49 protein-coding genes, 2 tRNA genes and 2 pseudogenes (1 of these 53 running past the window's edge) are annotated in these 56990 nt (G+C 74.7%); 36 read left to right on the forward strand and 17 right to left on the reverse strand.

Annotation, left to right across the window (positions count from 1 at the left end):
• Positions 1 to 160: 160 nt before the first annotated feature.
• On the forward strand, positions 161 to 442 hold the full coding sequence (locus tag KBZ10_RS09815) for a hypothetical protein (RefSeq protein WP_307847318.1): 282 nt from the start codon (positions 161 to 163) through the stop codon (positions 440 to 442).
• Entirely contained in the window at positions 435 to 650 is a 216-nt protein-coding gene (locus KBZ10_RS09820) for a hypothetical protein (RefSeq protein WP_307847319.1), read from the forward strand. The genes KBZ10_RS09815 and KBZ10_RS09820 overlap by 8 nt, the downstream gene beginning before the upstream one ends.
• An 84-nt stretch (positions 651 to 734) precedes the next feature.
• Here the strand turns inward: KBZ10_RS09820 and KBZ10_RS09825 are convergent, their stop codons facing one another.
• Complete coding sequence (locus KBZ10_RS09825; protein ID WP_210987153.1) at positions 735 to 2144, reverse strand: helix-turn-helix transcriptional regulator; 1410 nt, start codon at positions 2142 to 2144, stop codon at positions 735 to 737.
• A 407-nt stretch (positions 2145 to 2551) separates the two neighbouring features.
• Here KBZ10_RS09825 and KBZ10_RS09830 point away from each other — a divergent pair, with 407 nt between their 5' ends.
• The 3 genes from KBZ10_RS09830 (at position 2552) to KBZ10_RS09840 (ending at position 4796) form a co-directional block, all read left to right on the forward strand.
• On the forward strand, positions 2552 to 3715 hold the full coding sequence (locus tag KBZ10_RS09830) for a S8 family peptidase (RefSeq protein ID WP_210987154.1): 1164 nt from the start codon (positions 2552 to 2554) through the stop codon (positions 3713 to 3715).
• A gap of 281 nt (positions 3716 to 3996) precedes the next feature.
• Positions 3997 to 4320 (forward strand): divalent-cation tolerance protein CutA, encoded by a 324-nt coding sequence (gene cutA / locus KBZ10_RS09835; RefSeq protein ID WP_210987155.1) that lies wholly within the window; start codon positions 3997 to 3999, stop codon positions 4318 to 4320.
• Complete coding sequence (locus KBZ10_RS09840) at positions 4317 to 4796, forward strand: gamma-glutamylcyclotransferase family protein (protein ID WP_210987156.1); 480 nt, start codon at positions 4317 to 4319, stop codon at positions 4794 to 4796. The genes cutA and KBZ10_RS09840 overlap by 4 nt, the downstream gene beginning before the upstream one ends.
• 59 nt (positions 4797 to 4855) lie before the next feature.
• Here the strand turns inward: KBZ10_RS09840 and KBZ10_RS09845 are convergent, their stop codons facing one another.
• Together KBZ10_RS09845 and KBZ10_RS09850 are read right to left on the reverse strand one after the other, a co-directional pair.
• Positions 4856 to 7003, reverse strand: coding sequence for a molybdopterin oxidoreductase family protein (locus tag KBZ10_RS09845; RefSeq protein WP_210987157.1), 2148 nt, complete (start codon positions 7001 to 7003; stop codon positions 4856 to 4858).
• Positions 7004 to 7189: 186 nt separating this feature from the next.
• Positions 7190 to 7897 (reverse strand): ElyC/SanA/YdcF family protein, encoded by a 708-nt coding sequence (locus tag KBZ10_RS09850; RefSeq protein ID WP_307847337.1) that lies wholly within the window; start codon positions 7895 to 7897, stop codon positions 7190 to 7192.
• A gap of 459 nt (positions 7898 to 8356) precedes the next feature.
• On the opposite strand from KBZ10_RS09850, the gene KBZ10_RS09855 reads away from it, so the two are divergent.
• The 5 genes from KBZ10_RS09855 (at position 8357) to dnaG (ending at position 15307) form a co-directional block, all read left to right on the forward strand.
• Positions 8357 to 9418, forward strand: coding sequence for a sirohydrochlorin chelatase (locus KBZ10_RS09855; RefSeq protein WP_210987158.1), 1062 nt, complete (start codon positions 8357 to 8359; stop codon positions 9416 to 9418).
• Positions 9419 to 9560: 142 nt separating this feature from the next.
• Positions 9561 to 10991, forward strand: coding sequence for a deoxyguanosinetriphosphate triphosphohydrolase (locus KBZ10_RS09860; protein ID WP_210987159.1), 1431 nt, complete (start codon positions 9561 to 9563; stop codon positions 10989 to 10991).
• 233 nt (positions 10992 to 11224) lie between these two features.
• Entirely contained in the window at positions 11225 to 12502 is a 1278-nt protein-coding gene (locus KBZ10_RS09865) for an NAD(P)/FAD-dependent oxidoreductase (RefSeq protein WP_210987160.1), read from the forward strand.
• 218 nt (positions 12503 to 12720) lie between these two features.
• Positions 12721 to 13182 carry a GNAT family N-acetyltransferase gene (locus KBZ10_RS09870; protein ID WP_210987161.1) on the forward strand — a complete coding sequence of 154 codons (462 nt, stop codon included), beginning with the start codon at positions 12721 to 12723 and terminating at the stop codon, positions 13180 to 13182.
• 196 nt (positions 13183 to 13378) lie between these two features.
• Positions 13379 to 15307 (forward strand): DNA primase, encoded by a 1929-nt coding sequence (dnaG, locus tag KBZ10_RS09875; RefSeq protein WP_210987162.1) that lies wholly within the window; start codon positions 13379 to 13381, stop codon positions 15305 to 15307.
• A 76-nt stretch (positions 15308 to 15383) separates the two neighbouring features.
• Here the strand turns inward: dnaG and KBZ10_RS09880 are convergent, their stop codons facing one another.
• The gene (locus KBZ10_RS09880; RefSeq protein ID WP_210987163.1) at positions 15384 to 16328 is read right to left on the reverse strand and encodes a hypothetical protein; all 945 of its coding nucleotides are present in this window, start codon (positions 16326 to 16328) and stop codon (positions 15384 to 15386) included.
• Positions 16329 to 16582: 254 nt separating this feature from the next.
• On the opposite strand from KBZ10_RS09880, the pseudogene KBZ10_RS09885 reads away from it, so the two are divergent.
• A pseudogene (locus tag KBZ10_RS09885) lies at positions 16583 to 17931 on the forward strand (RNA polymerase sigma factor).
• Positions 17932 to 18014: 83 nt separating this feature from the next.
• On the opposite strand, the gene KBZ10_RS09890 reads toward KBZ10_RS09885, so the two are convergent.
• From KBZ10_RS09890 to KBZ10_RS09905, 4 genes are all read right to left on the reverse strand, one after another.
• Positions 18015 to 19970 (reverse strand): ABC transporter ATP-binding protein, encoded by a 1956-nt coding sequence (locus KBZ10_RS09890; protein ID WP_374223332.1) that lies wholly within the window; start codon positions 19968 to 19970, stop codon positions 18015 to 18017.
• A gap of 41 nt (positions 19971 to 20011) precedes the next feature.
• Complete coding sequence (locus KBZ10_RS09895; protein WP_210987165.1) at positions 20012 to 21775, reverse strand: ABC transporter ATP-binding protein; 1764 nt, start codon at positions 21773 to 21775, stop codon at positions 20012 to 20014.
• A 240-nt stretch (positions 21776 to 22015) separates the two neighbouring features.
• Positions 22016 to 23503, reverse strand: coding sequence for an FGGY-family carbohydrate kinase (locus KBZ10_RS09900; protein ID WP_210987166.1), 1488 nt, complete (start codon positions 23501 to 23503; stop codon positions 22016 to 22018).
• 347 nt (positions 23504 to 23850) lie between these two features.
• Positions 23851 to 24156, reverse strand: a complete 306-nt coding sequence (locus KBZ10_RS09905; RefSeq protein ID WP_210987167.1) for a YtxH domain-containing protein — start codon at positions 24154 to 24156, stop codon at positions 23851 to 23853.
• A 159-nt stretch (positions 24157 to 24315) separates the two neighbouring features.
• Here KBZ10_RS09905 and KBZ10_RS09910 point away from each other — a divergent pair.
• Both KBZ10_RS09910 and KBZ10_RS09915 read left to right on the forward strand, forming a co-directional pair.
• Positions 24316 to 24388: transfer RNA gene (locus KBZ10_RS09910), tRNA-Asn, on the forward strand.
• A 174-nt stretch (positions 24389 to 24562) separates the two neighbouring features.
• Positions 24563 to 24636, forward strand: a tRNA-Ile gene (locus tag KBZ10_RS09915).
• Positions 24637 to 24745: 109 nt separating this feature from the next.
• Here the strand turns inward: KBZ10_RS09915 and KBZ10_RS09920 are convergent.
• Positions 24746 to 25000, reverse strand: a complete 255-nt coding sequence (locus KBZ10_RS09920) for a Txe/YoeB family addiction module toxin (protein ID WP_210987168.1) — start codon at positions 24998 to 25000, stop codon at positions 24746 to 24748.
• A complete protein-coding gene (locus tag KBZ10_RS09925) occupies positions 24997 to 25260 on the reverse strand; it encodes a type II toxin-antitoxin system Phd/YefM family antitoxin (RefSeq protein ID WP_210987169.1) in 264 nt (87 codons plus the stop codon). The genes KBZ10_RS09920 and KBZ10_RS09925 overlap by 4 nt, the downstream gene beginning before the upstream one ends.
• 63 nt (positions 25261 to 25323) lie before the next feature.
• Here KBZ10_RS09925 and KBZ10_RS29275 point away from each other — a divergent pair.
• From KBZ10_RS29275 to KBZ10_RS09940, 4 genes and pseudogenes are all read left to right on the forward strand, one after another.
• Positions 25324 to 25526: pseudogene (locus KBZ10_RS29275) on the forward strand (VapC toxin family PIN domain ribonuclease); the annotation flags it as partial.
• A gap of 191 nt (positions 25527 to 25717) precedes the next feature.
• Positions 25718 to 26998, forward strand: a complete 1281-nt coding sequence (locus KBZ10_RS09930) for a VWA domain-containing protein (RefSeq protein ID WP_210987170.1) — start codon at positions 25718 to 25720, stop codon at positions 26996 to 26998.
• Complete coding sequence (locus KBZ10_RS09935; RefSeq protein ID WP_210987171.1) at positions 26998 to 27891, forward strand: hypothetical protein; 894 nt, start codon at positions 26998 to 27000, stop codon at positions 27889 to 27891. Before KBZ10_RS09930 ends, KBZ10_RS09935 begins: the two co-directional genes overlap by 1 nt.
• 413 nt (positions 27892 to 28304) lie before the next feature.
• On the forward strand, positions 28305 to 29036 hold the full coding sequence (locus KBZ10_RS09940; protein WP_210987172.1) for an endonuclease: 732 nt from the start codon (positions 28305 to 28307) through the stop codon (positions 29034 to 29036).
• Positions 29037 to 29521: 485 nt separating this feature from the next.
• Here KBZ10_RS09940 and KBZ10_RS09945 read toward each other — a convergent pair whose 3' ends face one another.
• Complete coding sequence (locus tag KBZ10_RS09945) at positions 29522 to 30088, reverse strand: hypothetical protein (RefSeq protein ID WP_210987173.1); 567 nt, start codon at positions 30086 to 30088, stop codon at positions 29522 to 29524.
• A 204-nt stretch (positions 30089 to 30292) separates the two neighbouring features.
• Here KBZ10_RS09945 and KBZ10_RS09950 point away from each other — a divergent pair, with 204 nt between their 5' ends.
• Complete coding sequence (locus KBZ10_RS09950; protein ID WP_247702144.1) at positions 30293 to 31153, forward strand: SigB/SigF/SigG family RNA polymerase sigma factor; 861 nt, start codon at positions 30293 to 30295, stop codon at positions 31151 to 31153.
• A gap of 300 nt (positions 31154 to 31453) precedes the next feature.
• Here KBZ10_RS09950 and KBZ10_RS09955 read toward each other — a convergent pair whose 3' ends face one another.
• Together KBZ10_RS09955 and KBZ10_RS09960 are read right to left on the reverse strand one after the other, a co-directional pair.
• Positions 31454 to 31624 carry a DUF5670 family protein gene (locus KBZ10_RS09955; RefSeq protein ID WP_210987175.1) on the reverse strand — a complete coding sequence of 57 codons (171 nt, stop codon included), beginning with the start codon at positions 31622 to 31624 and terminating at the stop codon, positions 31454 to 31456.
• Between the two features lie 168 nt (positions 31625 to 31792).
• Positions 31793 to 32257 carry a universal stress protein gene (locus KBZ10_RS09960; protein ID WP_307847321.1) on the reverse strand — a complete coding sequence of 155 codons (465 nt, stop codon included), beginning with the start codon at positions 32255 to 32257 and terminating at the stop codon, positions 31793 to 31795.
• 443 nt (positions 32258 to 32700) lie between these two features.
• On the opposite strand from KBZ10_RS09960, the gene KBZ10_RS09965 reads away from it, so the two are divergent.
• The 9 genes from KBZ10_RS09965 to KBZ10_RS10005 all read left to right on the forward strand — a co-directional run bounded on the left by KBZ10_RS09965 (position 32701) and on the right by KBZ10_RS10005 (position 46714).
• The gene (locus KBZ10_RS09965; protein WP_210987177.1) at positions 32701 to 33687 is read left to right on the forward strand and encodes an NADPH:quinone oxidoreductase family protein; all 987 of its coding nucleotides are present in this window, start codon (positions 32701 to 32703) and stop codon (positions 33685 to 33687) included.
• Positions 33688 to 33990: 303 nt separating this feature from the next.
• Positions 33991 to 37533, forward strand: coding sequence for a LuxR family transcriptional regulator (locus KBZ10_RS09970; protein WP_210987178.1), 3543 nt, complete (start codon positions 33991 to 33993; stop codon positions 37531 to 37533).
• Between the two features lie 320 nt (positions 37534 to 37853).
• Positions 37854 to 39107 (forward strand): CdaR family transcriptional regulator, encoded by a 1254-nt coding sequence (locus tag KBZ10_RS09975; RefSeq protein ID WP_210987179.1) that lies wholly within the window; start codon positions 37854 to 37856, stop codon positions 39105 to 39107.
• Between the two features lie 464 nt (positions 39108 to 39571).
• A complete protein-coding gene (locus KBZ10_RS09980) occupies positions 39572 to 41413 on the forward strand; it encodes a cation acetate symporter (protein ID WP_210987180.1) in 1842 nt (613 codons plus the stop codon).
• A gap of 80 nt (positions 41414 to 41493) precedes the next feature.
• Positions 41494 to 42285 (forward strand): ABC transporter ATP-binding protein, encoded by a 792-nt coding sequence (locus KBZ10_RS09985; protein WP_210987181.1) that lies wholly within the window; start codon positions 41494 to 41496, stop codon positions 42283 to 42285.
• A 104-nt stretch (positions 42286 to 42389) separates the two neighbouring features.
• Complete coding sequence (locus tag KBZ10_RS09990) at positions 42390 to 43265, forward strand: ABC transporter ATP-binding protein (RefSeq protein WP_307847322.1); 876 nt, start codon at positions 42390 to 42392, stop codon at positions 43263 to 43265.
• Positions 43262 to 44152, forward strand: a complete 891-nt coding sequence (locus KBZ10_RS09995) for a branched-chain amino acid ABC transporter permease (RefSeq protein ID WP_210987182.1) — start codon at positions 43262 to 43264, stop codon at positions 44150 to 44152. Before KBZ10_RS09990 ends, KBZ10_RS09995 begins: the two co-directional genes overlap by 4 nt.
• A gap of 223 nt (positions 44153 to 44375) precedes the next feature.
• A complete protein-coding gene (locus KBZ10_RS10000) occupies positions 44376 to 45458 on the forward strand; it encodes a branched-chain amino acid ABC transporter permease (RefSeq protein WP_307847338.1) in 1083 nt (360 codons plus the stop codon).
• Complete coding sequence (locus tag KBZ10_RS10005) at positions 45455 to 46714, forward strand: ABC transporter substrate-binding protein (RefSeq protein WP_210987183.1); 1260 nt, start codon at positions 45455 to 45457, stop codon at positions 46712 to 46714. Before KBZ10_RS10000 ends, KBZ10_RS10005 begins: the two co-directional genes overlap by 4 nt.
• A gap of 470 nt (positions 46715 to 47184) precedes the next feature.
• Here KBZ10_RS10005 and KBZ10_RS10010 read toward each other — a convergent pair whose 3' ends face one another.
• Positions 47185 to 47733: a hypothetical protein gene (locus tag KBZ10_RS10010; RefSeq protein ID WP_210987370.1), complete on the reverse strand. Its 549-nt coding sequence runs from the start codon at positions 47731 to 47733 to the stop codon at positions 47185 to 47187.
• A gap of 386 nt (positions 47734 to 48119) precedes the next feature.
• Here KBZ10_RS10010 and KBZ10_RS10015 point away from each other — a divergent pair, with 386 nt between their 5' ends.
• From KBZ10_RS10015 to KBZ10_RS10030, 4 genes are all read left to right on the forward strand, one after another.
• Positions 48120 to 48893, forward strand: a complete 774-nt coding sequence (locus KBZ10_RS10015; protein ID WP_210987184.1) for an IclR family transcriptional regulator — start codon at positions 48120 to 48122, stop codon at positions 48891 to 48893.
• A complete protein-coding gene (locus KBZ10_RS10020) occupies positions 48890 to 49765 on the forward strand; it encodes an SMP-30/gluconolactonase/LRE family protein (RefSeq protein ID WP_210987185.1) in 876 nt (291 codons plus the stop codon). Before KBZ10_RS10015 ends, KBZ10_RS10020 begins: the two co-directional genes overlap by 4 nt.
• Before the next feature lie 125 nt (positions 49766 to 49890).
• Positions 49891 to 50265, forward strand: coding sequence for a type II toxin-antitoxin system RelE/ParE family toxin (locus KBZ10_RS10025; RefSeq protein WP_210987186.1), 375 nt, complete (start codon positions 49891 to 49893; stop codon positions 50263 to 50265).
• Positions 50262 to 50630 carry a helix-turn-helix domain-containing protein gene (locus KBZ10_RS10030; RefSeq protein ID WP_210987187.1) on the forward strand — a complete coding sequence of 123 codons (369 nt, stop codon included), beginning with the start codon at positions 50262 to 50264 and terminating at the stop codon, positions 50628 to 50630. Before KBZ10_RS10025 ends, KBZ10_RS10030 begins: the two co-directional genes overlap by 4 nt.
• Before the next feature lie 132 nt (positions 50631 to 50762).
• Here KBZ10_RS10030 and KBZ10_RS10035 read toward each other — a convergent pair whose 3' ends face one another.
• Positions 50763 to 52016, reverse strand: coding sequence for an RNA polymerase sigma factor (locus KBZ10_RS10035; RefSeq protein WP_210987371.1), 1254 nt, complete (start codon positions 52014 to 52016; stop codon positions 50763 to 50765).
• An 8-nt stretch (positions 52017 to 52024) separates the two neighbouring features.
• A complete protein-coding gene (locus KBZ10_RS10040) occupies positions 52025 to 52432 on the reverse strand; it encodes a YciI family protein (protein WP_210987188.1) in 408 nt (135 codons plus the stop codon).
• Positions 52433 to 52696: 264 nt separating this feature from the next.
• On the opposite strand from KBZ10_RS10040, the gene KBZ10_RS10045 reads away from it, so the two are divergent.
• Positions 52697 to 52888, forward strand: a complete 192-nt coding sequence (locus tag KBZ10_RS10045; protein ID WP_210987399.1) for a hypothetical protein — start codon at positions 52697 to 52699, stop codon at positions 52886 to 52888.
• A gap of 43 nt (positions 52889 to 52931) precedes the next feature.
• Here KBZ10_RS10045 and KBZ10_RS10050 read toward each other — a convergent pair whose 3' ends face one another.
• The gene (locus tag KBZ10_RS10050; protein WP_247702121.1) at positions 52932 to 53375 is read right to left on the reverse strand and encodes a MarR family winged helix-turn-helix transcriptional regulator; all 444 of its coding nucleotides are present in this window, start codon (positions 53373 to 53375) and stop codon (positions 52932 to 52934) included.
• A gap of 109 nt (positions 53376 to 53484) precedes the next feature.
• On the opposite strand from KBZ10_RS10050, the gene KBZ10_RS10060 reads away from it, so the two are divergent.
• The 4 genes from KBZ10_RS10060 to KBZ10_RS10075 form a co-directional block, all read left to right on the forward strand.
• Positions 53485 to 54648: an NADP-dependent oxidoreductase gene (locus KBZ10_RS10060; protein ID WP_247702122.1), complete on the forward strand. Its 1164-nt coding sequence runs from the start codon at positions 53485 to 53487 to the stop codon at positions 54646 to 54648.
• A gap of 175 nt (positions 54649 to 54823) precedes the next feature.
• Entirely contained in the window at positions 54824 to 55252 is a 429-nt protein-coding gene (locus KBZ10_RS10065; RefSeq protein WP_210987192.1) for an organic hydroperoxide resistance protein, read from the forward strand.
• Positions 55253 to 55336: 84 nt separating this feature from the next.
• Entirely contained in the window at positions 55337 to 56185 is an 849-nt protein-coding gene (locus tag KBZ10_RS10070) for an EI24 domain-containing protein (RefSeq protein ID WP_210987193.1), read from the forward strand.
• A gap of 718 nt (positions 56186 to 56903) precedes the next feature.
• Positions 56904 to 56990 carry the 5' end (the start) of an extracellular solute-binding protein gene (locus KBZ10_RS10075; RefSeq protein ID WP_210987194.1) on the forward strand. It continues 1260 nt past the right edge of the window, so the window shows 87 of its 1347 coding nt (coding positions 1–87); it begins with the start codon at positions 56904 to 56906; its stop codon lies off the right edge, out of view.

Consider the following 56990-nt stretch of genomic DNA (forward strand, 5'->3'; position numbering starts at 1 on the left):
GGGTTCGCGGCGAACGCGGACCACGCCGGCGCGACGAACGTCCTCAACAGGGCCGGGCTGGTCCTCTGCGCGGCGGCTTAGCCACCGACGCAGGAAGCCCGCGCGTTTACGCGTGGGTGGAGTCACGCCGCCGCTCACGCCGGATGGCCTGCGGGAGGCTGTGGCGCACATCGTTCCGAGCCGTCTTCCGGAGCTCAACCGGCATCTCGCCCGGGCCGCGACGAACGCGCAGCGCACCAGCAGCCTCGGGCCTCTGCGGGCCTTCACCCTGCACTGGGGCGCCATCGTCAACATCGAAAGATGGCCGCAGCGCGCGGCTCGCTTCCGCGCCTGCCAGGAGCGGGCCGCCGATCCGCTCGCCGATCCCGAGGAAGCGCGTTCCGCGGCCGCTGAGGTCGGCCGCATCCTTCGTGCGGCGAGTGAGGAACTGGATCGTGAGTGACGCCTGGGTCTGGGAGTACGACCCGGATGCCGAGCATGTCGTCGGTGGGCTCCCGGCGCACGTCGTCACGGAAGTCGAACGCCTCGCACGGGAACTGGCCGTTCTCGGCCGTGACGCCGGCGAAGTCGGCGAGGGCGGAGCTCGCGGACACTCGACTTCCTGGGTGCGGGGCTGCTCTGGTTTCTGCCCGTGCCGAGTCGGCAGATGATCGTCGTGGTGCGGGTCACTTGGGCCGGTTGAGCTGCGCTGCCCAGTTCGTTTGTTTCCGGGCCTTGTGGGCCGGTGGTCGCTGTCAGTCCACCAGGCCCAGGCGGGCCGCGCGGACGCCGGCCGCGAAGCGGCTCTCCACGCCGAGTTTGTCGATCAGTTGGTTCATCAGGCGGCGCAGGGTGCGTTCCGAGATGCCGAGGCGGCGGGCGATGCTCTCGTCCTTGGCGCCGGTGGCCAGGAGGGCGAGCACCTCGCGTTCCCGGGGTGTGTAGTCCTGGGGGGACTGTGCCCGGCCGGCGGGAGGGCCGGGGGTGTGCGGGGAGGCGGCGGCCCAGCTGTGCTCGAAGACCTGCACGAAGCAGGAGGCGATGAGGGAGCCGTGCAGGGCGACGTCACCGCAGTCGTGGTCGGAGCCCAGACCGGCCCACATGACGGTGAGTTCCCGGTCGACGATCAGGAGGTAGAGCGGTACGGAGGTGGCGACGCGGACCTCCGCCCCGGCCTCGGCCACGCTCTCCACGTAGCGGGCCGCACCCGGTTTGCGCAGGGCGCTCGCCGAGACGAGCAGCCGGCAGGCGGCGCCCCGGGCGAGCACTTCGAGGTCGGTGACCAGACTCTCCTCCAGCACCTCCGGCTCGGGGAAGGTGGTGCGCATGGACAGCAGTTCGTGCCGGGTCAGCGGATGGAACGCGTCGATGCGTTTGCGGAGTTGGGTGCGGTCCGTGAAGAACTCGACGGGCACGGTGTCGTGCCCGTGCAGCCGGGGCGGCGGCAGCAGCCGCGCCACGTCCTCCACGGCCCTGAGGTCGCGTTGCAGCGTCGTGCAGGCGCTCAGCAGGCGTTCCCTGTGCCCGGTCAGCAGCTCGGCGATGGCCCGCTCGGGTGAACTGACGTCCGTGCGAGAGGGGTTGAGGAGGCGGCGCTCGGTGAGCCAGCGGGCCACGTCCTCGGGCAGGGTGTCCGCCGTGGCGTCGCCCGGGGAGGTGTCCGGGAGGCCGCCGGAGTGGCTGCCGGGCCCGGTACCGCCCGGCTCCGTAACGCCCGGCTCCGTAACTCCCGGTCCCGTCCCGCCCGGCTCCGTAACACCCGGTCCCGTCCCGTCCGGTCCCGTCCCGTCCGGCTCGGACCGGGATCTGCCGGGTTCGGTCTCGTCCGGATCCGCGCTGTCCGGTCCCGCGCTGTCCGGTCTTGTGGGCCTGATGTCCGGGCCTGCCGCCGTGCCGTCCGGTCCCGTGCCGGTGTCCGGATCCATTCCGTCCGGACCCGTTCCGCCGGGCCCGCCGACGTGTCCCGCACCCGGCGCGGTGTCCGGGCCGGTATCCGCCTGGTGCAGCGTCAACTGCCGCAGCAGCGCGGCATAGGCCGCCCTCGCCCTGGCCTCGGTGCCGCCGTCGGCAGGGGCGGCGGCCGCGGCGCCGGGCGGGGGCTGCCGCCGTCCGGTGCGGGGGGTGTCCGGCCGGCCGGGTGGCCGGTTGTCGTCTCCGGCAGACATGTGCATGACGATAGGGCGCCATGCCGCCTTTGCCAAAAAGTCGGACGCCGCACACCGGTGAGCGGTACGTGGCCGGGACCGGTCACGCCTGATCCGGCCGGGGTCAACCGCCGGTAACCGGCGTTAACGTGAGCCGCACAGCGCCGGGTCACCGGCGGTCCGGCGGTGCCCCCCAACCCTCCGGAACCGCCGACCGGTGTGCCGCGCCGCGCGCGTCTTCCGGGGACGCGCGCGCTGCGGCGGCTCTTCCGCCCGTACGCGTGCTCGAGACCGTACGGGCGAACCTCCGGCGTGCCACCCAGCACGGACGCCTGCCCGGACGCCCACGGTCCGGGCGGGCTCCGGAGGTCTCCCCCAGGAAGCGGCGGCCACCCCTGCCGCCGCGAGACGAAAGGGTCTCTTCCGTCATGAAGCGCTCCCACATCGGCGCACTGCTGCTCGCCGTGCCGCTGGCCCTCACCCCCACCGCCGGAGCCGTCGCGGCTCCGGACGACACCCCCGCCCCGCTGGTCGCCGTCCAGCAGGCCCCGCAGAAGCTGGAAGTGACGGGCAGCTACATCGTCACCCTCAAGGCCGGCGCCAAGGCCAAGGACATAGCCAAGGCCGAGGGCATCAGAACCCGGCACGTCTACTCCAAGGCCCTGAACGGCTTCGCCGCCAAGCTCACCCCCGCGCAGCTCACCGAGCTGCGGAGCAACGGAGCCGTGGCCGCCATCGAGGAGGACCAGCGGATCACGGCCGACGCCACCCAGTACAACGCCCCCTGGGGCCTGGACCGCATCGACCAGCGGAACCGCCCGCTGAGCGGCACCTACACCTACAACCGCAACGGCTCCGGCGTCACGGCGTACATCATCGACACCGGCATCCAGACCTCCCACTCCGACTTCGGCGGCCGGGCCCGCAACGTGTTCGACGCGTTCGGCGGCAACGGGCAGGACTGCCAGGGCCACGGCACGCACGTGGCCGGCACGGTCGGCGGCAGCACGTACGGCGTCGCCAAGGGCGTGCAGCTGCGCGGCGTCCGGGTGCTCGACTGCTCCGGTTCCGGAACCACCGCCGGGGTCGTCGCCGGATTCGACTGGGTGCGGCAGAACGCCGTGAAGCCCGCCGTGGCCAACGCCTCGCTCGGTGGCGGCTACTCCTCGGCCATCAACAACGCGGCGACCAACCTCGCCAACTCCGGTGTGCACCTGTCCGTGGCGGCCGGCAACGAGAACCAGAACGCCTGCAACGTCTCCCCGGCCAGCGCGCCCGGCACGATCACCGTGGCCGCCTCCGACAGCTCGGACCGCAAGGCGTCGTTCAGCAACTACGGCTCCTGCACCGACGTCTACGCCCCCGGCGTGTCGATCACCTCGACGCGGCTGGGCGGCGGCAGCACCTCGCTGAGCGGCACCTCGATGGCGTCCCCGCACGTCGCCGGCGTCGCGGCGCTCTACAAGTCGGCCTACGGCGACGCCTCGTCGTCCACGGTCAACAGCTGGATCACCTCCAACGCCACGACGAACGTCATCAGCGGGAACTACAGCGGCACCCCGAACCGGCTGCTGTACAAGGCGGGCCTCTGATCCGCGGCTTCCGGTCCGCGGCCTGTGACCGCGGGTCCGTGACCGCGGGTCCGTGACCGCGGGTCCGTGACCGCGGGTCCGGCCCGCTCCGCCGCCGCTGACGGAACCGGCGGCTGCACCCGCCGGGGCCCGCGGCGGGACCGCCCGCCCTCCGCTCCGCACCCGTGGCCGACGGGAGCGCGGGGCGGAGGGCGGGCGCCGTCGTTGCGGCCGGTCCCGGCCCGCCCGTTACGGTGCACGGGACGAGGCGACCACACCGGCAGCACGAGGAGGACTCCGCCATGGCCGAGTTCCTGACCGTCATGACGACCACCGACAGCGCCGAGAAGGCCGAGGCGCTGGCCCGCGGAGCCGTGGAGGCGCGGGTGGCGGCGTGCGCGCAGATCAGCGCGCCGGTCACCTCCGTCTACCACTGGGACGGCGCGGTCGAGACCGCCCGCGAGTGGCAGGTCCTCTTCAAAACGGCGAGCGTCCGCTTCGGTGAACTGGAGACCTATATCCGGGGCGCCCACGACTACGACGTCCCCGAGATCATCGCCACCCCCGTCACCCAGGGCGGCGCCGACTACCTCACCTGGGTCGCCGCGGAGACGGCGGCCCGGTGAGCCCCGGGGAAGCCCCGTCCGGCCCCGGGACCGGACCCGCGCGGCTGCCCGTCTTCGTCTACGGCACGCTGCGCCCCGGCGAACGCCACTACGCGCGGCTGCTGCGCGGCCGCACCGAGCGGGAGGAGCCCGCCCGGCTCCCGGGCGCCGCGCTCTACGAGGGGCCCGGTTTCCCGTACGCCGTCGAGGAGCGGGGCGGCGAGGTCCGCGGCCACCTCATCACCCCGCGCGCCACCGACTACGACGAACTGCTCGCTCGGCTCGATGAGTTGGAGGGCTACGCGCCCGGGGAGCCCGCCACCTTCTACGAGCGGTGCGCGCGGGATGTGCTGCGCGCCGACGGGCGGGCCCTGCGCGCCTGGGCGTACTTCGCGGCCGAGCCCGTGGCGCGCGGACTGCGGACCACCGGTACCCGGGTCCCCGGCGGCCGCTGGCCGCCCGAGCGCGCGGAGCGCGGCGGCTCGGCGCGCGGCTGAGGCCGGCGGCCCGGCCGGGACGCCGGCCGGGCGGCGGGGGAGCCGCTCGGCCCGCTCGGCTATGGCCCGTCCGCCGCCTCCACCCGGACGGCACAGACCTTGAACTCCGGCATCCGTGAGGCCGGGTCGAGCGCCGGATTCGTCAGGGTGTTCGCCCGGCCCTCGCCCGGCCAGTGGAACGGCATGAAGACCGTGTCCGGCCGGATGTCCCGCGTCACCCGCGCGGGCGCCACGGCCCGCCCCCGCCGCGAGGTCACCGCCACCGGTTCGCCGTCCGCGACCCCGATCCGCTCGGCCAGCCGCGGATGCAGTTCCACGAACGGCCCCGGTGCGGCGGCGTTCAGCTCGGCGACCCGCCGGGTCTGCGCGCCCGACTGGTACTGGGCGACCACCCGCCCCGTCGTCAGGAACACCGGATACTCCCCGTCCGGCTCCTCGGCGGCCGGCCGGTGCGTCACGGGGACGAACCGGGCCCGGCCGTCCTCCGTCGCGAACCGCTCCAGGAACAGCCGGCGCGTCCCCGGATGCCCCTCGTCCGGGCAGGGCCAGAAGACGCCGTCCTCCTCGGCGATCCGCCGGTAGCTGATGCCCGCGTAGTCCGCGGGGCCGCCCGCCGACGCCCGCCGCAGCTCCTCGAACACCTCCTCCGGATCGACGGGGAAGCCCTTCTCGCGGCCCATCCGCCGCGCCAGCCCGTGCAGCACCTGCAGATCCGACCGCACATCCGCCGGCGGATCGACCGCCTTGCGGCGCAGGACGACCCGGCCCTCCAGGTTCGTCGTCGTCCCCGTCTCCTCGGCCCACTGCGTCACCGGCAGCACCACGTCCGCCATCGCCGCCGTCTCCGACAGCACCACGTCGGCCACCACCAGGAAGTCCAGCGCGGCGAACCGCTCGGCGACGTGCGCGGCGCGCGGCGCGGACACCACCGGGTTCGACCCCATCAGCAGCAGCGACCGCACGTCACCGCCCAGCGCGTCCAGCAGCTCGTACGCGCTGCGCCCCGGGCCCGGCAGGGACTCCGGGGCGACGCCCCAGACCCCCGCCACATGGGCGCGTGCCGCCGGGTCGGCCAGTTTGCGGTAGCCGGGCAACTGGTCGGCCTTCTGGCCGTGTTCACGCCCGCCCTGGCCGTTGCCCTGGCCGGTCAGGCAGCCGTAACCGGACAGCGGCCGCCCGGCGCGGCCCGTGGCGAGGCAGAGGTTGATCCAGGCGCCCACCGTGTCGGTGCCCTTCGACTGCTGTTCCGGACCGCGCGCCGTCAGCACCATGCCGCTCTCCGCGCCGCAGAACAGCTCCACGGCCTCCCGGATCGCCGGCAGCGGCACCCCCGTGATCCGTTCCACCAGCTCCGGCCAGTGCGCCATCGCAGCCGACCGGGCCTCGGGCCAGCCCGCCGTCCGCTCCGCCAGGAACTCCTCGTCCACCCGGCCCTCGGCCACCACCAGGTGCAGCATTCCCAGGGCCAGCGCCAGATCCGTGCCCGGGCGCGGCGCCAGATGGAGATCGGCCTGCTCGGCGGTCCGGGTGCGGCGCGGGTCGACGACGATCAGCCTGCCGCCGTTCTCCCGCAGCTCCCGCAGATAGCGCAGCGCGGGAGGCATCGTCTCGGCGAGGTTGGAGCCGACGAGGATGACGCAGCCGGTGCGGGCCACGTCCTCCAGCGGGAACGGCAGCCCCCGGTCCAGCCCGAAGGCGCGCTGGTGGGCGGCCGCGGCCGAGGACATGCAGAAGCGGCCGTTGTAGTCGATCTGCGAGGTGCCGAGCGCGACCCGGGCGAACTTGCCCAGTGCGTACGCCTTCTCGTTGGTCAGCCCGCCGCCGCCGAACACCCCCACGGCGTCCGCGCCGTGGGCGGCGCGGGTGCGGATCAGCCCTTCGGCGGCCCGGTCCAGCGCCTCGTCCCAGCCGGCCGGCACCAGTTCGCCGTCCCGGCGCACCAGCGGCCCGGTGAGCCGCAGCCGCGGGTCGAGCACGGCGGCGGCGGTACGGCCCTTGCCGCACAGGGCACCCCGGTTGACGGGGAACGCCGGCCGTTCGACCACCTCGACCACCTCGACCGCCCCGGCCGCCCCGACCGCCCCGGGTGCCGCCCCGTCCCCGCCCGGCCGCAGTCCCATCCCGCACTGCAGGGCGCAGTACGGGCAGTGGGTGTCGACGGCGGTGTGCCGGGGCGGAACGGCGGCGGCGGGAAGCGTGGCACTCATGCACGCCAGCTTGCGCGGCCCGTGTTACGCACCCGCTCCCCGCCGGGTTACGCGCCTCGGACGGAGACCTCAGCGCGGCCGGCGGGCCGCCGTGAGGTGCCGGGGCGCGCCCCTCGTGCGTCCTCGCCGGTGCTCCGGCCGCCGTGCCCGAACTCGCGCGCGTGCGCGCCGGGCCCGCGCCCCGCCCTACGGCGCCGGCGGGCCCGCGGACTCCGCCGGGAACAGGGCCTCCCGCACACCCGGCTCCCGCGGGCCCAGGAAGCGCGGGTCCGGGCGGACCGCGGCGTCCAGCGCGGCCTTCGCCGCCGCGAGGACCTCCCGGGCCCCGCCCGCGTACCAGGTCGCGTCGCGCCGCTCGGCCACCCCGACGCCGTACGCGTCGAGGCCCGCAGCCCCGCACAGCGCCAGCGCCCTGCGGATGTGGAAGCCCTGGGTGACGAGCACCGCGCGCTCCACGCCGAAGATCTCCTTCGCCCGTACGCAGGAGTCCCAGGTGTCGAACCCGGCGTAGTCGCTGACGATCCGGCCGTCCGGTACGCCGCGCGCCGTGAGGTAGGCGCGCATCGCGTCGGGCTCGTCATAGTCGGGGGTGCTGTTGTCGCCCGTCACCAGCACCACCCGGACCGTGCCCGCCGCGTACAACTCGGCCGCCGCGTCGAGACGGTGGGCCAGATACGGCGACGGGGCGCCGTCCCGCAGGCCGGCGCCGAAGACGACGGCCACCGGGGCGGGCGGGGCGTCCGCGGCGGACCGCACCCGGCCGGAGCCGGCCGCCGTCATCCACGTCATCGGCAGCAGCCCCAGCACGCAGCCCAGTACGGCCGCTTGGACCAACCGCCGTCTGCCCCGGACCGTACGCGGGAGGCGGGGGACGGAGAACCGGAGGCCCGGGATCCGCGGGAACCGGGACGGGGCGGGACCCGGCCGTGGCGGGCGCGGGCCGGGCCCCGGCCCGGGTGAGGAGGACGGCGGCGAGTCCGGGCGGGGCGGGGGCCCGCTCTCGCCGTCCCCGGTCCCGCGTTCCCGGTCCCCGGTCCCGCTCTCCCCGTCCCCCCGGAGACCCTCCGCCCGGCCCCGTGCCGCCTTCACCGCACCCCGCTCTCCCGCCGCCACCGGCCACCCCCGCACAGACGTACGATCACCACAACGCCCGGCAGGCGGGCACCGGTTCCCTCCGGAGGGACACCGGCCGCTCCCGCACCCCGGGCGGCGAAGCCCGTGCCCCGCTCGCACGCCCTCGCCCGCCGCCGCGTTCGCGCCCCTCACAGATCCCGCCCGCGCCGGTGAAGCAGCGGAAACCAGGCGTCATCACGGCGCAACGGCACGGCAACGAGCGCCCGGCAGACTCGTCGCATGACGGCGTCGATCCCGCACCCAGGCCCCCACGGCCACCGCCCCGGCCCGCTCGACCTCGACAGCACGGCGCAGCTCATGCACCGGATCGGCAGCCGGCTCGGCACCGCCCTCCACTCCATCGGCGCCCGCGGCGGGCACCCGTACCCCACACCCCGCCGCTCCGGGACCCGGCCACCCGCCCTGGTCGCCGTGGCGCACGGCAGCCGCGACCCCGAGGCCCTGCGCACGGTCACCGCGCTCCTCGACCGGGTCCGCGCGCTCCGTCCCGGGCTCACGGTCCGCCTCGGGCACATCGAGCTGAACGAGCCCCTGCTGCCGGAAACGCTGGCGGAGACGGAAGCGACCCTCCGGACGGGCCGCACAGCCGCTCCCGGCGCGTACCCCGCTCCCGGCGCGTACCCCGCTCCCGGCGCGGGGACCGGCGGCAGCGGCGCCGCCGACCACGGCGCCGTCCTCGTGCCCCTGCTGCTCAGCCGCGGCTACCACGTCAAGCACGACATCCCGCGGATCCTCGCCGACTCGGCCCCCGCCCTGCGGGCCGTCGTCGCCGCGCCGCTCGGCCCGCACCCCCTGCTCGCGGAGGCGCTGCACGCCCGGCTGACCGAGGTGGCCGGCGGTCCCGGCGGCCCCGAGGGCGGTCTCGACGGCTACGACGGCGTGGTGCTGGCGGCGGCCGGATCGCGCGATCCGGACGGGGCCCGCGACACCGGCGGGACCGCCCGGCTGCTCGGCGCACGCCTCGGCGGCATTCCCGTGGTCCCGGCCTACGCCTCGGCCGCGGCGCCCACCGTGCCGGAAGCGGTCCGCGAACTGCGCGCCCGGGGCTGCCGCCGGGTGGCCGTGGCCTCGTACTTCACCGCGCCCGGGCGGTTCGCCACCCGCTGCGCGCAGGCCGCGCCGGACGGCCTCGCGGCGGCCCCCCTGGGAGCGCACACCGCGATGGCCCGCCTGGTCCTGCACCGCTACGACGAGGCGCTCGCCGCCGCGGCACCACCGGCGGCCCGGACCTTCCCGGTCCGCGCCGCCGGCCCCGGCCCGGGCTCGGCCTCGGCCGCGTGACACCGGGCCGCCGGGGACCGCCCGGACGACCGGGTCTCGCGTGGTCCGCCGCCCGCCGCCCGCCGCCCGGCGCCCCGCTCGCGGGAGCCCGGGCCCCGAACGGCTCATGAATGCCGTCGCCCGCTGCGGATACGGTCACCGTATGAACGGCGACGGCACACCAGCGCCCCTGCCCTCCGGAGACCCCGGCGACCGGGTGGCCCCCGGTGGCCGGGATCACCCGCGCACCCTGCGCACCCCCGTGCCGGGGTACGGCCGGGCGGACGTCGAACGCTGGTCGCCCGAGCCGGACAAGCGGCCCGGCCGGACGGACTTCCAGCGCGACCGCGCCCGCGTCCTGCACTCGGCCGCCCTGCGCCGGCTCGCGGGGAAGACCCAGGTGGTGACCCCCGGTATCGCCCAGGAGCCCGCCGCGGCGGGCGGCGCCGGAGCCGGTCCCGTCCGGACCTCCGCCTGGGACGCGAGCCCCCGCACCCGCCTCACCCACTCCCTGGAGTGCGCCCAGGTCGGCCGCGAACTGGGCGCGGCGCTCGGCTGCGACCCCGATCTGGTCGAGGTGGCCTGTCTGGCGCACGACCTCGGGCATCCCCCGTTCGGGCACAACGGCGAACAAGTTCTCGACGACTTCGCCAAGGACTGCGGCGGCTTCGAGGGCAACGCCCAGTCCCTGCGGCTGCTGACCCGCATCGAGCCGAAACGGTTCGTCCGCACGGAGGACGGCGACCTGGTCAGCGTGGGTCTCAACCTCACCCGCGCCGCCCTCGACGCCGCCACCAAGTATCCGTGGCCCCGCGGCGCCCGCCCCGCCGGGCCGGCCTCCCCGAAGTTCGGTGTGTACGAGGACGACCGGCCCGTCTTCGACTGGCTCCGGCAGGGCGCGCCCCCGCGGCGGCAGTGCTTCGAGGCCCAGGTCATGGACTGGTCCGACGACGTGGCGTACTCCGTCCACGACGTCGAGGACGGCCTGCACGCCGGCCACATCGACCCCAACCTCCTCCTCGCGGAGCCCGAGCGGCAGGACATCTTCCGGGTGGCGCAGGCCCGTTACGCGCCCCCGGGCACCGAGGCGGACGAACTGGCGGAGGCACTGGACCGGTTGACGGACCAGGAGTGGTGGCCGCACGGCTACGACGGCTCCGCCGTGGCGCAGGCCCGGCTGAAGGACGCCACCAGCCAGCTCATCGGCCGCTTCTGCCTCGCCGCCGAGGGCGCGACACGGGCCGCGTACGGCTCGGGGAGACTGACCCGCTACACCGCCGAACTGGTGGTTCCCCGCGCCACGCGCCTGGAGTGCGCCGTGCTCAAGGCGGTCGCCGACCGGTATGTGATGCAGCACCCCGAGCAGGAGCGCCTCCGCGCCGACCAGCGCGTCGTCCTCGGGGAACTGGCCGAGGCGCTGAGCGCACGGGCACCCGACGGCATGGACCCGCAGTTCCGGGCGGAGTACGCGGCGGCCGGGGACGAGCGGGCCCGGCAGCGCGTGGTCGTCGACCAGATCGCCTCGCTCACCGACACCTCGGCCCGCGGCCTGCACGCCCGGCTCACGGCCCGGCCGGACCCGCACGACGGCTGAACGAAGACCGGCGGACCCGGGACCACCGGGTGGCGAACCCGCCGGCCGCGCGGGCCCGCGGGGGCCCCGGGGCCCCCGGCCGCCACCGCCCCATGGGGACGACCCGTGAAGGTCTGCCCGGCCCGGCCCGCCTCCCCTTCACTCGGCACGCCCGTTGCGGGACGCTCGCTTGGGGCGGGACGCCCGGGGGACTATGAACGCAGGCCCATACGCCGGTAGCGAGGAGGCATCACGTGGTCGACGCACATCAGACCTTCGTCATCGTCGGGGGAGGGCTGGCGGGGGCGAAGGCGGCCGAGACCCTGCGGTCGGAGGGGTTCACCGGCCGGGTCATCCTCATCTGCGACGAGCGCGACCAGCCCTACGAGCGTCCGCCCCTCTCCAAGGGCTTCCTCATCGGCAAGGAGGAGCGGGAGAGCGCCTTCGTGCACGAACCGGCCTGGTACGCGCAGGCCGAGATCGAGCTCCACCTCGGCCAGTCCGCCGTCCACCTCGACCCGGCCGCCAAGACCGTCGGCCTGGGCGACGGCACCCGCTGCCACTACGACAAGCTGCTGCTCGCCACCGGCGCCGAGCCCCGCCGCCTCGACATCCCCGGCACCGGCCTGGCCGGCGTCCACCATCTGCGCCGGCTGGCGCACGCCGAGCGGCTGCGCGGCGTCCTGGCCTCACTGGGCCGGGACAACGGCCATCTCCTGATCGCCGGGGCCGGCTGGATCGGCCTCGAAGTGGCCGCCGCCGCCCGCGGCTACGGCGCCGAGGTGACGGTGGTCGAACGCTCCGCGACCCCGCTGCACGGCATCCTCGGCCCCGAGCTGGGCGGCATCTTCACCGACCTCCACGCCGAGCGCGGCGTCCGCTTCCACTTCGGCGCGAGTCTCACCGAGATCACCGGCCAGGACGGCATGGTTCTCGCGGCCCGCACGGACGACGGCGAGGAGCACCCGGCGCATGCCGTCCTCGCCGCCATCGGCGCGGCCCCGCGCACCGCCCTCGCCGAAGCCGCCGGACTGGAACTGGCCGACCCGGCCTCCGGCGGCGGCATCGCTGTCGACGCGTCCCTGCGCACCAGCGACCCGGACATCTACGCCGCCGGTGACGTCGCCGCGGCCGCACATCCGCTGCTCGGCGGCCGGCTGCGCGTCGAGCACTGGGCGAACGCCCTCAACGGCGGCCCGGCGGCGGCCCGTTCGATGCTCGGCCGCGAGGTGGTCTACGACCGGATCCCGTACTTCTTCTCCGACCAGTACGACGTGGGCCTGGAGTACTCCGGCTACGCCCCGCCCGGCAGTTACGACCAGGTGGTGATCCGCGGTGACGCGGCCCGCCGGGAGTTCATCGCCTTCTGGCTGGCCGCCGACGGCCGGGTGCTCGCCGGTATGAACGTCAACGTCTGGGACGTCACGGACAAGATCCAGCGGCTCGTCCGCTCCGGCCGGCCCGTGGACCCGTCGGCGCTCGCCGACCCCTCCGTACCGCTCGGATCGCTCGCGGAGCAGCCGTCCGAGTAGGGCGGGGCGGAGCCGGAGGGAGACGGACCCGGGGCGGGAGTCGGGCCGGGGGCGGGCCGGGGCGGACGCCCGGGAACGTCCGCCGGCCCGCCTGCCCGTCCGCGTCCGCTCGTCCGTCCGCCGGTCCGGGCGAGCGGGACGGGGCGGGACGGACACGGGGACGGAGCGGGGAAAGCGCCGGTGGAGCGGCCGCCCGGGTCCCGGGTAGCGTCGCACCCATGGCGATACCCACAGCTGTCGTGCCCGTGGCGGAGATCTTCGAGCTGCGGTGGAAGGTGCTCCGCCCCGGTCTTCCCGAGGAGTCCGCGGTGTTCCCGGAGGACTCGGCGCCCAGCACCTTCCACATCGCCGCGTACGACGAGACCGGCTCGGTGCGGGCCTGCGTCACCTTCTTCCCGGAGCCCCTTCCCGGTTCCGGCGGCCGGACGCCCGCCCACCGCTTCCGCGGGATGGCGAGCGATCCGCCGGTCCGGGGCCGGGGCTTCGGCCGGGCCGTGCTGGCGGCGGGGATCGCCGAGGCCCGCTCGCGCGGGGCCGGTGTCCTCTGGTGCCACGGCCGCACCGGCGCCCGGGCCTTCTACGAGCGCGAGGGCTTCACGGCCGTCGGTGAGGAGTTCGAGATCGAGGGGGTCGGCCCGCACGTGGTCCTGACGAGGGAGCTCGGGGACGGCGCGGACTGACTGACGGCCTGCCGGGGAGGTGATCTCTCCCCGGGGCACCCGCTGTCGCAGCAGGCTGCTCCACCCGCTGTCACAGCAGGTGGTCTTCCGGCCGTGCGGCGGGGCGCAGGACGCGCCCGGGACGATCCGGACCGCGGGATCCGGCCGGGGAACCGGCCGGTCCGGGGTGTCGCAGGGCCACCGTAGACTTCACCGCGTGGCAGGCAGGATCAACGACGACGATGTGAAGGCGGTCCGGGACGCGGTCCCGATCGACGCCGTCGTGTCCGAGTACCTCCAGTTGCGGAGCGCCGGCGGCGGCAACCTCAAGGGCCTCTGCCCCTTCCACGACGAGAAGAGCCCCTCCTTCCAGGTGAGCCCCAGCAAGGGGCTCTATTACTGCTTCGGCTGCCAGGAGGGCGGGGACACCCTCGACTTCGTGATGAAGCTCGACCACCTCTCCTTCTCGGAGGCCGTCGAACGGCTGGCCGCCCAGGCCGGCATCACCCTGCGCTACGAGGAGGGCGGCTACAACCCGGCCCGCCAGCAGGGGGAGAAGATCCGCCTGGTCGAGGCGCACCGGGCCGCCGCCCGCTACTACACGGAGCAGCTCGGCAGCGCCGAGGCGGAGATCGGCCGGACGTTCCTCGCCGAGCGCGGCTTCGACCAGGCCGCGGCCGAGCACTTCGGCGTCGGCTACGCCCCGGCCGGCTGGGACCACCTCGTCCGCTTCCTGCGCGGCAAGGGCTTCACCGACAAGGAGCTGATCCTCTCCGGGCTCGCCCAGGACGGCCGCCGCGGGCCCATCGACCGGTTCCGCGGCCGCCTGATGTGGCCCATCCGGGACATCACCGGCGAGGTGATCGGCTTCGGCGCCCGCAAGCTCCGCGAGGACGACAACGGCCCCAAGTACCTCAACACCCCCGAGACCCCGCTCTACCGCAAGTCGCAGGTGCTCTACGGCATCGACCTGGCCAAGAAGGACATCGCCAAGGGCAGCCGGGCCGTCGTCGTCGAGGGGTACACCGACGTCATGGCCTGCCATCTCGCCGGGGTCACCACGGCCATCGCCACCTGCGGCACCTCCTTCGGCGGCGAGCACATCAAGATCCTCCGCCGGCTGCTGATGGACAACTCCAACGCCGAGGTCGTCTTCACGTTCGACGGTGACGCGGCCGGGCAGAAGGCCGCCCTCCGCGCCTTCGAGGACGACCAGAAGTTCGCCGCCGAGACCTCCATCGCCATCACCCCCGGCGGCATGGACCCCTGCGAACTGCGGCTCGCCGAGGGCGACGAGGCCGTGCGCTCCCTGATCGACTCCCGCACCCCGCTGTTCGCCTTCGCGCTCCGCTCGATCGTCTCCGGCTACCACCTGGACGCCGAGGAGGGCCAGGTCGCCGCGCTCAACGCGGGCGTGCCCGTGGTGGCCCGGATCAAGGACCGCAGCCTCCGCGACCGGTACGCCACCCGGCTCGGCGGCATGGTCGGCCTCACCTCCCCGGCCGAGGAGGAGGCGGTGCGCCGGCGGGTGCACGCCCTGGCCCGCAGCTACGAGCGCGGCGCGCCGGAACCGGCCCTGACGGGCGCGTCGCCCGGCCGCGGACCGCAGGGCGGCGGCCGGGGCCGGCAGCCGGAGCCGCAGCGTCCGGCGGCGCCGCGCGGCCCGCGGCTGGACCTGCGCAGCCCGGCCCACCGGGTGGAGCGCGAGCTGCTCAAACTGGCGCTCCAGCGGCCCGACTTGGTCGCCCCCGTGTTCGACGCGTACGGAGCGGACGAGTTCACCGCCGTCCCGTACGCCAGGGTGCGCGAGGCCGTCGCGGAGGCCGGCGGCACGGCCGCCGCCGACGACGGCTTCCTCACCCGCGCCCGCGAGGCGGCGCCGGACGACACCGTGCGCTCGCTGATCACCGAGCTGGCCGTCGAGCCGCTGCTGACCCGCAAGGAGCCGGACGACTTCTACGCCGGCACGCAGCTCGCCGCCGTGCGGCTGGCCGCCGTGGACCGGCGGATCGGGCAGATCCAGGGCTCGATGCGCCGCTGCGAGGCCGGCGGCGACATGTCGGCGTACACCTCCCTGCAGGAGGAGCTGTGGATCCTGGAGCAGTACCGGCAGGACCTGCGGAACCGCGGGGCCGCCGCGCTGTGAGCCGCCGCTCCCGGACCGGGAACCGGCCGCGGACCGGCCGCGGACCGGCCGCCGGGAGCAGTGGGCCGGGGCGGGTTCAGCCGGCCGTCCGGGCCGCGCCCCGGTCCGCCTTCCCGTCCCTCTGGCGCGCGGCCTTGCCGGTCATGTCGACCGTGTCGGCGGCGGGCGGCGGCTCGACGTCCACGTCCGTGCCGAAGTCGCCGAGTTTCAGCGTCGTGGCGACGGTGACCTCGTCGGGACGCGCGCTCCGTCCCTCGCCCGCTCCGGAGGGGGCGACGTCGAGCTCCATCTTCTGCTGGCGGAGCCGCCCCTCGTCGTCCAGCCAGATGTGCAGCGGCAGGGTGTCGCCGACCGTCTCCCGCAGCGCCTCGCCCATCAGCTCGTTGTTCCGCACCAGCGACCGGACGTCCACGGCCACCTCGTAGTGCGTGGTCGGGACGCCGTCGAGAGACTCCTCGCCGATCCGCTCGACGTCCTTCTCCGTGATGCCCTTGGCGTAGGCGAGCGTCGCGGCCGGGTCGGCGATCTGCGCGCCGGTGCCCGCCTGCGTGCCGAGCTTCCGGAGGTCGTAGCTCATCCAGGTCTTGCCCTCGGGGAGCTGCTCCCGCTGCCCGGCGGGCCGCTTCTGGTAGACGATGCCGTCCACGGTGCGCTGCTCGATCCGGGCACCCGGGGCCTTCAGGACCATGTCGCTGGTGCCGCGCTTGAGGTCGATGACGCCGGAGCCGCGGAGGACGGCTTCCTCCTCCCCGGTCTCGACCTCGGTGATCAGGGTGACGTCCGCGGTCCCGGCCTCCGCCGTCTTCCGGTAGGCGGCCGCGATCGTGCTGCCCGCCGCGCCCGCTTCGCCGTTCCCGGCACCGCCGCCTTTCCGGTCGCCGTCCTCCTCCGTCCGCGCCGCTCCCGGCGACGCGTCACCGCCCGCCGTCCCGTTCTCCGGGCCGCAGCCCGCCAGCACTCCGCCGGCCAGGAGCCCGCCGGCCGCGACCGCCACGACCCGAACCCGTTTGCCCCTACGCATCGTTGAGCCTCCTTGTGCCCGTCCGGGGGCGCCGTCGCGCGTCCGCCCCCGGTGTGGGCGCCGATGGCGCGGCGGAGAGCGACCTGATGCCCTGTCGGCAGCGCGAATACCCGGGGGGCGCCGCTCCATGCCGGAACGGGCCCGGGTGGTCGCACGTTCGGTGGCGAAGGGGTGGCGAAGGGTGACGGCCCGGTCCAGAAAGTGGGCGCAGCACCCTCGTACCGGGTGTGTGCCGTGCCTCACACTGGTGTGCGGTGCCTGATTCCTCGGAGCGCGGCGGGTCCGGTCGACCGGCTCCCGGGTCTCCCCGCGGATCCGCTCCCGGCGTTCGGGACGGCCGGCGGCTGGGCCGCGGCCGTTCCGCCGTCGCATGCCGCCCCGATCCGGCAGCGATCCTCCTGGAGGCCGTCCCGTGCAGACCCACACCCTCAGCGGCACGGCGGCGGCCGTGTCGCCGCTGACCGTCCCGCCGCACCATCCCGGGGCGCCGGACGGCACGCCACCGGGCGACTCCGCCGGTTCCGCGGCCGAGGACGCGGAGCCCCCGCCGGACGCCGCTCCGCCGGGCGGGGCTCCGCCCGGCGACGTGTTCCCGGACGGCTCCCCGCCGGGGGACGCCGTCCCGGACGCCGGGCCTCCGCCACCGCCCGCCCGCCCGGGGGAGGGGGGCACCGCCCGCTCCGACGCCTCAGGCCCCTCCTCGGACCTCTTCCGCCAGTACCTGCGCGAGATCGGCCGGATCCCGCTGCTCTCGGCCGCCGAGGAGGTCGAGCTCGCGACCCGCGTGGAAGCCGGGCTCTTCGCGGAGGAGAAGCTGAGCCGGTTCCCCGACCTCGATTCCCGGCTGGCCGGTGAACTCGACCAGCTCGTGGTGCTCGGGCGGATGGCGAAGCGCCGGCTGATCGAGGCCAATCTGCGGCTCGTCGTCTCCGTCGCGAAACGCTATGTCGGGCGGGGGCTGACCATGCTCGACCTCGTCCAGGAGGGCAACCTGGGACTGATCCGCGCCGTCGAGAAGTTCGACTACGCCCGCGGATACAAGTTCTCCACCTACGCCACCTGGTGGATCCGGCAGGCCATGTCCCGGGCGCTCGCCGACCAGGCGCGCACGATCCGGGTGCCCGTCCACGTCGTCGAACTGATCAACCGGGTCATCCGGATCCAGCGCCGCGTGCTGCAGGAACGCGGTTACGAGCCGTCGGCCGAGGAGATCGCGGCCCATCTCGGCCTCGCCCCGGAGCGGGTCGACGAAGTGCTCCGCCTCGCCCAGGAGCCGGTGTCCCTCCACGCGCCGGTCGGCGAGGAGGACGACGTGGCCTTCGGCGACCTCATCGAGGACGGCGACGCCGCGTCCCCCGTCGAGTCCGCCGCCTTCCTGCTGCTCCGCGAGCACCTCGACCATGTGCTCTCCACCCTCGGTGAACGGGAGCGCAGGGTCGTCCAGTTGCGCTACGGACTGGTGGACGGCCGGCCGCGCACCCTGGAGGAGATCGGGCAGATCTTCGGCGTGACCCGGGAACGCATCCGGCAGATCGAGTCCAAGACCCTCGGCAGGCTCCGCGAGCACAACTTCGCCGACCAGCTCCGCGGCTACCTCGACTGAGCCCCGCCGCCCGCCGCCCGCCGCCCGCTGCCCCGCCGACCCGCTTCGTCCCGTCCCCGGCCCCGCCCTCGCCCGTGCCGCTGTCACTCCACCTCCGCGACCGCCTCCGCGAACTGCGCCGCGTACAGCCGCGCGTAGGCGCCGCCCGCGGCCAGCAGGCTCTCGTGCGAGCCCTGCTCGACGATCGCGCCGGACTCCATGACGAGGATGACATCGGCGTCGCGGATCGTGGACAGCCGGTGCGCGATGACGAAGCTGGTGCGCCCCGCGCTGAGCCCGGCCATGGCGTGCTGGATCAGCACCTCGGTGCGGGTGTCGACGGAGCTCGTCGCCTCGTCCAGCACCAGGATCACCGGATCGGAGAGGAACGCCCGGGCGATGGTGAGGAGTTGCTTCTCACCCGCGCTGACGCCGGTGCCGTCGTCGTCGATCACGGTGTCGTAGCCGTCGGGCAGCGTGCGGACGAAGCGGTCCGCGTGCGCGGCCCGCGCCGCCTCCTCGATCCGCTCCCGGCTCACCGCCCCCGGGTCCGCCGCCCCGTAGGCGATGTTCTCCGCGATGGTGCCGCCGAACAGCCAGGTGTCCTGGAGGACCATGCCGATCCGGGAGCGCAGCTCCTCGCGCGGCAGCGCGGCGATGTCCGTCCCGTCCAGGGTGATCCGGCCGCCCGTCACCTCGTAGAACCGCATCAGCAGATTGACCAGGGTGGTCTTGCCGGCGCCGGTCGGGCCGACGATCGCGACGGTCTGCCCGGGGTCGACGGTCACCGACAGATCCTCGATGAGCGGCTTCTCCGGCTGGTAGCGGAACGAGACGCGCTCCAGGGCGACCCGCCCGCCGCGGCCCGCGGGGCGCCCGGGACCCGCCGGCGACGGGGAGGGCGACGGTGCCGGGCCGTCCGGCTCCTGCTCCGCCTCGTCCAGCAGCCCGAAGACGCGCTCGGCCGAGGCGACCCCGGACTGCAGCAGGTTGGCCATGCTCGCCACCTGCGTCAGCGGCTGGCTGAACTGCCGCGAGTACTGGATGAACGCCTGCACGTCCCCCAGCGTCAGCGCTCCCGACGCCACCCGCAGCCCGCCGACGACCGCCACCAGCACATAGCCGATATTGCCGATGAACATCATCGCGGGCTGGATGGTCCCGCTGATGAACTGCGCCCGGAAACCGGAGCGGTACAGCGCCTCGTTCTGCTCGCGGAACGCCTCCGCCGACTCCCGCTGCCGCCCGAAGACCTTCACCAGGGCGTGCCCGGTGTACATCTCCTCGATGTGCGCGTTGAGCTGCCCGGTCGTCCTCCACTGCGCCACGAACTGCGGCTGCGCCCGCTTGCCGACGGCCGCCGCGACCGCCACCGACACCGGCACGGTGACCAGCGCGACGAGCGCCAGCAGCGGCGACACCCAGAACATCATCACCAGCACCCCGGCCACCGTCAGCAGCGCGTTGAGGAGCTGGCTCATGGTCTGCTGGAGCGTCTGCGCGATGTTGTCGATGTCGTTGGTGGCCCGGCTCAGCACCTCGCCGCGCGGCTGCCGGTCGAAGTACGCCAGCGGCAGCCGGGACAGCTTCGCCTGTACGTCCTCCCGCATCCGGAAGACCGTGCGGTTGATGACGAGGGCGGCCAGCCGGCCCTGGACGAGCATGAAGAGGCCGGCGGCGCCGTAGACGGCCAGGGCGGTCAGCAGGACGGCGCCCACCGCGCCGAAGTCGATGCCCTGCCCGGGGGTGAAGTCCATCGCGGAGAGCATGTCGGCGATGTTGCCGTCGCCCGCGCGGCGCGCGCTCTCCACCACCTCGTCCTGCGTGGCGCCCTCCGGTGTCCGCCGGCCGATCACCCCGGCGAACACCAGGTCGGTGGCCCGGCCCAGGATGAGCGGCCCGATCACGGACAGCGCGACACCGGCCGCGCTCAACGCCAGCACGGCGTACAGCACCGCCCGTTCGGGCCGCAGCCGGCGCAGCAGCCGCCGTCCGGAGCCCGTGAAGTCCATGGACCGTTCGACGGGCCCGCCCATCATCCGCCCGGCCGGGCCGGGCAGGGGCGCCGGGGGGCGGCGGGCCGCCGGGGTCTGCTGCGCGGTCACGCCGCGGCCTCCTCTTCGGTGAGCTGGGAGAGCACGATCTCCCGGTAGGTGGCGTTGCCCGCCATCAGTTCGCGGTGCGTGCCGGTGCCGGCGACACGGCCCTCGTCGAGGACGACGATGCGGTCGGCCTCGCGGATGGTGCTCACCCGCTGCGCGACGATCAGCACCGTCGCCTCGGCCGTCTCGCGCGCCAGAGCGGCCCGCAGCGCGGCGTCGGTGGTGTAGTCGAGGGCGGAGAAGGAGTCGTCGAACAGGTAGATCTCCGGGCGGCGCACCAGGGCGCGGGCGATGGCCAGCCGCTGCCGCTGCCCGCCGGAGACGTTCGAACCGCCCTGCGCGATCGGCGCGTCCAGTCCCGAGCCGGTTCCCCCCTCGGCCGCCTCGGTGCCCAGCCGTTCGACGAACTCCCGCGCCTGGGCGGTCTCCAGGGCGTGCCACAGTTCCTCGTCGGTCGCCTCCGGATGGCCGTACCGGAGGTTGGAGGCCACCGTGCCGGAGAAGAGATACGGCTTCTGCGGCACCAGTGCGACCGTCTCGGCCAGCAGCGCCGGGTCCAGCCGCCTGACGTCCACGCCGCCGACCAGGACCTCGCCCTCGGTGGCGTCGATCAGCCGGGGTATCAGGTGCAGCAGCGTGCTCTTGCCGCTGCCGGTGGAGCCGATCACGGCCGTGGTCTCCCCGGGCCGGGCGGTCAGGGTGACGTCCCGCAGCACCGTCTCCTCGGCGCCCGGGTAGCGGAAGCCCGCCCCCCGCAGTTCCAGCGTCCCGTGCCGGCTGAGGAGGCGCACCGGGTCGGCGGGCGGCACGACACCCGGCTCGGTGTCCAGCACCTCCTGGATCCGCTCGGCACAGACCTCGGCGCGCGGCACCATCATGAACATGAAGGTGGCCATCATCACCGACATCAGGATCTGCAGCAGATAGGCGAGGAAAGCGGTCAGCGCACCGATCTGCATGCCGCCGCTGTCGATCCGGTGGGCCCCGAACCAGAGCACGGCCACCCCGGCGACGTTCACCACCGTCATCACCAGCGGGAACATCAGGGCGAGCAGCCGGCCGGTGCTCAGCGAGACGTCGGTCAGCTCGGCGTTGGCCCGTTCGAAGCGCAGCCGCTCGTAGTCGTCCTTGACGAAGGCGCGGATGACGCGGATGCCGGTGATCTGCTCCCGGAGCACCCGGTTCACGGTGTCCAGCCGCTCCTGCACCAGACGGAACAACGGCCGCAGCATCCGCACGATCACCGCCACCGCGGTGCCCAGCACCGGCACCACGGCCACCAGCAGGGCGGACAGCGGCACATCCTGGCCGAGCGCCATCACGATGCCCCCGACGCCCATGATGGGCGCGGCGACCATCAGCGTGAACGACATCAGCACCAGCATCTGCACCTGCTGGACGTCGTTGGTGGTCCGGGTGATCAGCGAGGGAGCCCCGAAGTGGCCGACCTCGCGCGCGGAGAAGCTCTGCACCCGGTCGAACACGGCGGCCCGGACGTCCCGGCCGACGGCCATGGCGGTCCGGGCGGCGAAGAACACCGCGCCGATCGTGCAGACGGCCTGGACCAGGGTGACCGCGAGCATGACGCCGCCGGTGCGCAGGATGTGCCCGGTGTCCCCCTGCACCACACCGTTGTCGATGATGTCCGCGTTGAGCGCGGGCAGATAGAGGGCCGCGAGCGTCTGGACGAACTGCAGCAGGACGATCAGCAGGACGGCTCGCCGGTACGGGGCGAGCCGGGAACGCACAAGTCGGAACAGCACGAGGGGTCGTCTCTCAGGGCCGGGGCGGGAGCGGAATCGGCGGCAGGGTGGTCGAAAACGCTTGCCAATCCTGTGCCATCGCGTGCGCGTCCGGATGCAAGAACGGGTAAAACCGTGCTGCTTACGCGTCTGGCGTACAGACGCAACCGCCGCCGGCCCGGCCGGCGTCCTTCCCTCCGGGGCGCGTCCCGGCACGCACCACCATGGGCCCCCGGGTTCGCCGTCCGGCCGGGCGGCCGCTCAGTAGCCGGGTCCGGGCGGAGACGGCGGCCCGGACGGCCCGAACGCCCCCGGGTACGTCTGCTCCCGCACCGCCGTGTACTGCTGCCGCACGGCCTGGCCGACGGCCAGCTCGTCGCCCGGATCGAGCACCTCCGCCGCGGCGCCCTGCCAGCGCGGGGGCTCCTGCGGGGTCAGCGTGCCCTGCGCCACCCCCAGCGCCCACGCCGCCTGCCGGGCCGCGCCCAGCGCCGCGTAGTCCGCCGGCTGCGGTATGACGACCTGTGCGCCGAGCAGCGCCGGAGCCATCGCCTGCACGGCCGGCAGCCCCGCGGCGGAGCCGAGCAGGAACACCCGCCGCACCGGCACGCCCCGTCCGCGCAGCACGTCCAGCGCGTCGGCGATCCCGCAGAGCATCCCCTCGAACGCGGCACGCGACAGATGCTCCGGCTTCATGCTTTCCCGGCGCAGCCCGGACAGCGTGCCCGCGGTGTGCGGAAGATACGGCGTGCGCTCGCCCTCCAGGTACGGCAGCAGCACCAGTCCGTGGGAGCCCGGTGTCGACTTCAGTGCCAGCAGGGACAAGCCCTCGGGGTCGGTGCCCAGCAGTTCGGCGGTGCCGCGCAGGACGCGGGCCGCGTTCGAGACATGCACCACCGGGAGGTGCATCCCCGTCGCGTCGGCGAAGGACGTGATGGTCCCCGACGGGTCCACCAGCGCCTCGTGGTGGACCGCGAAGATCGACCCGGAGGCGCCCAGGGACACGACCGCGTCCCCGGGGCCGACGCCCAGACCCAGCGACGCGGCCATCGTCTCGCCCGTCCCGGCGGAGATCAGCAGCCCCTCGGGGGTGTAGCCGGCGGCCTCGGCCGGGCCCAGGACGTCGGGCAGTCCGACCTGCCGTCTGAGCGCCAGTTCGACGAGATCGGGCCGGTAGGCGCCCGTGGCCGCCGACCAGTAGCCGGTGCCGGAGGCGCCGCCCCGGTCGGTCGTCTTGCGCGCCGGCCGCCCCAGCAACTGCCAGACCAGCCAGTCGTGCGGCTGGAGGATCACCGCGGTCCGCGCCGCGGACTCCGGTTCGTTCCGCGCCAGCCAGCGCAGCTTCGCCACCGGCTGCGCCGCCTCCGGTACGGAGCCGACGGCCTCCGCCCACGCGGCGCGGCCGCCCAGTGCGTCCACCAGATCGGCGGCCGCGGCCTGCGCGCGCTTGTCGTTGCCCAGCAGCGCGGGCCGCACGAGCTCGCCGGCGGCGTCCAGTGTCAGCAGGGTGTGCTGCTGGCTGGAGACCCCGATGGCCTGAACACCTTCGAGCACGCCGCCGGCCGCCGCCTCGCCCAGCGAGACCAGCCACGCCTGGGGATCGATCTCGGTCCGCTTCCCGCCCGCCCCGGCGTATCCGTCGGCGGGGTGCGGCGCGTACCCCTGTCTGATGACGGCACCGGTGCCGCTGTCGCAGACGACGATACGTGTGTAGTCGGACGAACTGTCCAATCCGGCAACGATCCCCATGGCTCCAGATGATGCCCTACCGCTGTGATCACCACCTGTCGGCGCCACGGGACCCCGCACGGCCCCGGCCCCGGCCGCGGTCCGGCCCGCGCGCACCGCGCGCGGCGGCACGGGGCCTCGGGCGGACGAGCCGGCGGCACCGCCCGCGGCGCGGGCAAGGAGGACGGGACGGGACGAGGGACGGGGAACACGAGGACGACGCGCGGACGGGGAACGCGAGGACGACGCGCGGACGGGGAACGCGAGGACGACGGGAGCGCGAGGAGGACGGACGGGCAACGGAAAGGCCGCCACCGCGCGAGGCGGGACGGCCCGCCCCGCGCGGCAGCGGCCGCCCCGGCGAGGGGTCAGGTGCCCCAGCCGTCCTCCGCCGCCGCAGCGGCCGTCCCACCCCGCTGCTCGCGCAGCGCGCGCACCCGCTCCGAGACCGGGCCCGGCAGGCGGTCGCCGAACTTGCTGTCGACCGTCACCGCCGCCTTGGCGGCGGCCTGGCGGCCGCTCTGGGCGGCGGACTCGGCCGCGTTGCGGACCGCCGGGTTCTGCGCCGCCTGCCGCGCCATCTTGCGCAGCTGTTCGTAGCGCTCCCGGCCGGCCCGGGAGCCGAGGACGTAACCGACGGCCAGTCCGGTCATGAACGTGAGCCGGTACCGCATGGCTTCCACCTTCCCTCGATGCGTACTGGGCGCTTGCCCCGGCCGCCGGGCGCTGATGCGAATACGGATTTCGGAGCACGCCCTGCCATGCGCTAATGTATTGCTCGCAGCGAGGGAACGCCCCCGGGAGAACCGGCCGGGCGGGACCGAGCAGAGCAGTCCCCTGTAGCTCAATTGGCAGAGCAGCCGGCTGTTAACCGGCAGGTTACTGGTTCGAGTCCAGTCGGGGGAGCAGACGACGAGGGCCCCGGTTCGGGGCCCTTTTTTCTGCTCCGTACGAGGGGGAACCGCCGCGGGACGCAGCGCGTCCTCCCAGGCAGCCCAGCGAAGCCCGTACGGGCGGCAGATCGTATGAGCGGCTATGCTGCGGCAGACGGCGCGCACACATGTGCGCGACGCGCCGTGAGGGGCGGTAGCTCAGCCGGTTAGAGCAGCGGACTCATAATCCGTCGGTCGTGGGTTCGAGTCCCACCCGCCCCACTCGGCGAACCAAGGAGCCCCGCTCCCGCCCGGTTCCCGGGCTTGGGAGGAGCCTCCTTCTTCTCCATCGGCCGGCGCCGGAACCTGCTGGACGGCTCTTCGAGCCGAGTCAGTAGTGGTATCGAGCCTGGACGATGACCAACTCATCGTCGCTCGGCCTGTACACGAGCCGGTGCGTGTCGTCGATTCTCCGGGACCAGTAGCCCGACAGGTCACCCTTCAGGGGCTCCGGCTTGCCGATGCCCTTGAAGGGGTCGCGCAGGGTGTCGTCGATCAGCTTGTTGATGCGCTTGACCATTTTGCGGTCGTTCTCGGCCCAGTAGGTGTAGTCCTCCCAGGCGTGGGTCGTGAACGAGATCTTCACGCATGCTCCGCGCCGGGGTCGATCAGTGCGCGGTCCAGGGCCTTGCCGGCCTCCGCCTCGGCGATGGAGTCGAGCAGGCGACGGGCGTTCTTGGGGGAGCGCAGAAGGTGCACCGTCTCGGTCCACGAGTTGAAGTCCTCTTCGGACATGAGGACGGCGTTCCCCTTGCGGGAGGTGATGTGAACCGGGGCGTGGTCATCGTTGACCTGCTCGATCAGCGGGAACAGGTTCTGGCGGGCCTCGCTGGCGGTGATGGACATACTTGCGGCCTCCCTTCTCGACTTGTACAAGATATAGTACGAGTCTTGATCGTGTCCACACGCGAAGAGCTGGATGATCTCTGCCGGTTCTCGCCGGTTCCCAAGAACGCGTGGCGCCGGGTCGACGCCGCGCACAACGAGCTCACCCAACGGGGACAACACCGTTCCGCCGGGGCCATGGCCACACGGTGCTCCACGTGGACCATGACTTCGCCACGGTGGCGGCGGTTCTCAAGGAACTGGAGCAGCGGGACGTGCGCGCCTGAGCGTGCCTGTGCGGCGTGCGTATGGCGACGGGAATGCTCGCCGGCCCGCCGCCCGCCGCCCGCCGCCCGCGATCCGGACCGCCGGGACGGGGTGCCCCGTGAGCACGGGCGCCGGAAGGGTGCGCTGTGCTCAACCGCGCTCCGGCGTACCCGGGTTGGGGGCGTGGATCACCGCCCCATAGGATCCGGCGATGATCAGAAGAACATGGCCGGCGGCCGTGGTGTGCGGGGTGCTCGCCGCCCTGGGCGCCGGGCTCGTCCCGGCCCCCGCGGCGGCCGGTGAACCGGCGGAGAAGGAAGCCCCCAAGGTCGAGCTGGTGCTCGATGTCAGCGGCTCCATGCGGACGCGTGACATCGACGGCGGGTCCCGCATGGCGGCGGCGAAACAGGCGTTCGGCGAGGTGCTCGACGCGGTACCGGACGAGGTGCGGCTCGGCATCCGCACCCTCGGCGCCAACTATCCCGGCGACGACCGGCGCACCGGCTGCAAGGACACCGAGCAGCTCTACCCCGTCGGCCCGCTCGACCGGACCGAGGCGAAGACCGCGGTGGCCACCCTGGCCCCCACCGGCTGGACCCCCATCGGGCCCGCGCTGCTGAAGGCGGCCGACGACCTGGAGGGCGGGGACGCCACCCGCCGGATCGTGCTCATCACCGACGGCGAGGACACCTGCGCCCCGCTCGACCCCTGCGAGGTCGCCCGCGAGCTCGCGGCCAAGGGCGTCGGCCTCACCATCGACACCCTCGGCCTGGTCCCCGATGCCAAGACCCGCCGGCAGCTGGTCTGCATCGCCGAGGCCACCGGCGGCACCTACACCTCCGTCCAGCGCACCGCGGAGCTCTCCGGCCGGGTGAAACAGCTGGTGGACCGGGCGGCCGCCCCCGTCGTCACCCCCGTGCCCGCCAAGGGCGCGGACGAGTGCGCCACGGCGCCCACGCTCGAACCCGGCCTCTACACCGACCGCGAGGAGTTCGGCGAGCACCGCTGGTACCGGGTGGAGGTCCCGGCCGGCCACGAGCTGCGCGCCTCGGTGAGCATCGGTGCCGACCGGGCGGTCGACAACGACTACGGCGTGCTGCTGCGGGCCGTGACCGTGCACGGCAGGGAGATCGTGCGGGGCTCGGAAGCGGGCGACGGGCGAACGGACGTCATCTCCGCAGGACTGCGGTATCCCACGACCATCCCGGAGGAGGAGGACACGGACACCGATGCCAAGCCGGCGAGCGAGACCGTCTGTCTGCGGGTCAGCAACTCCTTCTCGGCGCCCGCCTCGGTGAAGACCACGCCGGGCCTGCCCCTCGAACTCACCGTCGATCTCGTGGACGGTCCCGACGAGGCCGCCGATCCGGCCGCCTTCGGCCTCGGCCGCGGCCCGTGGCTGCTGGGCGTGCTCGCGCTCACCGGCCTCGCGGCCGGTCTGCTGTGGGGTCTGTTCGCGCGGCGCCGTACGGATCTCGGGAGGAGCAGCTGATGCGGAGGACGAGAGCGCTGCGCGCCCTGACCGGTGCCGTCCTGACCGGGTTCGCCCTCCTCGCCGCGGCGGGGACGGCCTCGGCCGACGACCCGTCCGCGAGCCCCGGCACCGGCCGGGACGGTGACGGGGCCCCGGCCGCGGCGGGCACCACCTTCCGGCTGGCGACGCAGATCCGGCAGGGGGAGCGGGCCGCGGCCGAGGGATCGGCCGGCGACTACTTCTACTGGGTCTTCCCCGCCGACGCCGGGCAGCGGGTCACCGTGACGGCCACCGTGAAGCTGCCCGAGTCCGCCGGCCGGCAGGGCACGTCCCGCTGGCGGATCGACGTCCACGACGGGCTGCGCCGCCGCCAGGCCTGCGTCCACGGCAGCCAGACGAAGGCGGCACCGGCGGACGCCGCCTCGGTGGAGCTGTCCTGCACCCTGCGGACCGTGCGGGCATGGGCGGAGCCCTGGAGCGACGCGCCGCTGCCGGGCAGCTACTACGTCCGGCTGACGGTCGTCGATCTGCCGCAGCGGGACCTCGGACTGCCGGTGCGGGCGGAGATCGAGGCCACCTCCGTGGACGCGGGCGGCGCCCATGCCGTGGACGGCAGGCTCGCCACGCCGCTCGTCCCGCTGACCGTCACCGGGCCGGAACGGGACGACCGGGACTCCTCACAGCAGGAGCAGGACGAGCAGCAGGAACAGGACGAGCAGCAGGAACAGGACGAGCAGCAGGAGACGGCGGAGGCCGCCGGCGCGCCCGAGGACGGCTGGTCCTCCGGCTGGTGGACGGACCGCTGGCTCTGGACCGCTGCCGGTGGTCTGCTCACGGCGTTCACCACCGCGGCCGGGTACTCCCTGGCCCGCGGCCCCGGGCGCCGGCCGGGTGCCCCGCCGCGGGCCTGACGCCCGGCCCGCGGCCCGTACGGCGGCGAGGCGGTGGTCCCGTCGGCCGCTGCCCGCCACCCGGGCCCGGGCCCGTAGGGCACCCGCTACCCGCCACCCGGGCCCCGCAACCCCAGGCTCCCGGGGGTTGCGGGCAACCTCGCCGTGCGGGCACCCGTGGGCACCCGTGGGGATCCGGGGACAGCCGGTCACCCGCGGCACAGGGACGGCTTCGTCCCCGCCGCCCCGTGCCGCCCCGCCACGCGAGCCGCCCGCGTCGCCCACCCCGGCCGCGTCCGCCATCGCAGCGTGCGCCGAGCGAGGACGGGGGCGTGGCCCGCGCGGTCGTGGGCACTCGTGCGACGAGCGAGATGAGCGAGGCGGGGCAGCAGCCCGGCCGGGCTCGGACCAACGGAGCGGACGGTGATGCCGGCATGAGCGGGACGAACGGGAAGGCGGGCAAGGGCGGCGAGGCCGGGCACGGGCGGCGGGGGCAAGAACGGGCGCTGGTGCGGGCCCTGCTGGCGGAGGAGGGGCGGACGTACGCCGAGGAGGCCGGTGTGCGCCTGAAGGATTCCCCCCAGCCGCTCTACCAGCTGCTGGTGCTGTCCCACCTGCTTTCCGCGCGGATCCGCGCGGACGTCGCGGTGGCCGCCGCCCGCGCGCTGTTCGAGGACGGCATGCGGAATCCCCGCCGGATGGCGGACGCGAGCTGGCAGGAGCGGGTGGACGCCCTGGGCAAGGGCCACTACCGGCGCTACGACGAGCGGACGGCCACCCAACTGGGCGACGGTGCCGGGCTGGTGCTGGAGAAGTACCGCGGGGACCTGCGGCGGTTGCGTGAGGACGCCCGGCGGCGGGCGGACGGCGGGAGGCCGGGGGAGGCGGTCGCCGCCGAGCGGGACCTGCTGCAGGAGGCCCCCGGCATCGGCCCGGCCGGAGCGGACATCTTCCTCCGGGAGGTGCAGGGTGTCTGGCCCGAGGTCCGGCCGCACATCGACGGCAAGGCGCTGGACGGAGCGGCGCGGCTCGGCCTGCCGGAGACGCCCCGGGCGCTCGCGCGGCTCGTGGGCGAGGAGGAGCTGCCGAGGCTCGTGGCCGGCCTGGTCCGCGTCGCCCTCGACAAGGGGGCGGCCGAGCGGGTACGGGAAGCCGCCCGGGTCTGACGGCCGCCGCGGCCTCCGCCACGGAACCGCGGCGCCATGGGCGGTGGGCCATGGGCGGTGGGCCATGGGCGGTGGGCCATGGGCGGTGGGCCGTGGGCGGAACGAACCGCGGTGGTCTGCCCGCTCATCGCTTTCCGTGCCGAAGCTCCGTGACGCAACTCCGGGACGGTGGAGGAGGCAGTGGAGGGTACGGAAGCGAGACGGAGCCCCTCGCCCTCGTCCTCGCCCCGCTCCGGCAGTGACCGGGCCGTGCGCGCGCGGTCGTGCGCGCACGGTCGTGCGGGCATGTCCCGGTTCTGTCCGGCCGTGACCGGTTGAGCGGTCCGGTCCTGATCCTCCCGGCCCGCCGCATGCGCTCGCCCGGCGCCTTCCGGAGTCTCGCCCGCCCCCGGAAGCCGGTCCCGTACGCGGAAGCCGGCCCCGGCCGCGGAGAAGGCGGGCCGGGGCCGGCTGCGGTCGGGGGCGGGTCGGTGGCGGGCGCGCGATCAGGCACCCAGCCGGCCGCCGGTCAGCCGGGCGAGCGGGCCGCGCCTGCGGGCGGCCCGCCGGCGCGCGACGAGGACACCGGCGCCGGCCACCGCCGCTGCGCCGGCTCCGGCCGCGCCCGCGGCAACCGCCTTGCGCGCCTTGACGGCCAGCCAGGCCGTACCGGCCACCGCCGCGGCCTTCTTGGGCATCCCCGCCATGGCCTGACCGGTGGCCGTGGCCTTCTCGGTGGTCACGTGCGCGGTCTTCGTCGCCAGGCCGCCGACCGCGGTCCTCGCCGCTGCCGCCTTCGCGGCGGCGGCCTTGGCGGCGGGGGTGTCGGCCATTTTCGTCATGCCGTTCGCGCCGGAGCGTGCCTGATCGCCCGTCTTGTCGGTCGCCCGTTCGGCGGTGTTCCGGGCAGTCTTGCCCGCCTTCTCGGTGCTCGTCGCGCCGGTCCGCGTACCGTTCGGGCCCTCGGCGGCCCCCGTCCCCGCCTTCTCGGTCGTGGCCGCCGCGGTGGTCTTGGTGCCTCCGGCGTTCGCCTTCTTGCCGTTCTGGTTGGGTACGTCCTTGTTCTCAGCCATGGCCCCCGCCTTGCCGCTACTCAGAGCGACAAACGCATCGCCGTCACGGGACCTCCGCGGTCCGTTCGCACGGGACGCGGAGAGAAGGGCCGAAGTCCGGGTGTGTAGGGCGAATGAGCCGGGGTAGACGCCCCTTCACCCCCCGGATGGACGAGCACGACGAGCATGGAGGCCACTATGGACACCACGGCTGGCACGGTTTCGATGGCGGTCTCGGAGATCGAGTCCGAACTCGGTGCCGCGGCGACCGTGGGGGAGCTGCCCTGGATCGAGGACCCGACCAAGGTCGCGCCCCAGGACGCCCGGGAGCTGTCCAAGCTGTTCTTCGACCGGCTCGCCGAGCTGGAAGAGGGAACCCACGAATACCAGTACGCACGCAACTCCCTGATCGAGCTGAACCTCTCCCTGGTCCGGTTCGCCGCCCGCCGCTTCCGCAACCGCTCGGACGAGATGGAGGACATCGTCCAGGTCGGCACCATCGGCCTGATCAAGGCGATCGACCGCTTCGACCTGAGCCGCGAGGTGGAGTTCACCACCTTCGCCGTGCCCTACATCGTCGGCGAGATCAAGCGTTTCTTCCGCGACACGAGCTGGTCCGTGCACGTTCCGCGCCGGCTGCAGGAGCTGCGGATCGAACTGGCCAAGGCCAATGACGAGCTGTCGCAGCGGCTGGACCGCTCCCCGACCCCCGAGGAACTGGCCAAGCACCTGAACCGGAGTGTCGAGGAGGTGCTGGAGGGCATCGTCGCGAGCAACGGCTACGCCGCCGGCTCGCTGGACATGCCCGTGGAGGACGGCGGGGACAACTCCCGCGGCAACACCCTGGCCGACCTGCTCGGCGATGTGGACCCCGCGCTGGAGACCATCGAGAACCTGCACGCCCTGAAGCCGCTGCTGGAGAACCTGGGCGAGCGCGACCGCACCATCCTGGAGCTGCGCTTCGGCCAGGAGATGACGCAGTCGGAGATCGGCGCCGAGCTGGGCATCTCACAGATGCACGTCTCGCGCCTGCTCTCCCGCACCCTCCGGGAACTGCGCGCCGGGCTCGTTCCGAACCAGGCGTGATGCCCGCGGCTCCTCGGTGAACCCGCTTCCCGGGGATTCGTGCCTCATCTCTTTCCCCGGCTGTGCCGACCGGACCGATCCGGTCGGCACAGCCATGGGTGCGCCCCGGCGGAAGGGGAGCGGAAGGGGCGGGCCGAGGGGAGCGGAAAGGGCGCACCGGAAGAGCCGGGAAGCGCACCCGAAGCAAAGACGATACAGAGACGATTCAGGGGCCGGCCGGATTTTCCGGTCGGCCCCTGAATCAGTCCCCTGATTCTTCTGTTTCTTCTCTGTCGTCTTCTCTGCCGGGGCGGATCCCGCCTACCAGCGGTACCAGCGGCCTCGCTTGCCGCCCGCGCCCGCGGGACGGACGAAGAAGCCGACAAGCCAGAGAACCAGCACGATCACCGCGATCCACCACAGTGCGTCGAGTGCGAATCCCGCCCCGAAAAGGATCAGGGCCAGGAGCAGAACGAGTAGAAGCGGAACCATGTTTATCAACCTCCATGGACGCTTCTGCCCCCGGGATTCCCGTACACACGGCCGTATTCCCGTTGGCTTTCCGGCTCCGGGGGAATTCTGCGGTGCGGTCTTCCGGTGGCCACGGAACCGCCGTGCTCGTCGGCCCACCGGATCCGGGACACCGGGACGCCCGGGTCCTCAGCCCTCCCGGTCGTCCTCGGGCGCCCGTACGATCACGACCGTGCACGGGGCGTGGTGGGTGACGTGCTGGCTGACCGAGCCGAGCAGCGCGCCCTTGAAGCCGCCCAGCCCGCGGCTGCCGACCACCAGCAGCGCCGCGCCGCGGGCCGCCTCCAGGAGTACCTGCACCGGGCCGCCCGCCTGGGTGAGGGCGCGAACGCGCACCGGCGGCTCCTTCCCGACCGTCTCCTCGATGGCGGCGAGCAGCGTCTGCTGCGCGGTCTCCTCCAGGGTGTCGTCGGTGGGGGCGGTCGGCGGCATCATTCCGCCCCAGGTGACATAGCCGGGCCACTCCCAGGACATGATCGCGTCGACCTCGGCGCCGGTGAGCTCGGCCTGCCGCACGGCCCAGCGCAGGGCTTCCCGTGAGGGCTCCGAGCCGTCCACTCCGACCACGATCCGGTTTTCCGTCCGGTCCGCCACTGGCTGCCTCCTGGGCTCTGGATGACACATCTGTCTGTCTTGGTACCACAGGCCCGCGGTGTCCGGGCCGCCGGTCCCGACGGCCCCGGCCCGCACGCCGGCGGTCACCGGGGCGCCACGCGCAGGGCCTGTGCCGCGGCACAGCGGGGGCCGGCCGGTCCCGGCGGGCGGCCACGCGCCGCGGGGCCGCCCGCACCGTTCCCGCGGCGGCCCGGGCGCCGGTCGGGACGCCGGTCGGGACGCCGGACGGGCTCCGGCCGGGCTCCGGACGGGTGGCGGCGGAGCGACGGAGCGCGCCCGGCCCGGCGGGCCTCCGCTGTGGGCTCGCACAACGGGGCGCGTACCGCTTCTGGGAGCCCGCCCCGACCTTCCCCCCGGCCATGGACCGCCGTTCCCGGCCCGTGGTGTCGTGGCGGCCCGATCCGGCCACAGGAGGAGGGCCCTTGCGTGCCTGGCAGGTCCACGAACCGGGGGAACCCGCCGCGGCGCTGAGCCTGGAGGACGTCGACGATCCGGTGCCGGGGCCCGGCCGGATCCTCGTCCGGGTGCTGGCGGCGGCGGTCAACTTCCCCGACGCCCTGCTGTGCCGCGGGCAGTACCAGCTCAGACCGCCACTGCCGTTCACGCCGGGCCTGGAGGTCTGCGGGGAGGTCGTCGAGACCGGTGAGGGCGTGACCACCCCGGCTGTCGGCGAGCGGGTCGTCGGGCTCTCCGCGCTGCCGCACGGCGCCTTCGCCGAACGGACGCTCATGGAGGCCGGTTCCGCGTTCCCGGCTCCCGCCGCTCTCGACGACACCGCGGCCGCCGCCTTCTACATCAGCTATCAGACCGGCTGGTTCGGGCTGCACCGGCGGGCCGCGCTGCAGCCGGGGGAGACGCTGCTGGTGCACGCCGCGGCGGGCGGGGTGGGCAGCGCCGCCGTCCAGCTCGGCAAGGCGGCCGGGGCCACCGTCATCGGAGTCGTCGGAGGCCCGGAGAAGGCCGGCCTCGCCCGCCGGCTCGGGGCCGACGTGGTGGTGGACCGGCACCGCGAGGACTTCGCCGACGTCACCCTGGAAGTCACCGCCGGGCGGGGCGCGGACGTCGTCTACGACCCGGTGGGCGGCACCGCGTACAGCGGCTCCGCGCGCAGCATGGCGTTCGAGGGACGCATCGTGGTCGTCGGTTTCGCCAGCGGCGTCGTGCCCCGGCCGGACCTCAGCCGGGCCCTGCTCGGCAACTACACCATCCTGGGCCTGCACTGGGGCCTGTACGCCCGGCGCAGCCGCCCCGAAGTGCTGCGCGCGCACCGGGAACTGACGGCGCTCGCCGACCGCGGCGTGGTGGCCCCGCTCCTCGGGGAGCGGCTGCGGCTGCCGGAGGTCGCGGACGGTCTGCAGCGGCTCGCCGACGGGACGACGGCCGGACGGGCGGTGATGCTGCCGGACTGACCGGGTGCCGCCGCGCGGGCCGGAGGACCGCGATGACCGGCAGGGCTCCCGCCGCGTCGCCGCGCCACCCGTGGCAGCACACCACCGCCCCGTCGCGTCCGGGTCCGCCCGGCGGGAGAACGGCGGGGCGCGGCGGAGCGGCGCGCCGGCCGGGCGCATGAGCGGAGCAGGGACGCGGAACCGGGCAGCGGGTGACCGGGGGAGACGGGGCCCCGTCGTGGGGACGGGTGAACGACCGGCCGGTGCGAGGGGCGCGCGGAAGGGGGGATCCACGCCGGGGGGATTCACACGAGGAGTTTCCTGATGAGAACGGTGGAGCACCAGGACGGCGGCGGAGCACCGGGACGGCCGCCGCGGCGTCTGCACGGACGGCGGGCCGAACTGCGGGCTCTGGGCGCCCTCCTGGAGGCGGCGCGGAGAGGAGCGGGCGGATCACTGCTGCTCGTGGGCGAGCCGGGGCTCGGTCGCAGCGCCCTGCTCGACCGGACGGCGGCGGCCTCGGGGGCGGCGTCGCGCTCTGCTCCGGGCCTCGCGGCTCCGGACCGCGCGCCGCGGAACGCACCGGAGGCCGTCCGCGGGCGCGCTGCCACAGTGCTCCGCGTCCGGGCCGTGGCCGCGGAGCGGCACATCCCCTACAGCGGTCTGCACGCCCTGGCGGCCCCGGCACCGTTCCGGCCCTCCGCGACCACGCCGCGCACCGCGCCGCTGGCGGAGGCACTGGGCCTGGCCCGGCCGGGCGGCCGGAACACGCCGGCCGCCCGTGAGGAGGCGGCTGCGGCCGTGCTCGCCGGCGCGGAGGGCATGGACGGGCCGGCGCCGTGCCGGCGGCCGGCGGCGCGCCGCGGCGGGAGCCGGGCCGCGGCGGGCGGAGCGCCGGACACCGGCGGTGGACGGCGGGGCACGGCCGGAACCGGTGCCGTGGCGGACGCCTTCCTGGTCTGGCTCGGCGAGCTGGCGCGCCGCGGGCCGGTCCTCGTCTGCGTCGACGACGCCCACCTGCTCGACCCCGCCTCCCGGGGCGTCCTGGGGTTCACCGCGCGCCGCCTCGCCGGCGGTCCGCCCGTGGCCCTGGTCCTGAGCGTGGACGAAGGGCGGGCGGCGGAGCCGGAGTTCGACGGTGTCCCGGCCCGGGCGCTGGCACCGCTGGCCGAGTCCGACGCCCTGGCCCTGCTCGACGACCTGCTGCCCGGCGACGCCGCGCCGGCCGTACGGGAGGCACTGCTCCACGAGGGCTGCGGCAATCCGGGGCTGCTCACCGACCTGGTGGCCGGACTGTCCCCGGCCCAGCTGGCCGGGGCCGCACCGCTGCCGGAGCCGCTGCCCGCCGACGGTCCGCTGCTGCGGGACGGCGCCGCACGGCTCCGGGCCCTGCCGCCGGACACCCGGCTGCTGCTCCTGCTGGCCGCCGTCGCCCACGCGTGCGCGGGACCGGTGGACGGCATCGGCGCCGATCTGCTGCTGAGCGCCGCGCACCGGGCCGGTCTCGCCGGGGCCGGCCTGGAGCCGGCCGAGACGGCCGGAGTCGTACGGACCGAGAGCGACCGCATCCGCTTCGCCCATCCGGTGCTGCGCCGCGCCGCCTACGACGGCGCACCGCTCGCCCGGCGCCGCGCCGCCCACGCGCTGCTCGCCGAGGTGCTCGACGCGCGCGGCGAGGCGTACCGGCTGCGGGCCCTGTGGCACCGGGCGGTCGCCACCGAGCGGCCGGACCCGGCCCTGGCCGGCCGGCTCGCGGCCGCCGCGGCCGCCGCCCCTGGCGCGTCCCACGCCCACGGCGAGCTGGCGGCCGCACTGGCCCGGGCCGCCGAACTGACCGTCGCCACCGATGCCCGGGTCACCCGGCTCGCGGCCGCCGCCGAGCACGCCTGGCTCTCGGGCCGGCCGCACCGGGCGCGTTCCCTGCTCGCGGCGGGCCGTGAACTGCCCGCCCGGGAGGCGGTACGCGGACGGGCGGAACTGGTGCGCGGGATCCTCGAACTGCGCGACGGCGTGGTCACGGACGCCCGCGAGGTGCTGCTGCACGCGGCACGTCTGCTGGAACCGCACGACCGGCCGTCGGCCCGCCGGGCCCTGCTGCACGCGGCGGAGGCGGCCTGGGCCGACGGCGACGTGACCGGCTACCTCTCCGACATCGGCCGGGCCACGGCCCTGACGGCCCCGGTTCGCCCGGCCGCAGGCGGGGGTGGAGGGGACGGCGGCGGCCCCGGCCGGGACCGTGGCGGCGCCCCGGGCAGCGGCGGGCAGGACGCCGGCCGCGCCGGCGGCGGCCGCGCGCCGGCGCCGGCCGCACCGGCGGCCCGCGGCGGCACGGGTGCACCCCCGGTGCGGGCCGGACGCGGACGGGAGCCGCACGGACCGGCCGGGAGCGCCCTGCTCGACGCCTACTGCGCCGGGATGCGCGCGGTGATGAGCGGCCGTTTCACCGAGGGTGTGAAGCCCCTGCGACGGGTGATCGAGCTGGGGCGGAGCGCCGAGGAGCACGAGAGCCTGATCCGCGCCGGGGTGGCGGCCCTGGTCCTGGGCGAAGTCGGCGCGGCCTGTGAGATCAACACCCGCGCGCTGGCCCTCGCCCGCGTCAGAGGGCTCGACACGCTGGTGCCGCAGGCCCTGGAGCACCTGGTGTACGCGGAGTTGAGAGCGGGCCGCCACACCCGCGCCCGGGCCCACGCCCTGGAGGGGCTGAAGTCCGCGGGCCGCGCGGGCCAGCGGAACTGCGCCGCGCACCACCACGCCGCTCTGGCCATGGCCGCCGCCGTCCGCGGTGACGCCGCCGCCTGTGAGGAACACGCGCGGGCCGCCGACGACAACGCGGGCCCGCACGGTCTCGGAGTGGCCGCCACGCTGGCCGTGTGGTCCCTGGCCCGCGCGGACCTCGGCCGGGGCCGGCCCCGCGAGGCCCTGGTGCGGCTGCGCCCGCTCGTGGGCACCGGTCCCGGGCGCGGGCATCTCGCGCTGCGCATGCTCGCCGTACCGGACCTGGTGGAGGCCGCGGTGCTGGCGGGGGAACCGGAGGCGGCGCGGGCCGTGCTGCCGGAGTTCGAGTTCTGGACGGTGCACACGGCCGACCCGCAGTTCCCGGCGCAGCTGGCCCGCTGCCGCGCGCTGCTGGCCGTGGAGCACGGGCCGGCGGCCGGGCCGGCCGGTACGGGCGGCGGTACGGGCCGTGCCGTCGGTGCGGGCGGGTTCGGGATGCCGGTGGGGCGGGTCCCGGCCCCGGTCGTGCCCGCTGCCGCGCCCGGTGTGCCGGAGCTCCGCCGGACGGCCGGGACGGGGACCGGAACCGCGCACGGGGCGGGGACCGGGGGTGCGGCGGGAACGGCCGGGGACGGCTGCCCGGAGGCGGGCGCCGACGCCCTCTTCGCCCGGGCCCTGGAACTGCACGACCTGGCCGACGGCGATTTCGAGCGGGCCCGGACCCAGCTGCTGCGGGGCAAGACGCTCCGCCGCAAGCGCCGCCCGGGCGCGGCACGGGAACATCTGCGCGACGCGCTCGTGGCCTTCGAGCGGTGCGGTGCCGGCGCCTGGGCCGAGCAGGCGCGGGCCGAGCTGCGGGCCACCGGTGAGGCCGGCCGGGCCACCGAGGCGCCCGCCGTCGCCGGGCTCCTCACCCCGCAGCAGCTGCGGATCGCGCGCTGTGTGGCGGAGGGGGCGACCAACCGGGAGGTGGCGCTCCGGCTGTCCGTCAGCCCGCGCACCGTCGACCACCATCTGCGCAACGTGTTCGCCGCGCTCGGTATCAGGTCGCGGGTGGAGCTGTCCCGGCTGCTCGCCGCGGCCGGTCCGGGAGCCGGGACCGCGGCCGGTCCGGGGTCCGCGCCGCGGCCGGGGGCGGCGGTCCGGCCGTGACCGGAACCGTGCGCACCGGACGCACCCGCGCCCCGGCGCGGCACGGGGCGCCGACGGGCCCGGAGACCGGCTCCGCCGCAGCTCACCGGGGTGGGGCGCGGGCGGGAGCGGGTGCGGCCCGGACGGCCGCGACCGGGCGGGGCGGCCCCGCGGGCGGGCCGCACTTCGGACACGGTTGCCGCCACGGGTATGGACGAATGACCGACCGGACGGTATGTCCTTGGGGGAGGAGCACGCACCACCCCGGAAACACCCCGGGGGCGGGCCGTCGGCACACGGCACGCCCCCCGCCCAGGCCCCCGCACCCGTGGAGGACCGAGATGCACCCAGTCGTACGCGCCCGAGTGCGGGCCCTGCCGGGACTGCCCGCGGCGGAGGAGCCGATCCGGTCCCGGGCGAGCGCCGAGGCGGTCATCGTGCTGCACCGGGCCGCCCGTGTGCTCATGGACCAGCTCCCCCTGCTGACCGACCGCGTCGTCGCCCTGCTGCGCGAGCAGGAGCCCGCCTACCGCGCGCCGACCACGGACCCGGACGACCTGTGGCAGGAGGTGCACCGCTCCCTCCGGCACAACGTCGGTTCCCTGCTGCGCCCCAGGGAGTCCCGCGAGTCGGCCCGCCAGTGCTCCTGGCGGATCGGGGCCGAGCGCGCCGAGCAGGGCATGCCGCTCGACGCGGTGCTGCACGCCTTCCGGCTGGGCGGTTCGGTCGTCTGGCAGGGGCTGGTCGAGGCGGCGGGGGAACGGAACCCGGACGACGCGCACCTCCTCGTCCATGTGGCCGCCGACGTGTGGAACTTCGTCGACGAACACTGCGGACTGGTGTCGGACGCCTACCGGCAGGTCGAACGCGAGCTGACCTGGCGCCGCGAGAACCGGCACCGGCTGATGACCGGGGCCCTCCTCGACGGCACCACCCGCATCTCCGACCTGCCTGAGGTGGCCGCCGCCCTGGGCCTGCCCGAGAACGGCCGCTACGCCGTCGTCGTGGTCACCGGCGGCCGCCGGGCCGCGTACGGGGGAGGGGAACCGCCGTCCGTGCCGGACGGGATGCGCGTCGTCTGGCACACCGGGGCCGACGCCGACCACGGCATCGTCCTCCTCGGGGACGGCGGCCCGGCCGGACTCGCCGCCCGGATCAAACCGCCCCCGGGCGGCCGGGCCGGGATCAGCTCCGCGGTCGACGGCCTCGCCGCAGTCGGGGACGCGCGCCGTCTGGCCGCCAACGCGCTGCGCTGCGCCGCCGGTGACGGCGATGTGGCGGTGCTGGAGGAACATCTGCCGTCCGCCCTGGTCATCTCCTCCCCGGATCTCGGGGCCGCGCTCACCGACCGCGTTCTGGGGCCCGTCCTCCAACTGGAGCCCTCCGACCGGGACATCATGCTGGACACCCTGACCGTCTGGCTGGCCGCGGAGGGGTCGGCGGTGCGCGCCGCGGCCCGGCTGTTCTGCCACCGCAACACGGTCCTCAACCGGCTGCGCCGCTACGAGCAGCTCACCGGGAGCTCCCTCGCCAGTCCGCAGGACGTCGTCGAACTGTCCCTGGCCCTCACGGCACGCCGGCTGCTCCGGGGCTGACCCGGCCGTTCCGGCGGCGGCATTCCGGGCCCCGGGGTCCCGACGGGGCTCCGGGGCCCCGACGGGGCTCCGGGGCCCGGGCGCGCCCCGCTGCCGACCCGCAACTCCCGTCCCGGTCAGGCCCGTTCGGGACTGTCGCTCGAGTGCGGCCGGCCACCGCGCGGCCCGCCCGCCCGTCCGCGTGCCCCCGCCCGCCCGTCCGCGTGCCCCCGGCCACCCGTCCGCGTGCCCCCGGCCACCCGGCCCGCCGGCTCCGCCGTTCCGGGGCTCGGCCCGGTCCGTCCGGCACACCGGCGGCCGGTACGGCGGCCGGTACCGGTACGGCGGCCCGTGCAGCCGTTCCGTAACCGTGCGGTGGCGCAGGATGTGATGGCGCACAGCCCGTGCGCGGCGCGCCTGGGCCCGGTCACCGAGGTGCGGTCCCCGCCTGTACGGCCGCCGGGCCCGCTGCTGTCGTGACGCGGGTGACTTCCGCTTCCGCCTTTCTCGACGCCGGAACGCTGGCCTACGTGATCTTCTCGGCCTGCGTCGCCATCTCCTTTCTCCTCTGCGTGCTCGCGGCCACCGACACCGACGAACCCGCCCAGTTCTACACGGGCAGCGGCAGCATGAGTCCCGCGCAGAACGGGCTGGCCATCGCCGGTGACTACATCTCCGCCGCCACCGTGCTCACCACCACCGGGGCGATCGCCCTCACCGGCGCCGACGGCCTGCTCAGCGCCGCGGCCACCGTGCTCTCCCTCTACCTCCTGAAGCTGCGGCTGGCCGGCCCGCTGGCCGAGGGGCCGCGGCACTACACGCTCGGCGACATCCTGGCCCGGAGGCTGCGGGAGCGGCCCGCTCGGATCGCCGTCGCGCTGATCACGCTGATCGTCACCTTCCCGATGCTGCTGGTGCAGCTCGCCGCCGCCGGAATCATGATGAGCACCCTGCTCAATCTGCCCGGTGAGGCCGCCACCACCATCAGCACGGTCTTCGTCGGCCTGCTGATGGTCGGCTACGTCGCCTTCGGCGGGATGCGCGGCACCGGGCTCGTCCAGATTCTGAAGATCGTGGTGGTGACCCTGGTGACCACCGCGCTCGCCGCGATGGTCCTGCACCGCTTCGGCTGGAACCCGTTCCGGCTGATGACCACCGCCGCCCGCAACAGCGGGGCCGGGGACGCCTACTGGACGACCGGCACCCAGTTCGGCGACTCCCTCCGGGGCCGGGTGGAACTGATCGGCCTCGACCTCACCCTCGTCCTCGGCGTGGCCTGTATGCCGCATGTGATGATGCGGCTCTACACCCACCGCGGGGCGAAGGCCGCCCGTGAGTCCATGCGGTGGGCCGTCGGCACCGTCGCCGGTTTCCTGGTGACCATCGTCGTGCTCGGCCTGGGCGCCGCCGCACTGGTCGGCGGGAAGGAGCTGTACCGGCAGGACCACACCGGCGGCACCGCCCTCCTCGCGCTCACCCGCGTCCTGGACGACGGGGCGCGCGCCGCCGACCAGAGCCTGCTCTTCGCCGTCGTGGCCTGCGCCGTCTTCGTGACCGTCCTCGCCGCCGTCGTCGGCATCACCCTCGCCGCGGCCACCACGGTCGCCCACGACCTCATCGCCCGGACCGCGTTCCGGGGCCGGCTGTCCCGCGGCCGCGAGGTCCGGTACGCCCGCTGGGCCGTCCTCGGTGTCGGCACCACGGCGGTGCTGCTGGCGGTCCCCGCCCAGGGCTGGAACGCCCAGGTGCTGATCGTCTACACCTTCGGCGTCGCCGCCTCCGCGCTGCTGCCGACCCTCCTCTACACCTTCTTCTGGCGCGGCTTCACCACCGGCGGCATGTACGCCTGCCTCTACGGCACGACGGCGCTGCTGACCGTGCTGACCGTCTTCTGCCCCGGCGTCTCCGGACTGCCGGTCTCGCTCTTCCCGGACCGCGACTTCGCGTGGTTCCCGCTCCAGACGCCCGGCATCGTCACCATCCCGGCCGGCTTCCTCCTCGGCTGGCTCGGCTCCGTCCTCTCCCGCCCCGAACCGCCACGCGAGGGCGACGGCGGCGCGCCCGGCGAGGACGACGGCCACAGCGCCGGAGAAGGCGACGGGGGGCGCGGCCACGGAGACGGCGGCACCACGGCCGGACCCGCGGACGGCGGCACCACGGCCGGACCCGCGGACGGCGGCCCCCGCACCGCCCCCGCCGGCCACTCCGGCGAGCGGCTTCCCTCCTGGCACCTCAGGGAACGCCGCGACCCGCTGGGCTTCCCTCCTGGGCGGACGCACAACGCGCACGGGCGGCCCTTGGGAACGGGACCCGACCTGCGCGGCTGACCTGTACCCGCCTCCGGCGCCGTGTTGTCGTATCCGTCACTTCCCCCGAACCGCCCCCGCGCGGACCCCGAGGAGAATCCATGCCCGACGTCTCTCCCGAGGCCCTGCACATCCAGGACCTCGACGTGTCCTACGGACAGTCCGTCCGCGCTCTGCGGGGCGTGACCCTCACCGTCCCGGCCGGCAGCGTCGTCGCCCTGCTCGGCGCCAACGGTGCCGGGAAGAGCACTCTGCTGCGCACGGTCTCCGGCACCCTGCGGATGCACCACGGCGCGATCACCTCCGGCAGCGTGGAGTACGCGGGACGCGGGCTGAACGGCTCCGACCCGGTGGCCGCCGTACGCGCCGGGGTCGTCCAGGTACCGGAGGGACGCAGGGTCTTCGGCGCGCTGACCGTCGACGAGAACCTCCGCGCCGGCGGCCTCGGCCTGCACCGCTCCCGCCGCGACGCCGCCGCCCGCGACCGGGTCTTCGGGCTCTTCCCCCGCCTCGCCGAGCGCACGGGCCAGCGCGCCGGACTGCTCTCCGGAGGAGAACAGCAGATGCTCGCCATCGGCCGCGCCCTGATGGCCGCCCCGAGGCTGCTGCTTCTGGACGAGCCGTCGCTCGGTCTGGCACCGCAGATGGTGGCGCGGATCGGCGAGGTCATCACCGAGATCAACCGGCAGGGCACGTCCGTGCTCCTCGTCGAACAGAACGCGGCCATGGCGCTCGAACTCGCCGAACGCGCGTACGTGCTGGAGGTCGGCGAGGTCCGGCTCTCCGGGCCGGCCGCCGAGCTGGCCCGCACCGACGAGGTGCGGCGGCTCTACCTCGGCGAGGAGACCCCCCGGCAGGAGCCCGTCGCGGCGGGTGCGGAGAAGGGCCGGTGAACGGCATGACGCGGTACGGCACGGGCTCGGAGGCTCCCGGGAAGGCCGCGGAGGCTCCCGGGAAAGCCGCGGCTCCCGGCACGGCCGGCGGCACCGGAGGCGCCGTGACGCCACCCCTGCGCGTCGAGGACGTCACGGTGCGGTTCGCCGGACTGACCGCCCTGGACGGCGTCGGCTTCACCGTCGAGCCCGGCAGCATCCACGCCCTCATCGGGCCCAACGGCGCCGGCAAGTCCACCTGCTTCAACGTCCTCTCCGGCGTGTGCCGCCCGGCGAGCGGCAGTGTCCGCTTCGGCGAGCAGGAGCTGACCCGGCTCCGGCCGCACAGGATCGCCGCCCTCGGTATCGCCCGCACGTTCCAGAACATCGTGATGACCGCGGGCACCGTCGCCGACAACCTCATGCTGGGTCGGCACGTCCTCACCCGGGCCGGTTTCGCCGCGACCGCCCTGCGGCTGCCCTCGGCCGTGCGGGAGCAGCGGGTCCACCGGGAGCGCGCCCGGGAGATCGCCGAACTCGTCGGCCTCGGGCGGCTGTTCGACACCCCGGTGGCTCTGCTCTCGTACGGCGACCGCAAGCGGGTCGAGATGGCGCGCGCCCTCTGCCTGGAGCCGCGGCTGCTGCTCCTCGACGAGCCGGTGGCCGGGATGAACGGCGCCGAGCGGCAGCGCACCGCCGAGACCGTGCGGGACGTACGGGAGGAACTCGGCCTGTCGGTACTCATCGTCGAACACGACATGGGCCTGGTCATGCGCCTCGCGGACGCCGTGACGGTGCTCGACTTCGGCCGCCGCATCGCCGGCGGGTCCCCCGACGAGGTCCGCCACGACCCCGCCGTCCTCCGGGCCTACCTCGGCACCGGAAAGGAAGAGGTCCCCGACCCGGACCCGGACCCGGACGCCGCACCGGACCCGGACCCCGGCTCCGGCACGGACTCACAGGAACGACAGGAACGACAGGAAGAGGAGCATCCCGCATGAGCACGGCCGCGGAAATCGTGCTGAACGGGCTCGCCCTCGGCGCGGTGTACGCCCTGGTCTCCCTGGGCTTCGTCATCATCTTCAAGGCGTCCGCCGTCTTCAACTTCGGCCACGGATCGCTGCTGCTGTTCGGCGGCTACCTCACCGCCGTCCTGCACGAACAGCTCGGCTTCGCCGCCGCGCTCGCCGTGGCCGTCGTCGCGACGGCCGCCGTGGCCGCCGCCATCGAACGGCTGCTGCTGCGCAACACGGACCCGCACGCGGCCCACACCCTGACGATCATCACCATCGGCGTGGACATCGTCCTGATGACGGACCTCGCCCGCCGCATCGGCGGCGACCTGCTGAGCCTCGGCGACCCCTGGGGCAACGGCACCGCCGAGTTCGCCGGCGTCACCGTCGCGCAGAGCCGGCTCGCCTCGATCGCCGCCGCCGTCGTCGTCATCGGCGCCGTCTTCGCCGTCTTCCGCTTCACCTCCTGGGGCCTGTCGCTGCGCGCCGCCGCGGAGGACCGGGAAGCCGCCGCCCTCATGGGCATCCGGCTGGAACGCATCCGGATGCTCGCCTGGTGCCTCGCCGGGGCGCTGGCCGCGATCGCCGCGGTCTTCCTGACCGCCTTCCCGTCCGCCGGTCTGGAGCGCACCACCGGGCACATCGCCCTGGCAGCCTTCCCGGCCGCCGTGCTGGGCGGCATGACCTCACCGACGGGTGCCCTGCTCGGCTCGCTGCTCATCGGTGTCACCGAGGCCCTCTGCGCCGGCTACCAGACGGAACTGTCCGCCCTGGGCTCCGGCTTCAGCGACGTCGCGCCGTACGCCGTGATGGTGCTGGTCCTCATGTTCCGCCCGACCGGGCTGCTCGGTACGAAGGAGACCGTCCGTGTCTGACCGCACCACCGACAAGCACGACGCGACCGCCGCCACCGCCGGTGAGCGCGCCGAGCCCGCCCCGGCGGGGACCGGCACGGGCACCGCCACGGAGCCGGCAGCCGCCACCGGACCCGTGACCGCGACGGAGCCCGCGACCGGGCCCGCCCCCGGCGGCCCCGGCGACGGCGGAGAGGGGGCCACCGGCCCGGCCGCCGCTCCCGCCCCGGCCGCCCGGCGGGGGATCACGCCCGCCCGCCTCCTCCCCCTCGCCGCGGCCCTCCTCCTCTGCGCCCTCCCCTTCTACCTCGACGCCGCCTGGCTCCAGATCGGCCTGTTCGCCATGGCCGCCGCCATCGGCGCCATCGGCCTCAACCTGCTGACCGGCAGCACGGGACAGCTCTCCCTGGGCCACGCCTTCTTCCTCGCCGTCGGCGCCTACGGCTACGCCTGGCTCGGCGGCGACCCCGGCCCCGGACTGCCGCCGCTGCTCGCGCTCGTCCTCGCCGTCGCCCTGACCGGCCTCGCGGGCGGCCTGTTCAGCCCCATCGCCGGGCGGCTGCGCGGCATGTACCTGGGCGTGGCCACCCTCGCCCTGGTCTTCCTCGGCCACCATGTGATGCTCAACGCCGAACCGGTCACCGGCGGCTTCAACGGACGCTCCGTACCGCCCATGGAGATCCTCGGCTTCTCCTTCACGGGCAGCGATCCGTACCTCGCCGTGCTGGGCGTCCCCTTCGGTGCCGCCGAGCGCCTCTGGTACCTCGCCCTGGCGCTGCTCGCCCTCGCCTGGTGGACCGCGCACAACCTGCTGCGCGGCCGCTCCGGCCGGGCGCTCACCGCCGTACGCGACAGCGAGGTGGCCGCCGCCGTGCTGGGCGTGCCGGTGGCCCGCTACCGCTCCGGTGCCTTCGTCGTCTCCTCCATGTACGCCGGTCTCGCCGGCGCGCTGATCGCCCTGATCTCCCAGACCGTGGTGCCCGACTACTTCAGCCTGGCGCTCTCCATCGACTATCTCGCCATGATCGTGATCGGTGGCCTCGGCTCGGTCGGAGGCGCCGCCGCCGGCGCCCTCTTCGTCAGCGCCCTGCCGCTGGTCATCGCCCGCTACGCCGACCAGCTACCGCTGATCGAGCCACCCGGGGCCCCCGGAAACGCCGTCGGCCCCGCAGACGCCGCCCGCTACCTCTACGGCGCGGCCATCGTCCTCATCCTCCTCCGCGCCCCCGGCGGGCTGAGCGGCCTGCTGCACAGCGGCAAGCTCCGCCGCTTCCGTGCCGGCGTCCGTCCCCGTACCACCAACGCACCCCAGGAGCCCACCTCATGAAGCACAGCAAGAGAGCCGCCGTCGCGGCGGCGGTCGTCGCCCTCGCCCTCGCCGGGACCGGCTGCAGCACCAAGGCCCAGGAGTCCGGCGACGGCAAGGCCGGCGCGGACGGGATCAAGACCGGCCCCGGTGTCACCGACAAGACCATCAAGCTGGCCGCGCTGACCGACCTCAGCGGCCCGTACGCCACCCTCGGCAAGAGCATCGTCCAGGCCCAGAAGATGTGGGCCGAGGACGTCAACGACAAGGGCGGCATCTGCGACCGCACGATCGAGATCGTGGTCAAGGACCACGGCTACGACGTGCAGAAGGCCCGCGCCGCCTACACCGAGGTCTCGCCCGACGTCCTCGCCCTGCCGCAGGTGATCGGCTCCCCGGTGGTCGCCGCGCTCAAGGACACCGTGGCGAAGGACGAGATCCTCACCTACCCGATGGCCTGGGCCGCCTCCCTGCTCGGTGAGGACGCCATCCAGGTCCTGGGCACCACCTACGACATCGACATGATCAACGCCGTGGACTTCCTCACCCGCGAGGGCGGGGTGAAGAAGGGCGACAAGATCGGCCATGTCTACTTCGAGGGCGACTACGGGCAGAGCGCCCTGGAGGGCGCCAAGGCCGCCGCGAAGAAGCGGGGCCTGACCGTCGTCGAGCAGAAGATCAAGCCGACCGACACCGATCTGTCGGCCCAGGTCTCCGCCCTGCGCGCGGCCAAGGTCAAGGCGATCCTCATCAGCGCCGGACCCGCCCAGACCGCCTCGCTCGTCGGCGTCTCCGCCGCCAAGGGCTTCACCGTCCCCGTCGTCACCAGCGCCCCCGGCTACGCCCCGCAGCTGCTGAAGACCCCGGCGGGCCCGGCCCTGGAGAAGATGCTGCACATCGTCAGCGCCACTCCGCCGGTCAGCCACGACCTGCCGGACCTGGAGAAGATGGTCGCCGACTACCAGAAGAAGTACCCCAAGGAGCTGGTCGACTCCGGCACCCTCTCCGGCTACAGCGCGGTCACGGCGCTCGACGCGGACCTGCGCGCGGCCTGCGAGGCCAAGGACCTCACCCGCGCGGGTCTCGTCAAGGCCCACCGGGCGCAGAGCGAGCACAAGAGCTTCGGTGTGACGCAGGACTTCAGCGACGCCTCACAGCCCGCGACCTACGCCTCCTACATCTCCAAGCCCGACCCGAAGAAGGTCGGCGGCTCCGTGCTCGTCGAGGACGTGCACGAACTGCCGGAGGCGCGGGAGTACTTCAAGAACCGCTCCTGACTCCCGCCCCCGCGCTGCGCGTCCCGGCCCCCCGGCCGTCACCGGGGCCGGGGCCGGGACACGAGCCCGGAGGCCCGGAGGCGGGGAGGCGGGGAGGACAAGGAAACGGATCACCCGCGAAGCACTGACCCCGGACGGCGGGCCGCGCGCCCCCTCACCTCCGGGGAGCCGCGCGGACCGCCGCCTCCGTGCGCTGTTCCTGCCTCCGTGTGCCGTTGCTGCCTCCGTGTGCCGTTCCCGCCGGAGCTCTCAGCCGCCCGCGGAACCGTCCGGCCCGGCGGGCGGCAGCGTCGTGACCGCCCGCCTGCAGCGCCGGGACGGCGCCGGGGAGCACGCCGACGAGGAGGAAGCGGAGTCTCCGGGTGCCGACCGCCGACTGTCCGCCGGGTTCCGCGGCGGAGGCACATCGCACGGAAGGGCGGGGCTCCGGGGCGGCCGCCGCGGCCTCCTGTCCCGGCCTCCGGTTCCGCTCAGTGCTCCGGCAGGCGCTGGAGCAGGCCCCAGGTGAACTCCGCGATCACCCGGCGCTGTTGACCCGTCGCCGCGTCGGGCGCCGTGAACGCCAGCCGCCAGCGGGTCGGGGCCGAGCCCTCCATGGGGGTCGCCGGGGCGAAGGCGCGGGCCACCTCGTCGACCGTGCAGCTCCAGGGGCGCAGATCGCCGAGCGTACGGAGGACGGGGCCGGGGGCGCCCGGGGCGCGGACCAGCCACTCGTTCCACACCTGCCCGCCGGGCGCCGCCAGCACCTCGAACCGCAGATCCGGCCAGAGCGGCACCGGCCAGCGCAGGGCCTCGCACCGCAGGTCGCCGATCCGGCGCGGGGCGCGGGACTCCGGCGGGCCGAGCACCGACCGGTAGCGGGCCAGGGCGCCGCGTGCCCGGGGCGAGCGCACCATGGCCTGCCAGCGGCGGTTGGCCTCCCGCATCACCGCCCGGGTCTCGCCCAGCTCCCGCAGCGCGTCCTCGACGAGGCCGGGCTGGTGGTCGGCCATCCGCCGGAGCAGCACGAGCTGGAACATGCGCGGGCCGGCCGGTGGCGGGGGAGGGGCGTCGCCGCGGTGGACGGGCGCGGTGTCACCGGCGTCACCGGCGGGCGGTTCGGAAGGGCTCATGGCGCCCATCGTCCCGCAGCGCCGGCGCCACCGGGCGGAGAGCGGCCGCCCGGGACAGCGGGCTCTCCGCCCGGGCAGCGGCGGCCGCACCGGCGGCCGGCCCGCCCGGCCGCGGCCGGGCGCCTTCCGCCCGGCGGGAAGCGCCGGGACGATGACGACCAGGCTTATTGCCGCCCGAACCGCCCGCGGCTAGGCTGGCGTTCGTCATACCGGTCAACGGCCGGAGTTTCGAACGCCGACGCCGGTGGAAACGCCGTCGGACGCGACTGCCGGAAGTAGGTGAGTGAGCGGCCATGGGACGCCTCGTACCCGCCGTGACCCGAGCCCTGGACATCCTGGAGCTCTTCCTCGAAGGAGACGGTACGCTCTCCGCCCCCGAGATCACGCGCAAGCTGCAGCTTCCGCGCACCACCGTGCACGAGCTGGTCACCACCCTCGCCGCCCGCAACTACCTCGTGGCCGTCCCCGACCAGCCCGGCCGCTACCGGCTCGGCGTCCGCCCGTACCAGCTCGGCAGCCGCTACGCCGAGCAGCTCGACCTCGCCGCCGAGGGCCTGCAGGTGGCCCGGGGTGTGGCCGAGACCTGCGACGAGACGGTGCACGTCGCCATCCTGGAGGGCACCGACGTCATCTACATCGCGAAGGTGGACAGCACCCACGCCGTCCGCATGGTCTCCGCCGCCGGCCGCCGGCTCCCCGCCCACTGCACCTCCGTCGGCAAGATGCTGCTCGCCTCGCTCCCCCCGGCCGAACTGGAGCAGCTCTTCCCCGACGGCCGGACGCTGACCGCGATGACGCACAACAGCATCACCTCGCCCGCCGCGCTGCGCCACCAGCTCGCCGCCGTCCGGGAGGACGGGATCGCCGTCGAGCACCGGGAGTCCAACCCGGACGTGAGCTGCGTGGCCGCGCCGGTGCGGGACTCGGCGGGGACGGTCGTCGCGGCGCTCTCCATCTCCGTGCCGATGATCCGCTGGAGCGAGGAGCGCCACGCGGAGCTGGCGGAGCTGGCCGCCAAGGGCGCGGCCGAACTGTCGGGCCGCCTCGGCTACCGGGGCCGCTCGTGAGCACCGCGACGCCCGGCCGCACACCCCGGCGGCCCCGCCCCGAGGTGGCCGTCCGCGCGACCGCCGAACTCGGCGAGGGACCCACCTGGGACCCGGCCACGCGCCGGCTGATCTGGATCGACATCCTCTCCTCCCGCGTCCACGGCTACGACCCGGCCACCGGCCGCCGCACGGTCCTCGCGACCGAGCAGCACGTCGGTGCCGCCAAGCCGCGCGCGGGCGGCGGCCTGGTGCTCAACCTCCGCGACGGCGTGGCGCTGCTCTCCCCGCGGGGCGCCTTCTCCTGGCTGCACCACGACCCGGTGCCGGACCGCCGCGGCAACGACGCGGCCGTCGCGCCGGACGGCTCGCTCTGGGCGGGCACCATGACGTATGACGAGACGCCCGGCGGCGGCAGCCTCACCCGCATCGCGCCCGACGGTACGGCGACCGAGGTGCTGCCGGACCCCACCGTCAGCAACGGCACCGGCTGGAGCCCGGACGGACGGCTGATGTACTACGCCGACTCCCCGACCCGCCGCGTGGACGTCTTCGACGTCGTCGGCGAGGACGTCCGGGACCGCCGTACCCTCGCGGAGATCGAGGAGGGCGCCGGTTACCCGGACGGGCTGTGCGTCGACGCCGACGGCTGCGTGTGGGTGGCCCTGTGGGACGGCGGCGCGATCCGCCGCTACACCCCGGACGGCCGCCTGGACCGCACCCTCCCCCTGCCCGTCCGCCGCCCCACGGCCTGCGTCTTCGGCGGCCCGGACCTCACGGACCTGTACATCACCACGGCCCGCGTCGGCCACCGCCCCCACCCCCTGGCGGGCTCCCTCCTCGTCCTCCCGGACGCGGGCCGGGGCCTCCCACAACCGCCGTTCGCCGGCTGAGCCGGGGCTCCGCCGGGAGGGGCGGGCGGCGGTCCGTGTCCACAGCCCTGGCCGGTCGGCATGGACGATGGCAGTCGGAGGTGGGGACCCACCGTGCCCATATAGATTTCTGTATCGTTGCCGTTGTGGGGAAAGCCTGGCAGATCGAGATCGAACCGGAAGTCCGGCAGTGGCTGGAACTCCTGACCGACGTCCAATACGACAAAGTCGAGCGCTTGGTCGACCTGCTCGCGGAGACGCCGACTACGCTCGGTGAGCCCTATGCGCGTCACCTTGGCGGAGGCTTGCGCGAACTGCGCCTGGTCATGGAAGGCAATGCGGTACGCATCACGTACTGGCTCGCCCCAGGGCGGCGCATCGTGTTGCTGACGGTCTTCCGCAAGACCAGGCAACGTGAGACGGGTGAGGTCTCGCGTGCTCGGCAGGCGCAGAAGGAGTGCGAGGCGGACCACGGCCCGGCCGAGCACATCTACGACCGCAACACGGAGGCAGGACAGTGAACCACTCCCAGTGGAAGACCCGCCGGACCAGGAAGCTGCTGGGGGAAACCGTCGAGGAATCCCCCGCCTACGTCGAAGCCGGCCACGCGTTCGCGCTGGGACAGGCGGTCTACGACCGGCGGAGCGAACTCGGCTTGTCCCAGGCCGAACTGGCCCGGCGTGCCGGGATGACCCAGCCGCAGATCTCCGGCATCGAGGGCGGCGATTCCGTACCGACCCTGCCGCTGCTGACCCGCCTGGCCAAGGCGCTGGACGCGTCGCTCACCATCGACCTGGACCGCGACGCCTCGGCTTTCCGCTTCACCCCGCACGATGACGGCCGGACGCCGGAAGATTCTCCGGGGGACCGGCCCTCGGTCGCCTGACGGGACCGGCGCGGCGGTCCCGCCGTCGAGGACGTGCTCTCGGCCCTGTGCCGGCCCAAGGGTTTCCGGCTCCGACCGGCCTGGGCACCGCTGGCTCATGCCTGCCGCCGGGCGGGGCGCGACCCGCCCGCCTCACCCCCGTGCGTTGAGACGGGCCGCCTGGCGGGTGAGGTGGTCGCGTTCGGCGAGGTTGGGGGCCTCGCGGGCCGCCTCGGCGTACAGCCGTGCCGCCGTCGCCAGGTCGCCGTCGCGCTCGTGGAGGTACGCCGCCACCGCGGTGTAGCGGGGGATGGGGCGTCCCCTGCCCGGCGGGCCCGAAGTGTTCGGCGCATCCGAAGAGTTCGGGGAGCCCGGGGTGCCCGGCGACCCCGAAGCGGAGGCATCCAGCGCCGCGAGGGCCGCCAGGCCGGCGCGCGGGCCGTCGGCCTCGCCGACGGCCACCGCGCGGTTGAGCCGGACGACCGGGCTGTCGGTCAGCCGCACCAGTTCGTCGTACCACTCGACGATCTGCACCCAGTCGGTCTCCCCGGCCGTGGGCGCGTCGGCGTGGAGCGCGGCGATGGCGGCCTGGGCCTGGTATTCGCCCAGCCGGTCGCGGGCGAGGGCCGCCTGAAGGATGCCGATGCCCTCGGCGATGGACGCGGTGTCCCACCGGCCGCGGTCCTGCTCGGCGAGCGGCACCAGGCTGCCGTCGGGCGCCGTCCGGGCGGGGCGCCGGGCGTGGTGGAGGAGCATGAGGGCGAGCAGCCCGGCCACCTCGGGGTGGTCGACCCGGGCCGCGAGCTGCCGGGTGAGGCGGATGGCCTCGGCTGCGAGGTCGACATCGCCGGAGTAGCCCTCGTTGAAGACGAGGTAGAGGACGCGCAGCACGGTGGCGACATCCCCGGGCCGGTCGAACCGCACGCCGGAGACGGTGCGCTTGGCCCGGCTGATGCGCTGGGCCATGGTCGCCTCGGGCACCAGGTAGGCCCGGGCGATCTGCCGGGTGGTGAGCCCGCCGACGGCGCGCAGGGTGAGCGCGACGGCGGAGGACGGCGTCAGCGAGGGGTGGGCGCACAGGAAATAGAGCTGGAGCGTGTCGTCCGCCGCGGGCGCGGGGCCGGGCACCGGCTCCTGGTCGAGGAGGTCCTCGCGCCGGCGGCGGGCGGCCTCCGCCCGGGTCGCGTCCAGGAACCGGCGCCAGGCCACGGTGACCAGCCAGCCCTTGAGGTCCCGCACGGCCCCGCCCCCGCTCGACGGGCTGGGGGAGGGGCCGTGCGGCCGGGTGCGGAGCGCCTCGACCAGTGCGTCCTGCACGGCGTCCTCGGCCGCCGCGAAGCCGGCGCCGCGGCGGACGAGGATCGTGATCACGCCGGGTATGAGACTCCGGAGGAGGTTCTCGTCCACTTCGGAGGTCACTCCGTGATGGTCGGCGGGGCGGTCAGGAACGGGCGCAGCTCCAGCCACTCGTGGATCGGCTTGCCGCTCTTGCCGGGGGCGGCCGACAGCTCCCCGGCCAGTTCCACGGCGCGGTCGTAGCTGTCGACGTCGATCACCATCCAGCCGGCGATGAGGTCCTTGGTCTCGGCGAACGGGCCGTCGGTGACGGGCGGGCGGCCCTCGCCGTCGTACCGCACCCACGCCCCCTCGGGGGCGAGCGCCTGGCCGTCGACGAACTCGCCGGTCTTCTCCAGCCGGTCCGCGAAGTCCCGCATGTAGCGCATGTGGGCCGAGATCTCCTCCTGGGTCCACTGGTCCATGGGCACGTCGTTGACCGGGGCCGGGGCGCCTCGGTAGTGCTTCAGCAGCAGGTACTTGGCCATGATGTCTCTCCTCGGTGCCGGCGCGGCCCCTTCCGGCCGCGTTCACTACGGGAACGGAGCCGGCTCCGGGTTCTCGACATCCTCGGCCGGCTTTTTCCCGGGCCGTGCGGACGAGTTCGGATGAGCCGGCCGCTGCCGATCCTGGAGGGCCGGCTCCGTCCCGCACCCGCGCCACGCCGTGGACCCGGCCGGCGGGAGCGGGGGCGAGGTGAAGCTCTTGGAGACAGCGGCCCGTCCAGGCGCTGCCGCGCCTGGACGGGCCGGGTGACCGCAGCATTCGATTATGAGGACATGCACCACCTGGTGGACCGGCTCACGCCGCACCAGGTACGTCGCCTGCGTCTGCTCGTCACCCAGGACGAGGAACTGGCCCAGGCTGCCGAAGCACTCCCACCGCGTCCCCACTTCGGCGTCGTCCGCCCCCGGCACGCTCCGGCTCTCACTCTGCTGCCTTGACGGCAAGCTGACGGTGACCTGACCCTGCCGGGGCAGGGCGCCGTCAGGGCTCCAGGCCCAGCATGCGCCGCAGGAGGTCGCGGAGGAGGGTGCGCTGCTCGGACGTGAGGCCGGCCAGGGGCTCGCGGGCGAAGTCGAGGGAGTCGCGGAGGCGGCGGGCGGTGGCGCGGCCCTCGGCGGTGGTGGCGGCCAGCTTGACGCGGCGGTCGTCCGGGTCGGGGCGGCGCTCGACGAGGCCGCGGGCCTCCAGGCGGTCGACGATGCCGGTGACGTTGGACGGCTCGCACTTCAGCCGCTGCGCGATCCTGCGCATCGGCAGCGGTTCCAGGGAGAGCAGGCCCAGCAGCCGTGCCTGCGCGCCCGTGAGGTGGTGCTCGGCCGCCGCGTCCTCGTACTCCTCGTGGTAGCGGGCGACGACGGCGGCGATGAGCTCCACGACCTCAAGGGTCAGGGGGTCCCTACTGCGTCGGGCTGGGGCTGGGTCCATGCATCCAGGGTAACGATTTACTTGACAATCTGAAATATCTGCCCGCATGGTTGTTTCAGGTAGTGAAGTATTTGCCGCGTGCAGCGCGGCCCGAGGAGGAACGCCCCCCATGCCGGAACAGCCCGAGCAGCCCGCGCAGTCCGCGTCGCCCGCGCAGCCCGCGCAGTCCGCGTCGCCCGCGCAGTCCGCGCAGTCCGCGCAGTCCGCGCAGTCCGCGCAGTCCGCGCAGTCCGCGCAGTCCGAACGGCCCGTGCCGTCCGGGCTGCCGCGAACCGGCCGTGCGTGGCATCTCGTCGCCCGGCCGACGGGCACACCGGTCCCGGAGGACTTCGCCCTGCGCGAGATCCCCGTCGCGGAGCCCGCCCCGGGCGAGATCCTGGTCCGCAATCTGCATCTGTCGGTCGACCCGTACATGCGCGGCCGGATGAACGACGTCAAGTCGTACGTGCCGCCCTTCCGGCTGGACGCGCCCATGGACGGCGGCGCCGTCGGCGAGGTCATCGCCTCGCGGGCGGACGGCTTCGCCGTGGGCGACCACGTCCTGCACGGGCTGGGCTGGCGCGAGTACGCCGTCGTGAAGGCCGAGCACGCCACCGCGGTGGACCCGGCCGTCGCCCCGCTCTCCGCCTATCTCGGGGTGCTCGGCATGCCCGGTCTCACCGCCTACGCCGGGCTGCTGGAGGTCGCCTCGTTCCGGGAGGGCGACGCGGTCTTCGTCTCCGGCGCGGCGGGCGCCGTCGGCAGCCTGGTCGGCCAGATCGCCCGGCTCAAGGGCGCCTCACGCGTCATCGGCAGCGCCGGCTCCGATGAGAAGGTGCGGGCCCTCACCGAGGAGCACGGTTTTCACGCCGCGTTCAACTACAAGAAGGGCCCGGTGGCGGAGCAGCTCAGGGAGGCGGCGCCGGACGGCATCGACGTCTACTTCGACAACGTCGGCGGTGATCACCTGGAGGCGGCGATCGGCTCCCTCAACGTCCACGGCCGCGTCACCGTCTGCGGAATGATCTCGCAGTACAACGCCACCGAGCCCTCGCCCGCCCCGCGCAATCTCGCCCTGGTCATCGGCAAGCGGCTGCGCGTCCAGGGGATGCTCGTCAGCGACCACCAGGCGCTGCAGCCGCGGTTCGTCCAGGAGGTGGGCGGCTGGATCCGGTCGGGCGATCTCGCCTATCGCGAGACCGTCGTGCGCGGCATCGACCACGCCGTGGACGCCTTCCTGGGCATGCTGCGCGGCGAGAACACCGGAAAGATGATCGTCAGCCTCGGCGGCTGATGCCCTTCCCCCGCCCTTCCCCCCGCCCTTCCCTCTGCCCCCGCGCACCATCCCCGCGTACCGCCGGGCGAACAGTCCCGGCCGGCTGAACACCGCCGGCCGCGGCAGCGGGCACCGGCGCGCGGCAGCACCGATCCAAGAGCGCACACCGTGTGCGCACCACAGGAGGATTCGCATGTCCGTTCAGTCCGTCGACGTTCTGTACACCGCGATAGCCACCGCCGAGGGCGGCCGCGACGGCCGGGTCGCCACCGACGACGGCAAGCTCGACGTGGTCGTCAACCCGCCCAAGGAACTGGGCGGCAGCGGCGCCGGCACCAACCCCGAGCAGCTCTTCGCCGCCGGCTACAGCGCCTGCTTCCAGAGCGCCCTGGGCGTGGTGGCCCGGCAGCGCAAGGTCGACATCACCGGATCGCGCGTGACGGCGAAGGTCGGCATCGGGAAGGCCGGGGCCGGCTTCGGCCTGGAGGTCGAGCTGGCCGTCTCCGTTCCGGGCGCGGACGAGGTGACGGTCCGCGAGCTGACCGAGGCCGCACACGAGGTCTGCCCGTACTCCAACGCCACCCGCGGCAACATCAAGGTCGGCCTGAGCGTCGTCGTCTGACCGCCGTCCGGCTCCGGCCCGGCCCCGCCCCCGGCTGCACGGGCGGGGCCGGGGCCGGCGCGAGACCCGGATAGGCTTCCCTCCATGCGTGATCTCGGGGCGGGTTTCGGCTATCTGGTCAAAGGGCAGCGCTGGGTGAGCCGGCGCGGCAGCCGGATGAGGACGGGGCTGCTGCTGCCCCCGCTCATCACCCTGGGGCTGTACGCGGTGGCGCTGGTCGTCCTCGGCTTCTGGGCCGACGACATCACCGCCTGGGCCACCCCGTTCGCCGACGGCTGGGACTCGCCCTGGCAGGGCCTCCTCCGCACCACCCTCACCGTGCTGCTCTTCGTCGGCGGGCTGTTCTTCGCCGTGGTGAGCTTCGCCGCGGTGACCCTCCTGGTCGGCCAGCCGTTCTACGAGGCCCTGGCCGAGCGGGTGGACGAGTCCGAGGGCGGCGCCCCGGCCGGGCCGGAACTGCCGCTCTGGCGCGAGCTGCTGATCTCGGCGTGGGACAGCCTGCGGGTGCTCCTCTGGGCCGCCCTCTTCGGGGCGGCCCTGTTCGTGCTGGGCTTCGTGCCCGTCGTCGGGCAGAGCGTCGTCCCCGTCGTCGGCGTCTGCGTCTCGGGGTTCTTCCTCGCCGTCGAGCTGGCCGGGGTGGCGCTCGTGCGCCGCGGTGTACCGCTCAAGGAGCGGTTCCGGCTGCTGCGCGGGCGGATGATGCTCACCCTCGGCTTCGGTGTGCCGCTGGCGCTGGCCTTCCTCGTCCCGTTCGTCGCCGTCTTCCTGATGCCGGGCGCGGTGGCGGGGGCGACCCTCCTCGCCCGCGAGCTGGTACCGCCGGTGGCGGAGCCGCCGGGCGCGGGCGGCGAGGGGCCGGGCGCGGCGGATGCCTCCGCCCGGCCCGCGACCGCGCCGTGGCCGCCGGTGCCGCCCGTGCCGCCGGCCGGCTGAGCCCGGGGCGGGGGCTCGGTACCCGAGGCCCCTGGGAGCCGAACCGTCTGCCGGGCCCGCCCACGTGGGCGGTGACGGCCGGCCGTCACCGCGCATGCCCCGGCTTCGCAGCGGGGCCTGCCGCTCGATCAGCAGTCCGCGGACGTTCTGCGTGTGGCGGCCGCGATCGCGCCGGAGCAGCACGACCCGTGCACCACGCCGCGACTCCGGCCGGGCCCGCCAGGAGCCGGATGAACCCGCCCATGTTCTCCCCCTCCCCGTTCGCGGGCCGTGGCGCGACGCTCGGCGGCGCCACGGCGGGCAGTCGGGCACCGCGGCCCTTCCACCGTCACCAACACGGGGAAAGCGGCGAGTTCGGCGGAGGCCGCGCGGCCTGAGACACCGGGGCCGTTCCGCCGGCGGCCGCCTTCCTCTCCGGGGCGGGGTGGGACGGCGCGGAGCGCTGCCGGCAGTGGCGCGAAACGGCCGCCGACGTGCGCGCATCACGCGGGTCGCACCGTCATCGCATCCTCATGGTGCCCCATCTCCCATGCGTCCCAAGCGAGTTGGCGCATCGATGCTCTCGCCGTATCTCTGCGCGAAGCGTTGACGGGGCATTCTTTCGAATCTATCTTGCCGTTCGAAGTTACGGGCGTTATTCGGTATTTCGAACAGGCCGAGTGGCGTCAGCCCCCTCGCACGCCATGAGCATCCCGAAGACGTAGGGATACCCGCCGCCATGCAGCAGAGTTCACGGACTTCACCGAGCCGCAGATGCGTGCTCACCGGCCTCGGCGCCCTCGCCGCCGCCGGCACCCTGGGAACC

Source organism: Streptomyces sp. F63, from assembly GCF_018070345.1.
GTDB lineage: Bacteria > Actinomycetota > Actinomycetes > Streptomycetales > Streptomycetaceae > Streptomyces.

Bases quoted from the DNA above. Each gene is read 5' to 3' on its own strand.
- KBZ10_RS09985 (WP_210987181.1), top strand. From the start codon at position 41,494: ATGCCCGACGTCTCTCCCGAGGCCCTGCACATCCAGGACCTCGACGTG.
- KBZ10_RS09930 (WP_210987170.1), top strand. From the start codon at position 25,718: ATGATCAGAAGAACATGGCCGGCGGCCGTGGTGTGCGGGGTGCTCGCC.
- KBZ10_RS09950 (WP_247702144.1), top strand. From the start codon at position 30,293: ATGGCGGTCTCGGAGATCGAGTCCGAACTCGGTGCCGCGGCGACCGTG.
- KBZ10_RS10060 (WP_247702122.1), top strand. From the start codon at position 53,485: ATGCCGGAACAGCCCGAGCAGCCCGCGCAGTCCGCGTCGCCCGCGCAG.
- KBZ10_RS10065 (WP_210987192.1), top strand. From the start codon at position 54,824: ATGTCCGTTCAGTCCGTCGACGTTCTGTACACCGCGATAGCCACCGCC.
- KBZ10_RS09860 (WP_210987159.1), top strand. From the start codon at position 9,561: ATGAACGGCGACGGCACACCAGCGCCCCTGCCCTCCGGAGACCCCGGC.
- cutA (WP_210987155.1), top strand. From the start codon at position 3,997: ATGGCCGAGTTCCTGACCGTCATGACGACCACCGACAGCGCCGAGAAG.
- KBZ10_RS09880 (WP_210987163.1), bottom strand. From the start codon at position 16,328: ATGCGTAGGGGCAAACGGGTTCGGGTCGTGGCGGTCGCGGCCGGCGGG.
- KBZ10_RS09905 (WP_210987167.1), bottom strand. From the start codon at position 24,156: ATGCGGTACCGGCTCACGTTCATGACCGGACTGGCCGTCGGTTACGTC.
- KBZ10_RS09995 (WP_210987182.1), top strand. From the start codon at position 43,262: ATGAGCACGGCCGCGGAAATCGTGCTGAACGGGCTCGCCCTCGGCGCG.
- KBZ10_RS10015 (WP_210987184.1), top strand. From the start codon at position 48,120: ATGGGACGCCTCGTACCCGCCGTGACCCGAGCCCTGGACATCCTGGAG.
- KBZ10_RS09855 (WP_210987158.1), top strand. From the start codon at position 8,357: ATGACGGCGTCGATCCCGCACCCAGGCCCCCACGGCCACCGCCCCGGC.
- KBZ10_RS09975 (WP_210987179.1), top strand. From the start codon at position 37,854: ATGCACCCAGTCGTACGCGCCCGAGTGCGGGCCCTGCCGGGACTGCCC.
- KBZ10_RS09940 (WP_210987172.1), top strand. From the start codon at position 28,305: ATGAGCGGGACGAACGGGAAGGCGGGCAAGGGCGGCGAGGCCGGGCAC.
- KBZ10_RS09925 (WP_210987169.1), bottom strand. From the start codon at position 25,260: ATGTCCATCACCGCCAGCGAGGCCCGCCAGAACCTGTTCCCGCTGATC.
- KBZ10_RS09830 (WP_210987154.1), top strand. From the start codon at position 2,552: ATGAAGCGCTCCCACATCGGCGCACTGCTGCTCGCCGTGCCGCTGGCC.
- KBZ10_RS10050 (WP_247702121.1), bottom strand. From the start codon at position 53,375: ATGGACCCAGCCCCAGCCCGACGCAGTAGGGACCCCCTGACCCTTGAG.
- KBZ10_RS09900 (WP_210987166.1), bottom strand. From the start codon at position 23,503: ATGGGGATCGTTGCCGGATTGGACAGTTCGTCCGACTACACACGTATC.
- KBZ10_RS10005 (WP_210987183.1), top strand. From the start codon at position 45,455: ATGAAGCACAGCAAGAGAGCCGCCGTCGCGGCGGCGGTCGTCGCCCTC.
- KBZ10_RS10040 (WP_210987188.1), bottom strand. From the start codon at position 52,432: ATGGCCAAGTACCTGCTGCTGAAGCACTACCGAGGCGCCCCGGCCCCG.
- KBZ10_RS09935 (WP_210987171.1), top strand. From the start codon at position 26,998: ATGCGGAGGACGAGAGCGCTGCGCGCCCTGACCGGTGCCGTCCTGACC.
- KBZ10_RS10010 (WP_210987370.1), bottom strand. From the start codon at position 47,733: ATGTTCCAGCTCGTGCTGCTCCGGCGGATGGCCGACCACCAGCCCGGC.
- KBZ10_RS09870 (WP_210987161.1), top strand. From the start codon at position 12,721: ATGGCGATACCCACAGCTGTCGTGCCCGTGGCGGAGATCTTCGAGCTG.
- KBZ10_RS09955 (WP_210987175.1), bottom strand. From the start codon at position 31,624: ATGGTTCCGCTTCTACTCGTTCTGCTCCTGGCCCTGATCCTTTTCGGG.
- KBZ10_RS10070 (WP_210987193.1), top strand. From the start codon at position 55,337: ATGCGTGATCTCGGGGCGGGTTTCGGCTATCTGGTCAAAGGGCAGCGC.
- KBZ10_RS09845 (WP_210987157.1), bottom strand. From the start codon at position 7,003: ATGAGTGCCACGCTTCCCGCCGCCGCCGTTCCGCCCCGGCACACCGCC.
- KBZ10_RS09970 (WP_210987178.1), top strand. From the start codon at position 33,991: ATGAGAACGGTGGAGCACCAGGACGGCGGCGGAGCACCGGGACGGCCG.
- KBZ10_RS09945 (WP_210987173.1), bottom strand. From the start codon at position 30,088: ATGGCTGAGAACAAGGACGTACCCAACCAGAACGGCAAGAAGGCGAAC.
- KBZ10_RS09825 (WP_210987153.1), bottom strand. From the start codon at position 2,144: ATGTCTGCCGGAGACGACAACCGGCCACCCGGCCGGCCGGACACCCCC.